Source organism: Faecalibacterium sp. OF03-6AC (assembly GCF_003478175.1).
GTDB lineage: Bacteria > Bacillota > Clostridia > Oscillospirales > Ruminococcaceae > Faecalibacterium > Faecalibacterium taiwanense.
This window is the reverse complement of the sequence record NZ_QUEN01000008.1, coordinates 57168-114838: the sequence shown is the minus strand read 5'-3', so window position 1 is coordinate 114838 and position 57671 is coordinate 57168. Positions and strand designations below refer to the sequence as shown.

At 58.0% G+C, this 57671-nt stretch carries 51 protein-coding genes (1 of these 51 only partly in view); 20 read left to right on the top strand and 31 right to left on the bottom strand.

Annotated elements, in window-relative coordinates; all coding sequences use genetic code 11:
• Together DXA66_RS10435 and DXA66_RS10430 are read left to right on the top strand one after the other, a co-directional pair.
• On the top strand, positions 1 to 411 hold the end of the coding sequence (locus DXA66_RS10435) for an RnfABCDGE type electron transport complex subunit B (RefSeq protein WP_118528737.1). The gene continues 489 nt to the left of window position 1, outside the view; only the last 411 of its 900 coding nucleotides appear in the window; its start codon lies off the left edge, out of view; it ends in the stop codon at positions 409 to 411.
• Between the two features lie 423 nt (positions 412 to 834).
• Positions 835 to 1974, top strand: a complete 1140-nt coding sequence (locus DXA66_RS10430) for a sugar MFS transporter (RefSeq protein WP_118528735.1) — start codon at positions 835 to 837, stop codon at positions 1972 to 1974.
• Positions 1975 to 2001: 27 nt separating this feature from the next.
• Here the strand turns inward: DXA66_RS10430 and DXA66_RS10425 are convergent, their stop codons facing one another.
• Entirely contained in the window at positions 2002 to 2631 is a 630-nt protein-coding gene (locus tag DXA66_RS10425; RefSeq protein ID WP_005943897.1) for an epoxyqueuosine reductase QueH, read from the bottom strand.
• A 130-nt stretch (positions 2632 to 2761) separates the two neighbouring features.
• On the opposite strand from DXA66_RS10425, the gene DXA66_RS10420 reads away from it, so the two are divergent.
• The 5 genes from DXA66_RS10420 to DXA66_RS10400 all read left to right on the top strand — a co-directional run bounded on the left by DXA66_RS10420 (position 2762) and on the right by DXA66_RS10400 (position 10216).
• A complete protein-coding gene (locus DXA66_RS10420) occupies positions 2762 to 2986 on the top strand; it encodes a DUF896 domain-containing protein (protein WP_005943900.1) in 225 nt (74 codons plus the stop codon).
• 210 nt (positions 2987 to 3196) lie between these two features.
• Entirely contained in the window at positions 3197 to 4489 is a 1293-nt protein-coding gene (locus DXA66_RS10415) for an adenylosuccinate synthase (RefSeq protein WP_118528733.1), read from the top strand.
• A 45-nt stretch (positions 4490 to 4534) separates the two neighbouring features.
• Positions 4535 to 5437, top strand: coding sequence for a DegV family protein (locus tag DXA66_RS10410; protein WP_118528731.1), 903 nt, complete (start codon positions 4535 to 4537; stop codon positions 5435 to 5437).
• Positions 5438 to 6040: 603 nt separating this feature from the next.
• The gene (gene clpB / locus DXA66_RS10405) at positions 6041 to 8653 is read left to right on the top strand and encodes an ATP-dependent chaperone ClpB (protein ID WP_097774301.1); all 2613 of its coding nucleotides are present in this window, start codon (positions 6041 to 6043) and stop codon (positions 8651 to 8653) included.
• A gap of 258 nt (positions 8654 to 8911) precedes the next feature.
• Positions 8912 to 10216, top strand: coding sequence for an HlyC/CorC family transporter (locus tag DXA66_RS10400; protein WP_118528767.1), 1305 nt, complete (start codon positions 8912 to 8914; stop codon positions 10214 to 10216).
• 135 nt (positions 10217 to 10351) lie between these two features.
• On the opposite strand, the gene DXA66_RS10395 is transcribed toward DXA66_RS10400, so the two are convergent.
• The 9 genes from DXA66_RS10395 to DXA66_RS10350 form a co-directional block, all read right to left on the bottom strand.
• Complete coding sequence (locus tag DXA66_RS10395) at positions 10352 to 11272, bottom strand: ROK family protein (RefSeq protein WP_118528729.1); 921 nt, start codon at positions 11270 to 11272, stop codon at positions 10352 to 10354.
• Between the two features lie 218 nt (positions 11273 to 11490).
• Positions 11491 to 12888 (bottom strand): cysteine--tRNA ligase, encoded by a 1398-nt coding sequence (gene cysS, locus DXA66_RS10390; protein ID WP_097774303.1) that lies wholly within the window; start codon positions 12886 to 12888, stop codon positions 11491 to 11493.
• Positions 12889 to 13007: 119 nt separating this feature from the next.
• Entirely contained in the window at positions 13008 to 13763 is a 756-nt protein-coding gene (pflA, locus tag DXA66_RS10385; protein WP_118528727.1) for a pyruvate formate-lyase-activating protein, read from the bottom strand.
• Entirely contained in the window at positions 13750 to 16002 is a 2253-nt protein-coding gene (gene pflB, locus DXA66_RS10380) for a formate C-acetyltransferase (protein ID WP_118528725.1), read from the bottom strand. Before pflB ends, pflA begins: the two co-directional genes overlap by 14 nt.
• 895 nt (positions 16003 to 16897) lie before the next feature.
• Positions 16898 to 17356: a hypothetical protein gene (locus tag DXA66_RS10370; RefSeq protein WP_118528721.1), complete on the bottom strand. Its 459-nt coding sequence runs from the start codon at positions 17354 to 17356 to the stop codon at positions 16898 to 16900.
• Positions 17357 to 17362: 6 nt separating this feature from the next.
• Positions 17363 to 18400, bottom strand: a complete 1038-nt coding sequence (locus DXA66_RS10365) for a lysylphosphatidylglycerol synthase transmembrane domain-containing protein (RefSeq protein WP_118528719.1) — start codon at positions 18398 to 18400, stop codon at positions 17363 to 17365.
• Positions 18401 to 18560: 160 nt separating this feature from the next.
• Positions 18561 to 20156 carry a glycosyltransferase family 4 protein gene (locus DXA66_RS10360; protein ID WP_118528717.1) on the bottom strand — a complete coding sequence of 532 codons (1596 nt, stop codon included), beginning with the start codon at positions 20154 to 20156 and terminating at the stop codon, positions 18561 to 18563.
• A 26-nt stretch (positions 20157 to 20182) separates the two neighbouring features.
• Positions 20183 to 20974 carry a hypothetical protein gene (locus DXA66_RS10355; RefSeq protein ID WP_097777402.1) on the bottom strand — a complete coding sequence of 264 codons (792 nt, stop codon included), beginning with the start codon at positions 20972 to 20974 and terminating at the stop codon, positions 20183 to 20185.
• Between the two features lie 58 nt (positions 20975 to 21032).
• A complete protein-coding gene (locus DXA66_RS10350) occupies positions 21033 to 22148 on the bottom strand; it encodes an acyltransferase (protein WP_097777403.1) in 1116 nt (371 codons plus the stop codon).
• Between the two features lie 402 nt (positions 22149 to 22550).
• On the opposite strand from DXA66_RS10350, the gene DXA66_RS10345 reads away from it, so the two are divergent.
• The 4 genes from DXA66_RS10345 (at position 22551) to DXA66_RS10330 (ending at position 27140) form a co-directional block, all read left to right on the top strand.
• Positions 22551 to 23999: a class I adenylate-forming enzyme family protein gene (locus DXA66_RS10345; RefSeq protein ID WP_243089091.1), complete on the top strand. Its 1449-nt coding sequence runs from the start codon at positions 22551 to 22553 to the stop codon at positions 23997 to 23999.
• Between the two features lie 20 nt (positions 24000 to 24019).
• Complete coding sequence (locus tag DXA66_RS10340; protein WP_118528715.1) at positions 24020 to 25492, top strand: class I adenylate-forming enzyme family protein; 1473 nt, start codon at positions 24020 to 24022, stop codon at positions 25490 to 25492.
• Positions 25493 to 25679: 187 nt separating this feature from the next.
• Positions 25680 to 25922 (top strand): acyl carrier protein, encoded by a 243-nt coding sequence (locus DXA66_RS10335; protein WP_044953961.1) that lies wholly within the window; start codon positions 25680 to 25682, stop codon positions 25920 to 25922.
• 6 nt (positions 25923 to 25928) lie between these two features.
• Positions 25929 to 27140, top strand: coding sequence for a hypothetical protein (locus DXA66_RS10330; protein WP_118528713.1), 1212 nt, complete (start codon positions 25929 to 25931; stop codon positions 27138 to 27140).
• Between the two features lie 54 nt (positions 27141 to 27194).
• Here the strand turns inward: DXA66_RS10330 and DXA66_RS10325 are convergent, their stop codons facing one another.
• Positions 27195 to 28157, bottom strand: coding sequence for a biotin--[acetyl-CoA-carboxylase] ligase (locus DXA66_RS10325; RefSeq protein ID WP_118528711.1), 963 nt, complete (start codon positions 28155 to 28157; stop codon positions 27195 to 27197).
• 161 nt (positions 28158 to 28318) lie between these two features.
• Between DXA66_RS10325 and DXA66_RS10320 the strand changes: the two genes are divergently transcribed.
• The 4 genes from DXA66_RS10320 to DXA66_RS10305 are packed head-to-tail and all read left to right on the top strand — an operon-like array spanning position 28319 to position 30941.
• Positions 28319 to 28858, top strand: a complete 540-nt coding sequence (locus DXA66_RS10320; RefSeq protein ID WP_243089090.1) for an RNA polymerase sigma factor — start codon at positions 28319 to 28321, stop codon at positions 28856 to 28858.
• The gene (locus DXA66_RS10315; protein ID WP_118528707.1) at positions 28845 to 29411 is read left to right on the top strand and encodes a hypothetical protein; all 567 of its coding nucleotides are present in this window, start codon (positions 28845 to 28847) and stop codon (positions 29409 to 29411) included. Before DXA66_RS10320 ends, DXA66_RS10315 begins: the two co-directional genes overlap by 14 nt.
• An 11-nt stretch (positions 29412 to 29422) precedes the next feature.
• A complete protein-coding gene (locus DXA66_RS10310; protein ID WP_118528705.1) occupies positions 29423 to 30112 on the top strand; it encodes a hypothetical protein in 690 nt (229 codons plus the stop codon).
• Positions 30093 to 30941 (top strand): hypothetical protein, encoded by an 849-nt coding sequence (locus tag DXA66_RS10305; protein WP_118528703.1) that lies wholly within the window; start codon positions 30093 to 30095, stop codon positions 30939 to 30941. The genes DXA66_RS10310 and DXA66_RS10305 overlap by 20 nt, the downstream gene beginning before the upstream one ends.
• Positions 30942 to 31002: 61 nt before the next feature.
• Here DXA66_RS10305 and DXA66_RS10300 read toward each other — a convergent pair whose 3' ends face one another.
• A complete protein-coding gene (locus DXA66_RS10300; RefSeq protein WP_118528701.1) occupies positions 31003 to 31872 on the bottom strand; it encodes a phosphoribosylaminoimidazolesuccinocarboxamide synthase in 870 nt (289 codons plus the stop codon).
• A 288-nt stretch (positions 31873 to 32160) separates the two neighbouring features.
• Between DXA66_RS10300 and DXA66_RS10295 the strand changes: the two genes are divergently transcribed.
• Complete coding sequence (locus DXA66_RS10295) at positions 32161 to 33600, top strand: 6-phospho-beta-glucosidase (RefSeq protein ID WP_097774317.1); 1440 nt, start codon at positions 32161 to 32163, stop codon at positions 33598 to 33600.
• A gap of 41 nt (positions 33601 to 33641) precedes the next feature.
• A complete protein-coding gene (locus tag DXA66_RS10290) occupies positions 33642 to 34616 on the top strand; it encodes a glycerophosphodiester phosphodiesterase family protein (protein WP_005943990.1) in 975 nt (324 codons plus the stop codon).
• Between the two features lie 108 nt (positions 34617 to 34724).
• Here DXA66_RS10290 and DXA66_RS10285 read toward each other — a convergent pair whose 3' ends face one another.
• The 18 genes from DXA66_RS10285 to DXA66_RS10200 form a co-directional block, all read right to left on the bottom strand.
• Positions 34725 to 35687: an AEC family transporter gene (locus DXA66_RS10285; RefSeq protein ID WP_118528699.1), complete on the bottom strand. Its 963-nt coding sequence runs from the start codon at positions 35685 to 35687 to the stop codon at positions 34725 to 34727.
• Positions 35688 to 35690: 3 nt separating this feature from the next.
• Positions 35691 to 37229, bottom strand: a complete 1539-nt coding sequence (locus DXA66_RS10280) for an ATP-binding protein (RefSeq protein WP_118528697.1) — start codon at positions 37227 to 37229, stop codon at positions 35691 to 35693.
• Between the two features lie 11 nt (positions 37230 to 37240).
• Positions 37241 to 38671, bottom strand: coding sequence for a VWA-like domain-containing protein (locus DXA66_RS10275; RefSeq protein ID WP_347562395.1), 1431 nt, complete (start codon positions 38669 to 38671; stop codon positions 37241 to 37243).
• Positions 38672 to 38685: 14 nt separating this feature from the next.
• Positions 38686 to 39789 (bottom strand): leucine-rich repeat protein, encoded by a 1104-nt coding sequence (locus DXA66_RS10270; RefSeq protein ID WP_118528693.1) that lies wholly within the window; start codon positions 39787 to 39789, stop codon positions 38686 to 38688.
• Between the two features lie 143 nt (positions 39790 to 39932).
• Positions 39933 to 41852 carry an ABC transporter ATP-binding protein gene (locus DXA66_RS10265; protein ID WP_118528691.1) on the bottom strand — a complete coding sequence of 640 codons (1920 nt, stop codon included), beginning with the start codon at positions 41850 to 41852 and terminating at the stop codon, positions 39933 to 39935.
• A complete protein-coding gene (locus DXA66_RS10260) occupies positions 41852 to 43603 on the bottom strand; it encodes an ABC transporter ATP-binding protein (protein WP_118528689.1) in 1752 nt (583 codons plus the stop codon). Before DXA66_RS10260 ends, DXA66_RS10265 begins: the two co-directional genes overlap by 1 nt.
• Positions 43604 to 43733: 130 nt before the next feature.
• Positions 43734 to 44219 (bottom strand): MarR family winged helix-turn-helix transcriptional regulator, encoded by a 486-nt coding sequence (locus DXA66_RS10255; protein WP_243089089.1) that lies wholly within the window; start codon positions 44217 to 44219, stop codon positions 43734 to 43736.
• Between the two features lie 407 nt (positions 44220 to 44626).
• Positions 44627 to 45217 (bottom strand): TVP38/TMEM64 family protein, encoded by a 591-nt coding sequence (locus tag DXA66_RS10250; protein ID WP_243089088.1) that lies wholly within the window; start codon positions 45215 to 45217, stop codon positions 44627 to 44629.
• 155 nt (positions 45218 to 45372) lie between these two features.
• Entirely contained in the window at positions 45373 to 46362 is a 990-nt protein-coding gene (locus tag DXA66_RS10245) for a 3'-5' exonuclease (RefSeq protein WP_118528683.1), read from the bottom strand.
• A gap of 18 nt (positions 46363 to 46380) precedes the next feature.
• On the bottom strand, positions 46381 to 47196 hold the full coding sequence (locus tag DXA66_RS10240; protein WP_118528681.1) for a Cof-type HAD-IIB family hydrolase: 816 nt from the start codon (positions 47194 to 47196) through the stop codon (positions 46381 to 46383).
• Between the two features lie 126 nt (positions 47197 to 47322).
• Positions 47323 to 47520, bottom strand: coding sequence for a hypothetical protein (locus DXA66_RS14310; RefSeq protein WP_158576374.1), 198 nt, complete (start codon positions 47518 to 47520; stop codon positions 47323 to 47325).
• A gap of 89 nt (positions 47521 to 47609) precedes the next feature.
• A complete protein-coding gene (gene mscL / locus DXA66_RS10230; protein ID WP_118528679.1) occupies positions 47610 to 48062 on the bottom strand; it encodes a large conductance mechanosensitive channel protein MscL in 453 nt (150 codons plus the stop codon).
• Positions 48063 to 48234: 172 nt separating this feature from the next.
• A complete protein-coding gene (locus DXA66_RS10225) occupies positions 48235 to 48726 on the bottom strand; it encodes a hypothetical protein (protein ID WP_044953969.1) in 492 nt (163 codons plus the stop codon).
• Positions 48727 to 49030: 304 nt separating this feature from the next.
• Complete coding sequence (locus DXA66_RS10220; protein WP_118528677.1) at positions 49031 to 49831, bottom strand: gluconate 5-dehydrogenase; 801 nt, start codon at positions 49829 to 49831, stop codon at positions 49031 to 49033.
• Positions 49832 to 49912: 81 nt separating this feature from the next.
• Positions 49913 to 50761 carry a 5-dehydro-4-deoxy-D-glucuronate isomerase gene (kduI, locus tag DXA66_RS10215; RefSeq protein WP_005944042.1) on the bottom strand — a complete coding sequence of 283 codons (849 nt, stop codon included), beginning with the start codon at positions 50759 to 50761 and terminating at the stop codon, positions 49913 to 49915.
• A gap of 19 nt (positions 50762 to 50780) precedes the next feature.
• Positions 50781 to 51806, bottom strand: coding sequence for a sugar kinase (locus DXA66_RS10210; protein WP_118528675.1), 1026 nt, complete (start codon positions 51804 to 51806; stop codon positions 50781 to 50783).
• A gap of 93 nt (positions 51807 to 51899) precedes the next feature.
• Entirely contained in the window at positions 51900 to 52862 is a 963-nt protein-coding gene (gene eda / locus DXA66_RS10205; RefSeq protein ID WP_118528673.1) for a bifunctional 4-hydroxy-2-oxoglutarate aldolase/2-dehydro-3-deoxy-phosphogluconate aldolase, read from the bottom strand.
• A gap of 211 nt (positions 52863 to 53073) precedes the next feature.
• Entirely contained in the window at positions 53074 to 53985 is a 912-nt protein-coding gene (locus DXA66_RS10200; protein ID WP_118528671.1) for an HAD-IIB family hydrolase, read from the bottom strand.
• Between the two features lie 147 nt (positions 53986 to 54132).
• On the opposite strand from DXA66_RS10200, the gene DXA66_RS10195 reads away from it, so the two are divergent.
• The 3 genes from DXA66_RS10195 to DXA66_RS10185 all read left to right on the top strand — a co-directional run bounded on the left by DXA66_RS10195 (position 54133) and on the right by DXA66_RS10185 (position 56786).
• Positions 54133 to 54768 carry a phosphatase PAP2 family protein gene (locus DXA66_RS10195; protein WP_118528669.1) on the top strand — a complete coding sequence of 212 codons (636 nt, stop codon included), beginning with the start codon at positions 54133 to 54135 and terminating at the stop codon, positions 54766 to 54768.
• Positions 54769 to 54967: 199 nt separating this feature from the next.
• Entirely contained in the window at positions 54968 to 55642 is a 675-nt protein-coding gene (locus tag DXA66_RS10190; RefSeq protein WP_097777427.1) for a GntR family transcriptional regulator, read from the top strand.
• A gap of 214 nt (positions 55643 to 55856) precedes the next feature.
• Positions 55857 to 56786 carry a hypothetical protein gene (locus DXA66_RS10185; RefSeq protein WP_118528667.1) on the top strand — a complete coding sequence of 310 codons (930 nt, stop codon included), beginning with the start codon at positions 55857 to 55859 and terminating at the stop codon, positions 56784 to 56786.
• A 72-nt stretch (positions 56787 to 56858) separates the two neighbouring features.
• On the opposite strand, the gene DXA66_RS10180 is transcribed toward DXA66_RS10185, so the two are convergent.
• Entirely contained in the window at positions 56859 to 57605 is a 747-nt protein-coding gene (locus tag DXA66_RS10180; protein ID WP_118528665.1) for a J domain-containing protein, read from the bottom strand.
• Between the last annotated feature and the right edge of the window lie 66 nt (positions 57606 to 57671).

The following is a 57671-nucleotide window of genomic DNA, read 5'->3' as shown; positions in this document are numbered from 1 at the left end:
GACAAGGACAAGTGCACCGGCTGCGGTGCCTGCGCAAACATCTGCCCCAAGCAGGTCATCATGATCGATGTGGGCGGCCCGCGCAAGCCGGTGGTCATGTGCTCCAACAAGGACAAGGGTGCTGTGGCAAACAAGCTGTGCACCACCTCCTGCATTGCCTGCGGTATGTGCGAGCGCACCTGTAAGTTCGACGCTATCCACGTGGTGGACGGCGTGGCCCGCATCGACTATGACAAGTGCAAGGGCTGCGGCATGTGTGCCCAAAAGTGCCCCAAGCACATCATCCTCTTCCCGCTGAAGGATGACCCCAATCCCCCGAAGCCCGTGGTGAAGCCCGCCGCTCCTGCTGCTGCTCCCGCAGCAAAGCCGGAAGCCGCTGCTGAGGCAAAGCCCGAGACCAAGGCAGAGTAAACTGTAAACCAAAGCCCGCCGTGCAGCGATGCCCGGCGGGCTTTTTGCATGAAAATGATTGGGAGTGCCCTCCGCGTTGCTCTGGGCATAATTCAAGGAAGTATTCTTCTGGATTTCGGTAGAACGGAACGCCTGCGGGCGTTCCGTTCTACCATTTTCACAAGAAAGGTCGCAGAGAAGAGATGAATTTTCCCGTCACAGCTCCTCTCGTGAAAAAAGCGTTTGGAGCGCTCCGCAGAGCGCGACAAACGCGAAATTAAAAATGATTTTTCCGCTGAAGATGCCCAGAGCGCAAGCGGAGGGCATTTTAAATCGTCCGTGCCCCGGCGGGCTTTTTGCAACTTTTTGTAAGAAAATCCGGTTGCAATGATGCGGAATTATGGTTAAATAGAAGGAGGATATTTTCACAGAAAGAGGACGATCATGGAACAACAGTCTGCACGCCTGCGGAATACAGGCTTTCTTACTTTCTTCTTCAGCGGCATCTGCGCCATCAGTGCGGGCGTGGTGGTCAGCCTGCTGCAGGAGCGCTACGGCTTTGCCTACGGCATGACCGGCACCCTGCTCTCACTTATGAGTGTGGGCAATCTGCTGGCAGGCCTGCTCATCGGTATGCTGCCCAGTGTACTGGGCATGAAGCCCAGTGTGCTGCTGCTCACCATCGGCTATGCGGTGGGCTACGGCATCATGGGCCTGACCGGTGTAGAGATCCTGCTGGCAGTAGCTTTCTTTGTGGTGGGCATTGCTAAGGGCAGTGTTATCAACACCTGCACCATTCTGGTCAGCGATCACTCTGCTGACCGCACCCGGGGCATGAACCTGATGCACAGCTGCTACGCCTGCGGTGCGCTGCTGTGCCCATTCCTCATTGCGGCAGCGGCGAAGGTGAGCACTGAGCTGGCGGTGTTCCTGCTGGCGGCACTGGGACTTGTGCTGTGGCTGGTATATGCCTTTACCCCGCTGGGCGGCGGCAAGGCCAAGAATGCCAAGGAAAAGCAGGCCATTGACTGGAGCTTTCTGCGTTCGGCACGGTTCTGGATGCTGACCGGCCTTTTGTTCTTCCAGAACGCTGCAGAGCAGAGCGTCAACGGCTGGATGGTCACTTACTTCAAGGGCAGCGGCATCATTGCGGGCACACTGGCGGCTTACACCGTCACGGTCATGTGGGGCGCCACGCTGGTGGCCCGTCTGCTGATCGCATTCGTGTTCCCGTTCAAGAGCCCGCGCAAGGCCATGGTGGGCATGAGCGTGCTGTGTACGATCTTTTATGTGCTGCTGGTCATGGCCCACACGCAGGGCATGGCCATCGTGCTGCTGTTTGCGTTTGCGTTCTCCATGGCGGGCCTGAACCCCACTGCTGTAGCCAGCGCGGGCCGCATGACCAGCGTGACCAGCATGGGCATCATGCTGCCGGCGGCGTCCAGCGGTGCCATCCTCATGCCGTGGATCATTGGCATCGTAGCCGAAAAGGCTGGCCTTGCCGCCGGTATGGCTTCCAACATCGTGCCCTGCGTGGGGCTGATTATTTTCACCCTGCTGGTGGCAAAGCTGCCGGAAGAGTAAGCAAAAAGCGGCCTGCCCGATAACGGCTTACTTTTCAATCCCTCTTGCCTTCGCGCTGAACTCGCACCCGCAGTAATCCTGCCGGTACAGGCCGTATTCCTCCGAAAGCTGCAGGCTGCGCAGATAGCCGTTGTGCTTTTTGAAGTCCGAAGGCAGATGCTTTACGCCGAACTCGGCTTCCAGCTCCTGCCCGATGGCATTGATGCGCTTGGCATCTTTATGCGGGCTGATGGACAGTGTGGTGGTGAACCAGTCGAAGCCGTTCTCACTGGCGTATTGCGCCGCCCGGCGCATCCGCAGCCGGTAGCAGATCGTGCACCGGCTGCCCCGCTCCGGCTCGTTTTCAAGGCCGGTGACAGCAGAGTAGAACTCCTGCGGGTCGTAGTGGTCCTCCACCACGGTCACGCCCAGAGGATGGGCTGCCGCCACGAACTTCTTCAGCTCTTCGCCGCGGCGGTGGTATTCCTCTGCAGGCCATGTGTTGGGGTTATAGTAAAGCACTGTGATCTCAAAATACTGGCACAGCTGTTCCAGCACTGCGCTGGAGCAGGGGCCGCAGCAGGCGTGGAGCAAAAGGCGCGGCCGGGTGCCGTCCAGCGTTTTGAGCACGGCATCCATCTGCTGTGCAAAATTCAATTGAGTTGCCATTTTTATCATCCTTTGCTATACTGATTGAGAAAATTCCTTAAAAGCTCGCCCTTTCGGGGGAGCTGGCATTGCACAGCAATGACTGAGAGGGTTTGCTTTCTTATTATAACATATTCCGCTTGAAAATACAGGAGGCACCATGACACAGGAAAAGATCGCCCGCATCAACGAGCTGGCAAAAAAGAGCAAGACCACCGGCCTGACCGAGGCCGAAAAGGCAGAGCAGCAGGCCCTGCGCCGCGAATACATCGACGACATGAAGGCCAGCCTGCGCGCGCAGCTGGCCAACACCTCCATTCAGGAGCCGGACGGCACCATCCACAAGGTGACCCGCCGTGCCGACCTTGAGAACCCCCGCAGCTGAACGCACAATTTTGCGCACACTTTTTTGGAGGAAAACGCAGCCCAAAGCTGTGTTTTCCTCTTTTTTTGCACGGCGATCTGTGCTATACTATACTTGCATTGGTATGTGCTTTGTGTATGCCTGCTGATGTGTTTTCCCAAGGTGGCGTATCCCGGGCAAGGTGCACGGAAAAGGCTGTCTTTTGAAAAAATGATAAAGAGGTCATTTATTATGCTTACTGCAATTACGGGTATCAACTGGGGCGATGAAGGCAAGGGCCGCATGGTCGACCTCATCAGCCAGGAGTATGACATCGTTGCACGTTATCAGGGCGGCAACAACGCCGGTCACACGGTCAAGAACGAGCGCGGCAAGTTCGTGCTGAATCTGCTGCCCTCCGGCATCCTGCGTCCGAACGTGGTCTGCGTTATGGGCAACGGCATGGTCATCGACCCGCATCATCTGGACGGCGAGATCAACAAGCTGCGGGAGCAGGGCGTTGAGATCAGCCCGGCAAACCTGAAGATCTCCGACCGTGCAACCATCACCATGCCCTACCATGTGGAGCAGGACGGTCTGGAAGAAGCACGTCTGTCCAAGACCGGCGCACAGTTCGGCTCCACCAAGCGCGGCATTGCCTACGCTTACGGCGACAAGTACATGAAGAAGACCCTGCGCATGGGCGACCTGCTGCATCTGGACGACGCTGTGAAGAAGCGCCTCGTCACCATGGTGGATTCCAAGAATCTGGTGATGGAGGGCAGCTACAACGCAGCTCCCATCAGCGTGGATGAGATGTGGGCATGGCTCGAAAAGTATGCCGCCATCTTCAAGGATTACATCTGCGATGTGGGCCAGTATCTGGCCGATGCAGACGCTGCAGGCAAGAAGGTCCTGTTCGAGGCTCAGCTGGGCGCTCTGCGCGACATCGATTTCGGCATTTACCCCTATACCACCTCTTCCAACGTCATCGGTGCTTACGCTCCCATCGGCGCAGGCATCCCGGGCCACAAGCTGCACAACTCCATCGGCGTGATGAAGGCTTACTCCTCCTGCGTGGGTGACGGCCCCTTCACTGCCGAGCTGGCTATGACCGAAGAGGAAAAGCACGACCTGCGTGAGGCTGGCCACGAGTACGGTGCAGCCACCGGCCGTCCCCGCCGCGTTGGCCCCATCGATCTGGTGGCAAGCCGCTACGGCGTGTTCTGCCAGGGCTGCGATGAAGTTGCTCTGACCCTGCTGGACGTGCTGGACTACATGGAAAAGATCCCCATGGTCACTGCCTACAAGCTGACCGATGGCAGCACTACCACCCGCTTCCCCATGGGCGAAGCTCTGGACACCGCACAGCCCGTGGTGGAGTACCTGCCCGGCTGGCACTGCGATATCACCGCAGCCCGCAAGTGGGAAGATCTGCCCAAGGAGGCACACGATTACGTGGAATATCTGGAAAAGGCTGTCGGCTGCAAGATCACCTACATCTCTGTGGGTGCCGAGCGTGAGGCTTATATCCACCACGTGTGATCCCCTGCAAAGCTCCTGAATGATTCAGAAAAGGAAGCGTCACAGATGTTTGATATCATTACCGACAGCGCATGCGACCTGACGCTGGACACTGCCAAACAGCTCCAAATCGAGGTCGTGTCCTTCTATGTCTCGCTGGACGGCGAGCACTACCGCAAAGAAGGCAAGGAGATCGCCGTGCGGGACTTCTACCAGTTCATGGTGGACAACCCTTCGGCCTACCCCAAAACCAGCCTTGCTTCCATTGAGGACTTTGAGCAGGCATTCCGTGCCCATGCTGCTGCTGGCCGGGATGTGCTGTGTCTGGTGTTCACCAGCAAGATGAGCGGCTGTGTGGGCAGCGCCCGCAATGCCCGGGATCTGGTGCTGGAAGATTTCCCCGATGCCCGCATTGAGGTCATTGACAGCGCGGCGGCTACCGTTACCGAGTCCACCATGGTGGAAAACGCCGTGGCCATGCGGGACGCAGGCTGCACGCTGGACGAGACCGTGACATGGCTGGAAGCAGAGAAAGCTACCAACCAGATCTTCTTCACGGTAGGCAATCTGGACTATCTCATTAAGGGCGGCCGCATTGGCAAGGTGACGGGCCGTGCAGCCAACATGCTGGGCATCAAGCCGATGATCCTGTTCAAGGATGGCGAGATCTTCTCCGGCGGCGTGGCACGCGGCCGACAGAAGAGCTTTGAAAAAGCGCTGGAACAGCTGATGAACTATCTGGATGCCCACGGCGGCACCCCGGACGACTACCGCATCACCGTAGGCTACGGCTACGACGAAGAGGAAGGCAAGCGCCTGTGGATGCAGACCCGCGCGGCCCTGCGTGCAAAGTACCCCGGCGCACAGTGCGAAGTGGGCCTGTTGCAGATCGGCTGCACCATTGCCGTGCACACCGGCCCCTATGCGCTGGGCATGGGCGTGATGCGCCGCTGGAAAAAGCAGGGCTGAACGTAAAGCCTTGACAAATTTATAAAAAGTAACTATACTACAAATAGAAAAGGCACTGCGACAAGCGGTCAGCCCTTTTGGGTTATAGTTCTAAAACGAACCGTCACCGGCCAGGGTGGCGGTTCATCTTTTACCTTTTGTGATCCGCAGCGTGAACGTAAGCCCAAGCAGATGGAATGTAAAAGTAATAGGCATGACTCTCACCTCCTTTCGGAAGCGAGGGCTGAACCGCCTGCCGTTGTATGCAGTGCCTTGCTGCTTACAGAAGCAGCAAGTATAGAGTATCATATCATTCGACAAATTGCAAGGATGCACTGCACGGCTGAAAAGCTGTGTGGTGCTTTTTTGTTGAAAAAATTATGATTTGCAAACTTTTTATGAACCCTATTGACAAAGTGGGGAAACAGGAGTATAGTTTTAGCAGTCGAACAGATAGAGTGCTAAAACAAGCAAAACCAGTTCGGCAGGAGGTGCTTGAAACCGTGAAACAACTGAAGAATAGCCGCTGCTTCCCGTTCGGCAGCATCTCTGCACCGGGCTTTTAGCAGACGACTATCATGTCCGCTAAAATAAACCTTCCGGTATGAATGGAGGCTTGACTTTATGAATACCAATCAATATACGCAGAAAACGCTGGAAGCTCTGCAGGCAGCGCAGCAGCTGGCTGTGGAGTATCAGCATAACCAGCTGGAACCCGAACATCTGCTGCACGCACTGGCTTCGCAGGAGCAGGGTCTGATCCCGCAGCTGTTGCAGAAGCTGAATGTTGACCCCGGCAGTTTTGCTGCCGCCGTGGCCGAAAAGCTTTCGGCTCTGCCCCGGGTCTCCGGCTCCGGCCGTGACCCCGACAAGGTCTATATCTCGCAGGCTGCCGATAAGGTGCTCAGCGCCGCCGCCCGAGAAGCCAAGGCCATGAAGGACGACTATATCAGCGTGGAGCATGTGTTCCTTGGTCTGCTGGACGAGCAGACCCAGAACACCACCGAGTTGTTCCGTGCGTTCAGCATCACGAAAGATAAGTTCCTGCAGCAACTGACGGCTGTGCGCGGCAACCAGCGTGTGACCAACGACAATCCCGAGGAGACCTACAACGCCCTGCAGAAGTATGGTCAGGATCTGGTAGACCTTGCCCGCAAGCAGAAGCTGGACCCCGTCATCGGCCGTGATCAGGAGATCCGCAACGTGATCCGCATCCTGTCCCGTAAGACCAAGAACAACCCCTGCCTGATCGGTGAGCCCGGCGTTGGCAAGACCGCCATTGCAGAGGGTCTTGCACAGCGTATCGTGCGCGGCGATGTGCCCGAAAACCTGAAGGACCGCATCGTGTTCAGCTTGGACATGGGCGCTCTGGTGGCCGGTGCAAAGTACCGCGGCGAGTTTGAGGAGCGCCTGAAGAGCGTGCTGAACGAGGTGAAGAAGAGCGAGGGCAAGATCATCCTCTTCATCGATGAGCTGCACACCATCGTGGGTGCCGGCAAGACCGATGGTGCCATGGACGCGGGCAACCTGCTCAAGCCCATGCTGGCCCGGGGCGAGCTGCACTGCATCGGTGCCACCACGCTGGACGAGTACCGCCAGTATATCGAGAAAGACCCCGCTCTGGAGCGCCGCTTTCAGCCGGTACAGGTGGATGAGCCCACCGTGGAGGACACCATCTCCATCCTGCGCGGCCTGAAGGAACGCTACGAGGTGTTCCACGGCGTGAAGATCAACGACAGCGCCCTGATCGCAGCTGCCACCCTTTCCGACCGCTATATCACGGATCGTTTCCTGCCGGATAAGGCCATCGACCTTGTGGATGAAGCCTGCGCCATGATCAAGACCGAGATGGACAGCATGCCCAGCGAGATGGACGATCTGGCCCACCGCATCACCCAACTGCAGATCGAGCAGGTGAGCCTGAAAAAGGAGACCGATGCCCTGAGCCAGAGCCGCCTGAAGGATCTGGAAAAGGAGCTGGCCGAGCTGCAGGACAAGTTCCGCAGCATGAAGGCAAAGTGGGAGAACGAGAAGAACGCCATCGGCAAGGTACAATCCCTGCGTGAGCAGATCGAGCAGACCAACGCCGACATTGAAAAGGCCCAGCGCGAGTACGACCTGAACAAGGCCGCTGAGCTGAAATACGGCAAGCTGCCCCAGCTGCAGAAACAGCTGGAAGAGGAAGAGAAGATTGCCGCCGCCAAGAAGGAGGACAGCCTGCTGCGTGACCGCGTGACCGATGAGGAGATCGCCCGCATCGTGGCCCGCTGGACCGGCATCCCGGTGGAGAAACTGGTGGAGGGTGAGCGTGAGAAGCTGCTGCATCTGGACGATGTGCTGCACCAGCGGGTCATCGGTCAGGACGAGGCTGTGACCAAGGTGAGCGAGGCCATCCTGCGCAGCCGCGCCGGTATCGCCAACCCCAACCGCCCCATCGGCAGCTTCCTGTTCCTCGGCCCCACCGGCGTTGGCAAGACTGAGCTGGCCAAGGCACTGGCACAGGCCTTGTTTGACGACGAGCGCAACATGGTGCGAATCGATATGACCGAGTATATGGAGAAGTTCAGCGTCAGCCGTCTGATCGGCGCGCCTCCGGGATATGTCGGTTACGAAGAGGGCGGCCAGCTGACTGAGGCTGTGCGCCGCAAGCCCTACAGCGTGGTGCTGTTCGATGAGGTGGAAAAAGCCCACCCCGATGTGTTCAACATCCTGCTGCAGGTGCTGGACGATGGCCGCATCACCGACAGTCAGGGCCGCACCGTGGACTTCAAGAACACGGTCATCATCCTCACCTCCAATCTGGGCAGCGACATCATCCTGAACGATCTGGAGCAGCGCCGTGCCAACGGCTCCAACGAGCTGAGCGAGGAAGCAAAGCACCAGATCGACCAGCTGCTGAAGAGCAAGTTCCGCCCCGAGTTTCTGAACCGTCTGGATGAGATCGTCTACTACAAGAGCCTGACCAAGGACGAGATGCGCAAGATCGTGGATCTGCAGCTGCAGGATCTGCGCAAGCGCATGGACGAGGGCAAGCACCTCAAGCTGGAGGTCACCACCGCTGCCAAGGACTTCATCATCGATTCTGCTTACGACAGCGTCTATGGCGCACGTCCCATCAAGCGGTTCATCCAGAGCCGCGTGGAGACCCTGATCGCCAAGGCCATCATTCAGGGCAGCTATACCGAGGGCAACACCCTGACGGTAGACTGCGAGAATGGCGCTTTGACCCTGCGATAATGTAAATTTTACCTGTTCTGTACGGACTTTGCGGCAAGAAAGCTTGCACCACCGTACAGAATATGGTATGATTACAAATAACATTGATGTGCTTTTCATCGCGGAACAGCAACGATGGGGAGCACATTTTTGTATACGGAAAGAACTCCTTCTGTCATCACGCGGCAAGGCTCCCTCTTTGAGGGAGCTGGTTGCGAAGCAGACTGAGGGAGTCTGTTCTTTAATAAAAACAGAAAGTTGAGTGTGATTTCCCTTTTTATGGACGATGGCAGTATTACGCTTTTGGCGGCGCTGATCATTCTGGTGGCATTTTCCGCCTTTTTCTCCGCCTCTGAGACCGCATTTTCTTCCCTGAACCAGATCCGCCTGAAAAGCCGCGCCGAGGACGGCGATTCGGCAGCAGCCCGCGTGCTGGCTATGTCGGAAAAGTACGACAAGCTGCTCTCCACCATCCTCATCGGCAACAATATCGTCAACATTGCCGCAGCATCCATTGGCACAGTGCTGTTCACCCGCCTGCTGGACCCGGAGCGGGGCGCGACGGTGTCCACCTTCGTGCTGACCATTGTGGTTCTGATCTTTGGCGAGGTGACCCCCAAGAGCCTTGCAAAGGAGATGCCGGAGACGGTTGCAACGGCGGTTTCGCCCTTTTTGAACCTGCTCATGATCCTGTTCACCCCGCTGACCTGGCTGTTCAGCCAGTGGAAGCGCCTGCTGGGGCATTTCATCCGCAGCACCGAGGAGGACACCATCACTGAGGGTGAGCTGATGACCATGGTCAGCGAGGCCGAGAACGACGGCGAGCTGACCGACCGGGAAAGCCAGCTCATCCGCAGCGCCATTGAGTTCGACGATGTGGAGGTGGAGGAGATCCTCACGCCCCGCGTGGATGTGATCGCGGTGGAGGACGACCTCTCGCTGGATGAGGTGGCCGATACCTTTGCGGAATCGGGATATTCCCGTCTGCCCGTTTACCACGGCACCATTGACAACATCATCGGTGTGGTACATGAAAAGGACTTTTACCTTGGCCGCCTGCGCAAGGATACCACGCTGGAAGACCTTGTGAAGCCCACCCTTTATACCACCGGCTCCACCCAGATCTCCCAGCTGCTGCGCACCCTGCGCGAGCAGCACCATCACATGGCGGTGGTGGTGGACGAGTACGGCGGTACCGAGGGCATCATCACGCTGGAAGATATTCTGGAAGAGCTGGTAGGCGAGATCTGGGACGAGCACGACGAAGCGACCGAGGACTTCCGCAAACAGTCGGACGGCAGCTGGATCGTGCTGGGCAGTGCCGGTGTGGACGACCTGTATGAGAGGCTGGGCCTGCCGGAGGATGAGGATATCGATTCCAATACGGTGAACGGTCTGGTGCAGGAAAAAACCTGCCATCTGCCCAAGGTGGGCGACCGGTTCACGCTGGGCGAGTACGACGGTGTCGTTACCCGCACGGCCAAGCGCCGCGTGACCGAGGTGCGCCTGACCCCGGCGGAAAAGCCGGAACCGAAGAAGGAAGAAGACGAAAAGCCGCACTTCAACCGGCTGACCAATAAGTAAATCTAAGAGAGAATGCCGTTTTCCAATACGGCCCTATCCTGTGAAAATGCAAACTCCGGCAGACCGCAGTCTGCCGGAGTTTGCTCTATAAAAATAATTGTTCCGCTGAATAGGGCTGGAGCGAAGCGGAAGCCATTAAATGGCTTCACTTTCCGCCTGCAGATAGGTATACAATGCTCCCACCTGATTGGCTTCGCTGCTGAAATGGCAGGGCACGATCTCGCAGCGGGGCAGACCGATCATGTAAGGTGATTCCCCACGGGAAGCAAACAGCCCGGCATATACCCGGCGCAGATCGTCCAGCAGCAGCGGCTGCTTGCTGATGCCGCCGCCGATGGCTACCTTTTCCACATCCAGCAATACGGTCAGGTTGTAGATCTGCACGGCCACCATCCTGCAGAACCGTTCCAGCACTTCCAGCGCTTCCGGCTCGGCGGCATTGGCGGCTTCAAAAAAGAGTTTGCCATTCATGGGGGCATCGGCGGGCAGGCCCTTGCGGGCGCGGTACCACTTGAGCAGGTATTTGGTGCTGCACTGGCAGGCCATGGTTTTTTCGGTATTCTCCCACTCGTCGGCGTTGGTGTTCACAAAGCTGTACTCTCCTGCGGTAAAGTGCATGCCGCGCACCAGCTGGCCATTGGCAATGATGCCGCCGCCCACGCCGGTGCCGATGATAAACACTGCCGCATTGCAGCAGCCCTGCAAGGCACCGGCCCGCAGCTCTGCAATGGCTGCAGCCTTGCCGTCGTTTTCCAGCGTGACACGGCAGCCGCATCTTTCGCGCACCAGCTGCCCCACCTGCGTGCCGGTGTTGTACAGAAGTGCCCCGCCGTTGGAGACATAGCCGGTGTTGGCATCCACAAAGCCGGGCAGCGCCATGGCGATACCGTCCACTTCATCCTTATGCGGTGCATACAGAGCGTATATTGTGTCGAGAAAATGCGCCAGCGTATCCTGCGGCGTGGGCACGGAACCGGAATCGAAACGGTTCATCTGCTCGTCCATGACCGAATATTTGATCTCGGTGCCTCCTACGTCAAAAACCATGACCTTCATTGTGCCTGCCTCCGGTAATGTTATTTCTGGTTTTATTATGGCAAATTGCGTTTGGAATGTAAAGAGAAAAACGGCAAAAACAGCACGGCTTTATAAGAAGCTGCTTTTCTCGTGAAAAAACGACCCGGAAAGATCCGCAGATCTTTCCGGGTCGTAAATTCAAAATACTAATTCTGCTAAAGATGCCCAGAGTGAAACGGAGGGCATTTTAGGAGGTGTTACAGTTTGCTCAGCTGCGGGCCCTGTGCAGTGTCCTTGACCGCCCAGCCCAGTTCGGTCAGCTGTGCACGGATGGCATCGGCAGTGGCCCAGTCCTTGGCCTTCTTGGCGGCGGCACGCTTCTCTACCAGCTCAGTCACCTCGGCGGGCACCTCGTCCTTCTTGCGGTTGTACAGCAGGCCCAGTACGCCGGTGATCTCGTCGAACGCAGCGGCGGCGGTCTGCAGGGCATCCTTGGAGGAAACAGCCGACAGCGTGTTGATCTCCTTGACCAGATCGAACACGGCAGCCAGTGCATCCGGGGTGTTCAGGTCATCGTCCATGGCGGTGCAGAACTTGGTGCGGGCCTCGGCAGCCTTTTCCTTCAGAGTCTCGTCGGTGCCAAAGGCATCCTTGGTCAGGGCAAAGTCTAGATTCTCGCGGCAGGTGTACAGGCGCTCGAGACTGTTCTTGCAGCTTTCAATGAGGTCCACGGTGTAGTTCAGCGGCATCCGGTAGCCTGCGGTCAGCATGAAATAGCGGATGGGTTCGTAGCCGTAGACGTCCGCCACGTCCCGCACGGTGAAGAAGTTGTGCAGGCTCTTGGACATCTTCTGATTGTCCACGTTGATGAAGCCATTGTGCATCCAGTAGCGGGCAAAGGTGCAGCCGTTGGCGCACTCGCTCTGTGCGATCTCATTCTCGTGGTGGGGGAAGATCAGGTCCTGACCGCCGCAGTGCAGATCAATGGTCTTGCCCAGATGGGTGCGGCTCATGGCGCTGCACTCGATATGCCAGCCCGGACGGCCCATGCCGTAGGGGCTCTCCCATGCAGGTTCACCGGGCTTTGCGGCCTTCCACACGGCAAAGTCTGCAGGGTCCTCCTTCAGGTCGTCGTCCATCTGGCTGCGCAGCTCACGGTTGCCGCTCTCCAGATCGTCCAGCTTCAAATGGCTCAGCTTGCCGTACTCGGGATCGCTCTTCACCCGGAAGTACACATCGCCGTTCTTGGCAACGTAGGCGTGACCGGAGTCGATCAGATCCTTCACGATATCCAGGATCTGCTGGATGTGCTCGGTGGCCCGGGGCTGGACGGTGGGCTTTTTGCAGTTGAGGCCGGCGGCATCCTTGAGGTACTCGGCCTCAAAGCGCTGGGCGACCTCCTTCATGGAGGTGCCCTCCTCCTGTCCCTTCTTAATGAGCTTATCGTCGATATCGGTGATGTTGGAAACATAGAACACCTTGTTGCCGCGGTACTCAAGGTAGCGGCGCAGGGTATCGAACACGATCAGCGGGCGGGCGTTGCCGATGTGGATATAGTTATAAACGGTAGGGCCGCAGACATAGATGCGGTATTCACCGGGCACCTGCGGCACGAATTCTTCTTTCTGGCGGGTCAGCGTATTGAAAATCTGCATGGCTGTTTCTCCTTTTTTACTTTTTTCATTATAACGGTGTACAGAAGGGAAGTCAAGAAAAAACGACCGCTCCCGGCGCATTCTGCACACCGGAAACGGTCGTTTTTCAAATCAGGAGCTTAGCCGGGATACCGGCTCACTTCCAGCAGCTCTTCTGCACGCTTCACCTGCTCCGCGGTAGGCGGCACCGCGTCCGGCAGAGGATAGGGGATGCCCAGCTTCTGCCACTTGAACAGGCCCAGCGTGTGGTAGGGCAGTACCTCCACCCGCTGCACCGTTTTCAGGCTGCGGATGAAGTCTGCGGTCCTGCGCAGGCCCTCCTCGTCGTCGGTCAGGCCGGGTACCAGCACATGCCGGATCCACAGCGGGATGCCGAGGTCAGAAATATGCCGCGCCATCGCAAGGATGTTGGCATTGTCTTTGCCGGTGAGCTGCCGGTGGCGTTCCGGGTCGATCTCCTTCAGATCGAGGATGACCAGACTGGTGGACTTCATCAGCCGGTCAAAAGCGGCAAGGTATGCCGGGTCATTGGGCCGGAAGGGCTGCCCGGCGGTATCCAGAGCCGTGTGCACGCCTTTGGAGCGGGCCAGCTCGAAGAATGCCGTCAGGAACTCCATCTGGCGCAGCGGCTCGCCGCCGCTGACCGTGATGCCGCCCTTCTTGCCCCAGTAGTTGCGGTAGCGGTAGACCCGCTGGAACAGCTTTTCTGCCGTCCATTCCTCGCCGCCCTCCGCAGCCCACGTTTCTGGGTTGTGGCAGTATTTGCACCGCAGGGCACACCCCTGCAAAAACACCACAAAGCGCACACCGGGGCCGTCCACAGAGCCGAAGGATTCCAGCGAGTGGACATAGCCGATGGGGTTACAGGGCTGCATGGCAGGTGCGGGAGATAACGTCCATCTGCTGCTCGCGGGTCAGGTCGATGAACTTGACGGCGTAGCCGGAGACGCGGATGGTGAAGTTGGCGTACTCCTCCTTCTCGGGGTGCTCCATGGCGTCCAGCAGCTTCTCCTTGCCAAAGACGTTGACGTTCAGGTGGTGTGCGCCCTGATCGAAGTAGCCGTCCATGACCTGTACCAGATTCTCCACACGCTCGCCTTCGCAGTGGCCCAGAGCGTCCGGGTTGATGGTCTGGGTGTTGGAGATGCCGTCCAGTGCCCAGTGGTAGGGCAGCTTTGCCACCGAGTTCAGGGAAGCCAGCAGGCCGTTCTGCTCTGCGCCGTAGCTGGGGTTTGCACCGGGAGCAAACGGGGTGAATGCGGCACGGCCGTCGGGCAGCGCGCCGGTGTACTTGCCGTACACCACGTTGGAGGTGATGGTCAGGATAGAGGTGGTAGCCTCAGAGTTGCGGTAGGTGTGGCGCTTCTTGATCATCTCCAGGAAGGTGCGCAGCAGCCACACGCCGATCTCGTCGGCGCGGTCATCATCGTTGCCGTACTTGGGGAAGTCGCCCTCGGTCTCAAAGCCGGTGGCAAGGCCGCTCTCGTCACGCACTACCTTCACCTTGGCGTACTTGATGGCGCTCAAGGAGTCGATGACGTGGGAGAAGCCTGCAATGCCGGTGGCAAAGGTGCGGCGCACATCGGTGTCGATGAGGGCCATCTCGGCTTCCTCATAGTAGTATTTGTCGTGCATATACTGGATCAGGTTCAGCACATTGACGTACAGGCCAGCCAGCCAGTCCAGCATCTGGACATACTTGGGCAGCACCTCGTCGTAGTTCAGGTACTCGCTGGTGATGGGGGCATAGTTGGGGCCGCACTGCTCGTGGCTCTTCTCGTCCACACCGCCGTTGATGGCGTACAGCAGGCACTTGGCAAGGTTGGCGCGGGCACCAAAGAACTGCATCTCCTTGCCGGTCTGGGTGGCAGACACGCAGCAGCAGATGGAGTAATCATCGCCCCAGACGGGCTTCATCACGTCGTCGTTCTCGTACTGGACAGAGCTGGTATCGATGGACACCTTGGCGGCATATTTCTTGAAGCTCTCCGGCAGGGCGGAGGAGTACAGAACGGTCAGGTTCGGCTCCGGTGCGGGGCCCATGTTTTCCAGCGTGTGCAGGAAGCGGTAGCAGTTCTTGGTGACCATGCTGCGGCCATCCATGCCGATGCCGCCCACTTCCAGCGTTGCCCACACGGGGTCGCCGGAGAACAGCTGGTTGTAGCTGGGGATGCGGGCAAACTTGACCATGCGGAACTTCATGACCATGTGGTCGATCAGCTCCTGTGCCTGGGTCTCGGTCAGGGTGCCGTTGTCCAGATCGCGCTGGATATAGATATCCAGGAAGGTGGAGATGCGGCCCACGCTCATGGCAGCGCCGTTCTGGGTCTTGATGGCGGCAAGATACCCGAAGTACAGCCACTGGCAGGCCTCCTTGGCGTTCTTTGCGGGCTGAGAGATATCATAGCCGTAGGCCTCGGCCATCTTCTTCATGCCCTTCAGGGCGCTGATCTGGCGGGCAATCTCCTCGCGCAGGCGGATCACGTCGTCGGTCATGGTGCCGTCGCCGCAGTTGGCAAAGTCCTCCTGCTTGAACTTGATCAGTGCATCGATGCCGTACAGGGCCACGCGGCGGTAGTCGCCCACGATGCGGCCGCGGCCGTAGGTGTCCGGCAGGCCGGTGATGATGTGGGTGTGGCGGGCCGCCTTCATCTCAGGAGTGTAGGCATCAAACACAGCCTGATTGTGGGTGCGGGTATAATCGGTAAAGATCTTGTGCAGCTCGGCGCTGGGCTGGTAGCCGTAGGTGGTGCAGGCCTGCTCTGCCATCTTGATGCCGCCGTAGGGCATGAAGGCGCGCTTGAGGGGCTTGTCGGTCTGCAGACCCACGATCTGCTCCAGATCCTTCAGGCTTTCGTCAATATAGCCGGGGCCGTAAGCAGTCAGGCTGCTGACCACTTCGGTCTCCATATCCAGCACGCCGCCCTTGGCGCGCTCGGCCTTCTGCAGCTTCTGCAGGGCACCCCACAGCTTGTCGGTCGCCTCGGTGGGGCCGGCCAGAAAGCTTTCGTCGCCGTCATACGGGGTGTAGTTCTTCTGGATGAAGTCGCGCACATTGACTTCTTCTTTCCAGATGCGGCCCTCAAAGCCTTCCCACTGTTCAAAATTGATCATTGGAACCTCCTTGCTCCATTACGCAGTTAGCGTTTTCTAACTAATGAGCCTTTGAAAAACCGCTCTGCATGGCGGCTTTCTGGGGGCAAAACGGTCTTGAACTGCCGATTGCGGCAGCCCCGACTACAAGGTGTAGACAAAAATGAAAACCTGCCCACAAAATCTTGCGTTATTATAATAGCAAGAACCACTTTAAAAAGCAATAGATAACAAGTGGGTTTTCTTCCAAAGCAAGGGGCTTTCTTTGGGCAGAATGTAGAAAAAGCGCCGAAATCCCGGCGGTGCACCTATTTTGCGAAAAAAATCGAAAAATAAGGGTTGACAAGACTAACCGGCTGTGGTATTCTGTTCTCGCAACGAGGTTAGACAAACCTAACCACGTTGCACCAGAAAAGCAGATGCTTCTGCAAAAGTGTCTGTGAAAAACCGGTTTGTGTAATGTGCACAGACCCCAAGTTTGTCGCGGCGGGGCCGCTCCATCTTGCTTACGCAAGACCGCTTTGTGGCTTAAAAGCCCCACTGGGGCTTTCATTGCTGCGCAAACGCCAATTCCTCCATTCCATTCTCTTTTTTCAAATGAGCTGTGGTTTTAGTTTGCTCCCATGGCTCGATGCGCGGCATTCGGTGTGATTGGTACCGCACCAAGTGCAAAAGAAAAACAAAAACGGGACATGCAGCTTGACCACCTGCGTGCCCTGTTTTTTGTTTTTATAAGGAAAACGGCCTCGCCCTCTCCGTCATCGCTGCGCGATGCCACCTCTCCCAAAGTGAGAGGCTTTGGCATCACGGAAAAGCATTTTGGTTTCGCCAGAGGCTCTCCCTTTGGGAGAGCTGCCAAGCAGAGCGAGGCTGAGAGGGCGAGGATGCCGACCTCGAAGAGTTGGTTTATCTGCAATTATCCTATGATCTCCGCCAGCTTTTGATACACTTCCTCCGCGCCGCCCTTGGGTTCTTTGACCTTTACGAACTGGCTGTTCACGATGGCGGTGCCGTCGGAATAAACGGTGAACAGGAGGTTATTGTTCTCGGCATCATCGTAGTAGCTCACAGTGACGGAATCCACCGGGTATTCGTGGCTGTAGGAGGAATACTGCTGGTTGAACCGCTTGACACAGGTAAGGCCGGAAAGCACGTTTGCGATCTGCTGATAGGCAGGGTCGTCGGCAGAAAGCAGCTGAACATCCATCTCTGCGGAGCGAGCAAAGTTCTGAATGTGCTCCACCCGGACACTGGCCTGTGTGCTGGCCTTGATCCCGGATGCAAGGTCGACTTTTGCGGAAGGAAAGATCAGCACCAGTGCAAGCAGCACTAAAATGACAATGCCGAACCGGGACAGGATGCTCTTATCTTTCATGGCGGGTCAATCCTCCTTTGGCGGCTCCAGATCGGTCAGATGCCGCTGAGCGATGAAGAAGCCCACGGCGCTGGCGGCGAACACCACATAATAGCTGGCGATGCGGTAAAGCATCATCACGCTCATCACCTCGCCGCGCTCCAGAAAGCTGCCGAACACCAGCAGGAAGGCCGTCTCGATGGAGCCCATGCCGGCCACATTGGGCAGGGCGTTGGACAAAAACAGCATCAAGCTGGTGAGCAGCTGCACCTGCAAAAAGCTCAGAGGGGAAAGCCCCATGAACCGGATGCACAGGTAGGGCAGGCAGAACAGCCCGAACAGCTTGACCGCCTGCAATGCCAGAATTTCAGCGCAGCGGGGCTTATCTGCCAGCAGACGGCGGCTCTCCTCGCCCAGAACATCCAGCTGCTGCTGCCAGTCGGCGCGGCGCTGCTGCCATTTTTCCGTTTTGGGCAGCAGACGCATCAGCCAGCGGGCAAGGTCCTGCACCAGCGGCGATACGCACACCAGCACCAGCACCACAATGATGGCCGCCACTACAGCGTATGCCATGGGCAGATAATTCATCACACCGGTGGTGTTGGCGGCAAGCCATCTGTGCTGAAACAGCAGCATCACCGTGGCATACAGCAGCACGGTGGTTTTGTGGAACACGTACTGCAGGGTCATCAGGCCCACGCCCGGGCCAACCGGCAGGCCGCAGCGGTGCAGATACCATGTCTGCACCGGCACTGCGCCTGCGCCCAGTGTGACCACATTGCCAAAGGTGCCGCACCACGCGGTATCGATGCCCTGCCAGAGCCTGAAGCCCGGGATGCGGCTGCGCACGATGACCCACGCCACGCACCCCTCCAGCAGCGGGTAGCTGAGGCCGATGGCCAGCACCACCAGCACCTGCCATGCGGACAGCTGCGAAAGCGCTGCAGTGATCTCGGCCCAGTTGTCCTCGAACAGCAGCACGATGATGCCGGTAAGTGCTGCGAGCACCAGCAGCGAGATCACTGTCTTTTTGCGGGAAGGTGCGGCAGAGGTGGGTTGGCTCATAGAGAGAACAGGCTCCTTTCAGGCGGAATGATTTGATAAAAGTATAACACACGCGGCCTGTGTCTTTGTGAACGGAACTGGAATTTTCTTGTGCAATTTTGATGGAATGATAAAAAGGCAAGGGCGGATGCACGCATCGACCCTTGCCTTTATCTTGTTTTTAGCCTGTTGATTCGTTCACCAGCCGTGTCAGGGTGGCAACATAGGCTTCGTTGGAATAATATTTCTCGTACATTTTCCGGCAGTCAGCTTTCATGGCGGCCAGCTGTTCCGGATGCAGGATAGCATGCTCCAGCACCTTTGCCAGCTGATCCGGGTCGTCGTCTTTGTACACAAAGCCGTCCACGCCCTCGGTGATCAGCCCGGCGGTGCCGGTGTGCTCCGACACGATGGAGGGCTTGCCGAAGATCAGGCCCTCGGTGACGAAGGTGGGCATGGGATCATCGCGGGAAGCGCATACCACGCAGGCGCACTGATCCATCAGGGATTTGATCTCGGGCCGTTCCAGACGCTTGCGGTAGAAAACGGTGTCCGGGTAATCCTCCACCAGTGCATCCACGGCGTTCTTCAGGCTCTTGTCCGCCGCCTTGCCCACGAACAGGAAAGCAGCCTTCTGGCGCACCTCGGGCTTTAGCAGGCGGATGGCGTTGCAGAAAATATCCTGACCCTTGCGCGGCTCAAAGGAACCTACGGTCACGAACAGCGGCCTGCCGCCGGCATAGCTGATATCGTAGGGCGGGAAGCTTTCCTGCGCATAGTCCGGCAGACCGTAGATCAACTGTTCAATGCTGAAGTCCGGCCGCACCGAGTGCATGGCGGCAGTGGCGTGGGAGCCTACGGCGCACACATGCACATTGGAGCCCAGTGTTTTGGGAATCTTGTGCGCAATGAACGGGTAGCCTGCAAAGGCATCATGCAGCCACCACAGCACCGGCACGAAGGAGCCGTTCAGGGTGCTCACGGCGGCTGCCTCTACCACGGTGTTGGCCAGCACAAAATCGGCACTGGTGGCAAGGCCCCACAGCGACGAGTTCATCACGCAGTCGCTGCGGGTGACAACGGCGGCACCGGCATCCAGAAACAGCGGCAGCGAGCCGTCGTCCGCAGGGCCAAGCACCACCACTTCAAAGCCCATGCTGCGCAGCACCGGCACGGCACTTGTCAGCACGATGGGCGCACCGGTCATGGTCAGCTCGTGGCTCAGGATCAGAGCACGCTTTCCGGAGGCAGAGAACACATCGTCGGCACACAGCTCCCGCCGGAAGTGCAGCAAAGACTGCGGGATGCGGCGGCAGTTTTCCGCCATGGCGGTGGCAAGGCGCAGCAGCTCGGTCACGCTGTCCCTTCCGCGCGCAGCGGCACGCACCCGGTCCAGAAGCTTCCGCGATACCATGGCGCAGCGGCTGCACGGGATGTGCTGGGTGCTCAGATAAAGGGCGGTGGAGCCATCGAAGCCAAAGGCGGCATCACACACCACAAGGTCGGCACCGGTGCGCAGGGCGGCGGCAAAATAGGTCAGGGCGGTGGAGGTGCACTCCAGATCTTCGCTGACCAGCAGCACGCCCTCCACCGAGTCGGTCAGGGCAGGGGTCAGCTCCGTCACCAGCCGGAACTTGCGGTGCAGCTGGTTTTCCAGTGCGTGCTCCAGCGCCTGATGACGGCCCGGTGCATACACCAGCAGATAGGTGCTCTGGGTATCGGTATAAACCTGCTTCGTCAGCTGCTTACGCTGCAGGGTGCTGTAACTGCTGTACATGTTGACAACTCCTTTAGCGATCCAATTCAGCCGCGCAGCAGGCGGCGCAAAGCACGCAGCGGCGCGGTAAGCCGCCAGCTGCTGCTCTCGTACAGGTTTTCCAGCGAATCTTCATAAGCAGCACGGCTGCTCTGCAGTTCCGCCAGCTGATTGTTCAGCCGGGTGTTCTCGGCAAGGGCAGCCTGCAGCTGTTCCAGAACATCGTTCTTTTCGGCCTCAGCCTGCAGCTTGATGGTATTCAACGCGCTGAGCAGGGCCTTGCCGGGCTGCTCGTGCTGGAAGCGGCCCAGCGGATAGTAATGATAGGTCACGGCAAACTTCATCCCGGCCGCAAAGGGCACGGTGCTGCGCACGGTCAGGTTGGGGTCCACATCCAGAAACAGCAGGCAGTCTTCCTGCAGCTGGATGCCGTTCATGGCGCGGCATTCCAGCCGCTCGTCCGAGATGCTCAGGTCAGTCACGCAGCAGGCCAGCTCACCGGGGTCCAGCCGCAGCGCACGGGCATCCGTGGGCAGGGTGAACACCGCAGAGACCTCATGGGTCAGTTCGTCGTAGGCGTCCTCGGCAACGGTCAGGCATTCCCGCGGGGAATAGCCGGAGCCGGAATCGTAGAACAGCTGTGGCAGGGTGAGGGCGGCAGGCTCGTTGTCGCTGCCGTGCCTTGCCAGTGCGGCCTGATAGTTCAGCACCTGTTGTTCCAGCTCCAGACACCGCTGTGCCAGCCGGGATACACCTTCGTCAGAGAGCTTGAGCTGCTGTTCCAAGTCAGCAGCGCGGCTGCGGGCCGCAGCAAGGGTCTCGGGGGCATCGTTGTTCATAACCGGATTCTCCTCTTACTTTTATGATGGGCTGCACCGCAGCAGCCGGAAAAACATGTCAGTGCCGGGAGGTATAGTGCACGGCGGGCGTTCTGCGCTGTGCAGGGAAAAATCGGATGATGAGTGCGCGGCGTACACGCAGCAGCTCACACACCAGCCAGATAGAGCCCAGAGCGATGGCATATTGCAGCCACATGCCCAGCACCGGCTGCGCAGAGAACTTTGCTACCATCAGATACCACGGAATAGCGATGATCTCCACGGTATGTACGCAGAAAATGTTCAGCGAACGGCGGCCCACCGCTTCCAGAAAGTGCACGATGGGGCCATGGCCATGGCTGAGCCGCATGAACAGCCGGATGAAAAGCAGGCCTGCAGCACCGTCCAGAAAGATGCTCAGCGGCCCCAGTGACCACTCAGCCAGCGAGATGCAGTCGGTGGTTCGGGTAGCAAGAGCGCCTACGGCAATGAGTGCTGTGGCGGCCAGCAGCCCGGCAAAGACTTTGGGCGGCAGGGGCTCGTCCAGCAGATGCTTCTTTTTGGCAAGGAAGCCGATATAGAGGTAGGGCACCACCACGGCACCCTGGATCAGGCAGAAGGGCAGCTCCCACACAAGGCTCGCGCCCCAGCCCAGCAGGACGCAGCCTGCCACAGCCCATGGAACATAGCGCTCCGGGAAGATGTTCAGGATCACATCCAGCAGCACCCAGCCTACCATCAGCGCCAGCAGATACCACATCGGCCCGCAGGAGAAGAACTCCTGCCCGAAATACTCGGCCGTGTGGGGCAGGCCCAGCAGAAAGCCGCCGGTGACCTTGATAGACTCGCCGATGGTGCCGGGTAGATACTGGAACGTCTTATAATGAATGATAAAGTGCAGCACGCAGGTGAACAGCGCCGTGTAAGCATAGGGTTTGAGCAGGCTTTTGAGCTGCTGGTGGATGCACTTGTGGATAGAGCGCTTGCGGAAGCCGTAGCCGCTGGCAATAAAAAAGGCGGACATCAGCGCTTCGCGGTAGATGAACGGGAAAAACGCGGTCAGGGACAGGCCGCTGACCGCCTGCATGGGATAAAGCTCGGCGGTATGCGCAAAAACGATGGTCAGCATACCGGCACCCTTGAGCATGTCGAACATGCCGATGGAGCTGGCGGTGCGGGGCTTGGTTCCTTCCATGGAGGTTCCTTCCTTGCGCGGGACATTCCCTCAGAGCCGGATGCCGCACAATGCGTAGATTTTGAATGAAAAAGATAAAATTTTGTATGGATATAAACCCAGTATAATGCTTTTTGCACAGACTGTCAATTTTGAATTGCGGTCCGGCGGGCGGAGGACACATTGCAGCCTGCAATAAAAGCATAGCACAGGCAGGGCGGCTTCGCAGCGAAAGGCAGAATTTACATCTGGAAACGACATGATGTGCAAGAATTTATTGTCAATATTGGGAATTAAATGTTGCAAAACTCTTGCATTGACACAGGCCTTATTGTATACTGGGCACAGTTGGAAATGACTGGAAGGATCTGTGTTGGCGTACACAGGAGCGCCGGATCGGATGATAAAAATGGAGGCAGAAAAATGATTACATCACTGTATCAGTCCCTTTGCAATATGGAAACCAACATTGCAGACCGTGTGGCTCTGCGCTGGTATGATGAAGAAAAGCAGGGCGTGGCCGAGGTGCACTACGCACAGTATGCCCAGGATCTGCGCCGGTTCGTGGCGTTCCTGCGTGCAGAGTATGGCGACGTGCGCGGCAAGCGTGTGGCGATCCTGGCCCGCAACAGCTACCAGTATGTCATCTGCATGTACGGCACGGTCATTGCCGGAGCCGTGGCTGTGCCGCTGAACCTTGGCAAGGACTGGGATGCCATCTCCTATGAGCTGGGCCTCACCGAGCCGGTGTGCATCCTGCAGGATGGCGAGTTCGCGGAGCGGGAGCCTGCCCTCGCTGAGACCTACGGCAGCATCCTGAAGCCCATGGATGTCTTTGCGGCCTATGAGCCTGCCGAGGACGTGACCGAGGTGGAGGACCTCTCTGCTCTGGCCTTTATCATGTTCACCTCCGGCACCACCGGCCGCAGCAAGGGCGTTATGCTGAGCCAGAAGAACCTGTTCAGCGCCATGCCGGCCTTTCTGGACCCCTTTGACGATGTGAAGAAGTACACGGGCTGGAACACCGACGAGTTCTCGTCCCTGTCCGCTCTGCCCATGTTCCACATCTCCGCCATGACCAGCCTTGTTTCGTGGAGTATCACCGGCCACTCCATCAACCTGTGCAACAACCTGAAGTATTTCTACCGTGATCTGGGTGCCATGCACAGCGAGGTGATGGCGGTGGTGCCGGTGCTGCTGAAGAGCATCTACAGCGACGTGATGAAGGGCCGCCGCGACCGCCTGAACGGCCTGTGCGTGCTGACCTGCGGCGCTGCCATGTTCGACCCCAAGATTCTGAGTGATATGATGGAGAAGGGCTTCTTTGTGGCCCAGATGTACGGCCTGACCGAGACCTGCGGCGACGGTGCATGGAACTCCTCACAGGAGGCAAAGTACCTGACCAGCGTGGGCCATGTGGACCTCAGCTGTGAATACAAGCTGGACGACGGCGAGCTGTGCATGCGGGGCGACCCCATCATGCTGGGCTACTACAAGGACCCGGAAGGCACTGCAGAAGTCATCGATGCAGACGGCTGGTTCCACACCGGCGACATTGCCCGGGTGGAAGAGGACGGCTACATGTACCTGACCGGCCGCAAGAAGAACGTGATCATTCTGGACAGCGGCGAGAACGTGAGCCCCGAGGAGCTGGAAAAGCTGCTGGTGCCCTGTGCGGACATTCAGGAGTGCATCGTGAAGGAAAAGGACAAAAAGATCTGTGCCCTCATCTACTGTGACCCTGCAAAGCAGGATGCGGTGAAGGAGTTCGTCACCGGGGTCAACCGCGGCCTGCCGCTGTACAAGCGCATGGTGACGGAGTTCAGCGCACAACCGCTGCCCCGCAACGCCATGGGAAAACTGCTGCGCTGAGCACAGGAGGAAACAGAACAATGCGTAAGATCAGAGTGCTGGATAATGTCTACGACCTTATCACCATCAACATGGAAGACCGCTTCAAGGATAATGTGGCCTTCCGCTTCTACGACACCGCAAACGATGCCGTGACCACCATCCTCTATAAGGATTATGTGCAGGATATCCGCAAGGCGGTGAATTACTTCCAGTCCACCATCCCGGAGATCAAGGGCAAAAAGATCTGCCTGCTCACCAAGAACAGCTACGAGTATGCCGTGAACACCTTTGGCGTGGTGGCGGCCGGTGCGGTGCTGGTGCTGCTGAACCAGCGCAAGAGCTGGGACGAGCTGAGCTACGAGCTGGGCCTTGTGGAGCCGGACGCCATCCTGACCGACGGCGACGACTACGGCTTCAACGACCAGCTCAAGGCTGCCTACGGCGATATCCTCCGCCCCATGGATGGCTTCCGAAGCTATGAGCCTGCGCAGCTGACCCGCTGCATCGACCACGAAGCCCTGATGATCCTGATGTTCACCTCCGGTACCACGGGCCGCAGCAAGGGCGTGATGCTGAGCGAGAAGAATTTCTTCTCGGTGATGCGTGCCCACACCCAGATCGGTGAGCACATGATGGCGTATAAGCACGAACCGGACCTCGTCATGAGCCAGTACACCGTGCTGCCCATGTTCCATCTTGGCGCTTTCATCTGCCTGTTCTCCTGGGCCCACGCAGGCTGGGCGCTGAACGTCAGCAGCGACATCCGCAACTTCTATAAAGAGGTAAAGCGGATGCCCAGTCAGGCCATGGCGGTGGTGCCGGTCATCATGAACTCGCTCCACCACGATGTGATGCGCGGCCGCAAGGACCGTCTGGGTGAGCTGTGGGTGCCCATCTGCTCCTCTGCCATGTTCGACCCGCAGGTGATGCTGGATATGGCGGAACACGGCATGTTCGTGGTGCAGACCTACGGCAGCACCGAGACCTGCGGCGACGGCATCATCAACTACGCACAGGACGCAAAGCACATCGGCGCTGTGGGTCAGGGCAACGATTATCTGGACTACAAAATCGCTGAGGACGGCGAGCTGTGCATGCGCGGCGACAGCATCATGCTGGGCTACTACAAGGACCCGGAGGCCACCGCCGAGGTCATTGACGCGGACGGCTGGTTCCACACTGGCGATCTGGTCCGCAAGGACGAGGACGGCTACTATTTCCTGACCGGCCGCAAGAAGAACCTCATCATTCTGGACAGCGGCGAGAACATCAGCCCCGAAGAGCTGGAAGGCATCGTGGGCAAGTGCGAAGCCGTGAAGGAATGTGTTGTAAAAGAGATGGGCAAGAAGATCGGCGTGGTGGTCTATTGCGATGAGGACAAACAGCAGCAGGTGCGGGACTTTATCACCGAGGCAAACCGCACCCTGCCGCTGTACAAGCGCATGAGCGCAGTGGAGTTCAGCACCGAGCCGCTGCCGCGCAACGGTGCAGGCAAACTGCTGCGCCAGTGATCCGGATGCAATCGAATGCCCGGATGCATAAATGGGCCGGCAGACCGGCAGACTGAAAACAGGAGTTCCGACAAAAAACAAAGCTTTGTTGCCGGAACCCTTGCGCACAGGAGAGAATCAGGGTATTATTATGGAAAGGCATAGGAGATTGTGCCTATTATCCGTCACGGAAAGGAAGAAAATTTCTATGGAACGAGCAGAGATCATTTCCCAGATCCTGGCCATCCTGGAGGATGTTGCCGAGGTCTCTCCCGAAGATGTGAATGAGAACAGCGTCCTGATGGACGATCTGGATCTGTCCTCAATGGAGATCCTGACCATTGTGGCAGACCTCGAGGAGACCTTCGGCCTGCGCATCCCTGAAAAGGAGCTGCGCAACTTTGTGACCATAGGGGATCTGGTGGATTATCTGGCGGCAAACGCGGGGTAACAGTTCATGAATGAGTCGCAGCGCTCGACGGAGTACATCTTTCAGGGAACGATGTACTTCTTCCGTCGGGAGAAGATCCTGTGTCGGTACCAGTTTGCGCTGCAGGATGCGGTGGAACCCGCTCTTTTGCAGCGCGCACTGGAGGCGGCGCTTTCGGCCGCACCGTACTATCGGGTACAGCTGGTGCAGGAAAAGCGGAGCTTTTTTCTGGAGCCGAACCCGAACCCCTGCCTTGTGTATCAGGGCAGTGCACAGCGCGATATCCCGGAGGAAACGAACGGCTATCTTTTCAGCGTGAGCTGTGAGGGGGACACCGTCTATTTTGACTGGTATCATTTCCTCATGGACGGCCACGGGGTGTCGCCCTTCCTCACCCGCATTCTGGAACAGTACTGCAACCTGCGCTATGGCACGGCGTTTGCAAACACGCCCATCCTGTGCAGCCCGGCCTATGACATCGAGGCCATGATGGAAAAATACCCATCCCCTACAGCCACCGAGAGCACGATGCAGAGGGATGTGGTGCAGACATGGGAGGGCAGGATGCGCCGCACCCGGGTGCGGCTGACCAAGCAGAGCCTTGTGGACCGGGCAGTGGAGAACGGCGTCAAGCCCTTTACAGCGCTGGCCGGTCTGCTGAGCCTTGCGCTGCGCAGCTATCTGGGCAAAGACGAGATCCAGTATTCCTACTCGACAGATACCCGCAGGGAAGCGGGCGTGCCGGATGCCCTTTACAACTGCGTGTGCTCCTTCCAGAGCGGCGTGAAGCTGAACGATGACACCCGCCTTGCGGACATCGTGCCGGAGATGGATGCCGAGGTGCTCCGCACCCTGCAGCCGGAGGCAAAGCTGCGCCAGATGACCCAGCAAATGAGCTGGGTGTACAAGGTGGACCAGCAGAAAGCACCCCTGCGCATCAAGCAGAGGGTGTTCCAGATGGGTGAGTACATCAGCGGTGTCCCGGCGGATTTCTGGCTCAGCTATCTGGGCAATCCGCTGCTGCCGGCTACGCCGGAGCTTGAGCAGTACACCAAAGACTTCAACGTCTGGGTCCCGCCGGATGGCGGCTCCATGGGTGTGGAAGCCTCCAGCCTGAATGGCACCATCACCCTGTGCATCGAGAACAAGGCCGAAATGCCAGGCCTTGCCGGGATGATCCGCACCGCCTTTGAAAAAGAGGACATCACGGTGCTGGAAGCCGTGGATCTGGATACATAAGTGCAGAACATAAAAAGCACTCTTTCCGGGCAGGAAAGGGTGCTTTTTTGCGTCTTATTCGGTCCGTGCAGGCCGTGTGGTCACTTCGCCGCAGCGCAGGGCTTCCTGTCGGCCGTTCTCCCGCTGGATGACCAGCCGCCCTTCCTCGTCGATGGCAAGGGCCTTTGCGGCGTAGGTCTCGGTCTCGGCGCACACCGTCACCCAGTGGCCGGGCACAAAGCACCGGGCGCGGTACTCATCCAGACAGTCAAACGCCGGGCAGAGGGCCAGCAGCTCCCGGGCAATGGCCCCGGCCAGTGCGGCCCGGCTCACCGGGGCAGGCCCGCCGGGGTACAGGCTCCCGGCTCTGCGGGCCAGCTCCTCCGGCCAGTCGGCAGCGGTGGAGGTAAGGTTCAGCCCGATGCCGACCACCAGCCATTCCAGCTGTCCGCTCTCGAGGTCGGTCCCCGCTTCGGTCAGGATGCCGCAGACCTTTCTGCCCTGATAGTACAGGTCGTTGACCCACTTGATGGCAAGCTCCAGCCCGCAGAGCTTTTTCACGGCACGGCAGACCGCCACCGCGGCGCTGATGGTAGCGGTCTGGGCATTGGCGGCGGGCATTTCCGGGCGCAGCAGCACAGAGCAGTAAACGCCCTTGCCTGCCGGGCTTTCAAATCTCCGGCCCAGCCTGCCGCGTCCGGCGCTCTGGTGGGCGGTGAGCACCAGCGTGCCATGGGGTGCACCATCCAGCGCCAGCAGCTTTGCCGTGCGGTTGGAGCTTTCCAGCGTGTCATATAAATAGATGGGTGCAGGGTAGTCCCCGATGGCTTCGGTGCAGAACGGGTCGCCGCCTGCCAGCCGGTAGCCCCGGCGGGGCGCAGCTTCCAGCGCGTACCCTTGGGCCGTGAGGGCCGCAGCGGCCTTGTGCACGGCAGCGCGGCTCACGCCGAGGGTCTCGGCCAGCTGCTGGCCGGAAACGTAGCTGCCCCCGGCAGCGGAAAGTGCCTGCAAAAGTGCCTGACGGGTACTGACAGCCATGGCCGAATGCCTCCTTTTGTGCTATACTACTTCTATTGTATCATAAAAATAAAAGTTTTTGCAGGATTTTGAACGGCTGTTTCGTATGAATGTGCAGAAGGGCAGCGCAGGGGCTGCACTTCGTCGGACCGGGACGAAACTGAAAGGAGGTGGGCAGGCCGTTGACGACTTTGGAATTCAGCGCGATGGTGCAGAAATACCAGTCGCTCGTGTATACGGTCTGCCACCAGCTGGTGCCGGATGCCGGCGATGCGCAGGACCTGACGCAGGAGACCTTTCTGGCGGCATGGCGGGCCATTGACCGCTGCCCGTCCGGGTTTGAAAAACAGTGGCTGGCACGCATCGCTGCCAACAAGGCAAAGGACTATCTGCGCAGCGCATGGGTGCGCAGGGTGAACATTCCCGGCGACGATGTGCTGGCGCTGGAAGGTGCGCCGCCCGGCACCCAGCCGGAACAGCAGGTGCTGGATGCTCTGGGCGAGGAAGAGCTCACCGCCATGATCCTGGACCTGCGGGAGCCCTACAGAACGCCCTGCCGTCTGGTGCTGCTGGAACAGCACACCATGGCCGAGGCGGCACAGCTGTGCGGCCGCCCGCCCAAGACGGTGGAAGCACAGATCTACCGGGCAAAAAAGATGCTGGCACAGCAGATACTACAGAGTGAAAACGATGGAAAGGAGTGCGTACATGGAACTGTTTGACAAAAACGGCTGCCTGACCGACGAAGGCCTGCAGGCCCTGCAGGCAGGTGGGCTGGATGAGCTGGGCCGGCTGGAAACCGCCGAGCATTTATCCTACTGCGATAAATGCATGGATCGCTACACCGCTCTGCTGACGGCAGATGCGCTGGAAACGCCGCCCCACTCCGCGCACAAGGCGGTGATGGCCGCCATCTGGGTGCGGCTGATGCAGAACACATGGGGCCGTGCCGCAGTGGCCGGTGTGGCGGCGGTGCTGGCCTTTACCATGTGGCGCTCCGGCACCATAGACCAGCTGCTGAATTTCCGGCAGGAGCTGCACACATGGACACCGGAGACCAGCCAGAGCCAGACCGAAGAAGCCTTGCAGCTGGGCAAGCCGATGGAAGATGACCGCCCGTCCGCCCAGCCGGAAATACTGGGAAAGCCAATGGACGACGACGAGCCGAAGCAGCAGGCTTCGCTGGCAAAAGCACTCAATGACCTGCTGTTCGGAGCCGGCGGCCCTGCAGCAGAAAAACACAAAAATTCGCCACTTGCAGATCAAACAAAATAAGGAGATCGATTATGATGAAAAACGGAATCCTGACCTTCCTCTTCGCCTTTTGCCCGGGCGCAGGCCAGATGTATCAGGGCTACATGAAGCGCGGCCTTTCGCTCATTACGATGTTCTGCGTGGCCTTTGGTGCGAGCACTCTGCTGGAAGTTTTGTATGTAGCCATGCCCATTGTGTGGATGTACAGCTTCTTTGACACCTTCAATCTCCGGGCGCAGATCGGCGCAGGCACCGCCCCGCAGGACGATTATCTGGTGCACATCAACTGGCACGACCAGCGCATGGAACAGTTCATGCTGGACAGCCACAAGCTGCTGGGTTGGGGCCTGATCGCGCTGGGCGCACTGGTGGCCTACCAGAACATCCTTATGAACACGCTGGGGGATATCGTGTGGCGCTGGGGCCAGAGCAGCCCTTTCTTCCGCGCACTTTACCTGATGATGGATCAGCTGCCGGAGGTGGTGGTCTGCGTGGCCCTGATCATCTGCGGTGCGTGGCTGGTGCGCGGCCCCAAAGGCAGAAAGCAGAAGCCGCAGAACGATGCCGAAGATGAAGATTTTACCGAGTATACCGCACAGGATGCGCAGGCAGAGCCGGAAGCAAGGGGCTTTGCCATGCCCAAACTCTCGGCTCTGCTGGGCAAGCCCGTGACCCCGGACGATGAGACGGAGGATGCCGACGATGGACGAGACGAGAAATGATGCGCCGCTGACCGGTGAAGCACCGCAGACTGCAAAACCGCAGCCGCTGCGCCGGGTGGGCAGCTTTACGCTGGGCGTATGCCTGATCGCAGCGGGCATCTTCTTTCTGCTTGCCTATTTTGTGCCGGGCTTTGACTGGAAGCTGACGCTCAAGATCGCCCCGGCGGCAGGGCTGATCCTGCTGGGCGGCGAGGTGCTGTTCTTTGCCGCCCGCCCGGGCCGCTGGAAATACGATTTCTGGTCGGTGCTGATCTGCCTTGTGCTCATGGCCGGGTGCTTTGGCCTTTCGCTGCTGCCGGTGGTGTGGGATGAACTCGGCCCGGAGCGGAATCAGGCAAGCATGAAGCTGGGGCAGGAATATACGACAGAAGCCTATGACAAGATCAAACAAACAGCCCCGGATATCCGTGTGAAGAATATCAGCGGAAACGCCTACCTGTACAGCAGTGAGGCGAAAACGCTGCGGGATGTGAATGCCGGAAACGGCTATCTGAGCCTGACTGTGGAGCTGTTTGGCGGCTATGACAGCGTACAGGCCTTTGCGCAGGACTGCCGCAGCGTGACCGATGCCGTGCAGCAATGCAGCGCACAGCCGAATGAGCTGCGCATTACATGGTCGCCGGACAACGACCCGGAAGAGAGCCTTGGCACGGGAACACTGCAGCAGGTGGAGCAGTACACGCTGGAGCTGGTGGGCATTGCGCAGCTGGACTGGACGGCTGACCAGATGGCAAAGCAGACCGAGGTGCAGTACCTGCTGGACGAAGAAAACGAAGAACCGGCAGAGTCCGAAGCTTATTCTGAGGAAAGTTCGGAGCTGAGCGAGTGAAACAAAAAAATGCTTCCGTGCGCCGCACGGAAGCATTTTTTGTACGTTTATACGGTCGATCTTACAGCTTTTTGCCGGTGAGCAGCTCGTAAGCCTCCAGATACTTGGCAATGGTCTTGTCAATCACGTCCTGCGGCAGATCGTAGTTGCTGTCGGGGTTGGCCTTGAGCCAGTCTCGCACGAACTGCTTATCAAAAGAGGGCTGGCTGTGGCCCGGCTCGTAGCCCTCCAGCGGCCAGAAGCGGGAGGAATCCGGGGTGAGCATTTCGTCGCCCAGCACCACGTTGCCGTTCTCATCCAGACCAAACTCAAACTTGGTGTCGGCAATGATGATGCCGCGGGAGAGCGCATATTCAGCACACTTCTTGTACAGGGCAATGGTGTAGTCGCGCAGCTTGGTGGCGTACTCCTCGCCGTGGCCGGGGAACTGCTTTTCCAGCACCTCGATGCTCTTTTCGTAGGAGATGTTCTCGTCGTGGTCGCCGATCTCGGCCTTGGTGGAGGGAGTGTAGATAGGCTCGGACAGCTTGTCGGATTCCTTCAGGCCCTCGGGCAGCTGGATGCCGCACACCTTGCCGGTCTTCTGGTAGCTGGCCCAGCCGCTGCCGGTGATGTAGCCGCGCACGATGCACTCAATGGGCAGCATGGTCAGCTTACGGCACATCATGCTGTTGCCGTCGAACTGCGGCTGCTGGAAAAACTCAGGCATATCCTTCACGTCCACGCTCAGCATGTGGTTGGGCAGCAGATCGCGGGTGTAATCGAACCAGAATTTGCTCATCTGGGTCAGAACGGTGCCCTTTTTGGTGACCTTGTTTTTCAGGATGACATCAAACGCGGAAATGCGGTCGGTAGCAACCATGATGAGGCTGTCACCGTTATCATAGATCTCACGAACCTTGCCTTCTTTAATGGGCTTGAACTCAGTCATAATCAAACACTCCATTTTCCAATGCCGAAAAAGCGGCGGTGTATCTTACCTGATTATTGTACCATGTCTGCGGACAGTTTGAAAGAAACAGAATGAAAGGAAAATCAGGCCGTTTTTGCTTTTTTCTCGTGAAAAATGTACGAAAAATAGAATCAAAATTCGGCGATTTGACGATAAAAGTCGTACTTTCACAACAATGAAGCACCTTTTTGTAAAATGTAGGCATGGACATTCCGGCGATTGTGCGGTATCTTATAATCAACAAATTAAAATAGGGAGGGTTTACATATGGGCAGTTTTCCCAAAGATTTTCTGTGGGGCGGTGCCACCGCTGCCAACCAGTGCGAGGGCGCATGGCAGGCAGGCGGCAAGGGCCTTGCCACCGTGGATGTGACCCCGTTTGGCCCGGACCGCTTCCCGGTGGCGCTGGGTCGGCTGGAAATGCTGGAGTGCGACGACAAGCACTATTATCCCAGCCATGAAGCCATTGACCTGTATCACCATTATAAAGAGGACATCGCCCTCTTTGCCGAGATGGGTTTCAAGTGCTTCCGGCTGTCCATCGCATGGACCCGCATCCTGCCGAACGGCGACGATGCCCAGCCCAATGAAGAAGGCTTGAAGTTCTATGAGGATGTGTTTGATGAGTGCCACAAATACGGCATTGAACCGCTTGTGACCATCTGCCACTTCGATACCCCCATTGCCCTCATAAAAAAGTATGGCGGCTGGAAAGACCGCCGCATGGTGGATGCCTATGTGCACTACTGTGAAGTGCTGTTTGACCGCTACAAGGGGAAGGTGAAATACTGGCTCACCTTCAACGAGATCAACATGCTGCTGCATCTGCCCTTTACCGGCGCGGGGCTGGTGTTCTATCCGGGCGAGAATGTGCAGCAGGTGGAGTATCAGGCGGCACATCATGAGCTGGTGGCCAGCGCAAAGGCGGTCAAGCTGGCCCATGAAAAGATGCCCGGTGCCATGGTGGGCTGTATGTTGGCGGCAGGCCAGTATTACCCGCGCACCTGTGCACCGGAGGATATCCGTGCCGCGCAGGAAGCGGACCGCGACAACTACTTCTTTACCGATGTGCAGGCCCGCGGTGCCTACCCGGTGTGGGCAAAAAAGCGGATGGAGAAGGCCGGCATCACCCTACACACCGAGCCGGGCGATGAGCAGGTTCTGAAAGAAGGCACCGTGGATTTTGTCTCCTTCAGCTACTATTCCAGCCGCTGCATCACCACGGATCAGGAGATCCTGGCAGAAGAAAAGGCCGACGGCAATGCGGTGCTGGAAGCTGTAAAGAACCCCTACCTCAAGGCCAGCGAGTGGGGCTGGGCCATCGACCCGGTGGGCCTGCGCGTGACCCTGAACACCATCTACGACCGGTACGAAAAGCCCATGTTCATTGTGGAGAACGGCCTTGGCGCGGTGGATACCGTGGAAGCGGACGGCTCCATCCACGACAGCTACCGCATCGATTATCTGCGCGCCCACATCGAGCAGATGGAAAAGGCCGTCAACGAGGACGGCCTGCCGCTGATGGGCTACACCACATGGGGCCCTATCGACCTTGTGAGCGCATCCACCGGTGAGATGAAAAAGCGCTACGGCTTTATCTATGTGGATAAGGACAACGACGGCAACGGCACACTGGCCCGCAGCCGCAAGGACAGCTTCTATTGGTACAAAAAGGTTATTGCTTCAAACGGCACCGACCTTGCCTGAAATTTGCGAAAAAATAAATTTGTGAGAAAGAATTGGAATTTATGACACCTGAGATCATTGCACACCGCGGCGCGTCCTATCTTGCGCCGGAAAATACCCTTTCTGCGTTCCGCAAGGCGATGGAGATCGGCGCGGACGGCGTGGAAATGGACGTACAGCAGACCAGCGATAAAAAGCTGGTGATCCACCATGATTTTGTCATTGACTGGCACACCGATATGCGTGGCCAGATCTACGACATGACCGAGGGCGAGCTGAAGGCGCTGGACTTTGGCAGCTGGAAGGATGTGAACTATCGGAACGAGAGGATCGCTACCCTGCAGGAGGCACTGGCTCTGTGCAGGGAAATGGAAGGTACCATCGTTCAGCTGGAAATGAAGGCCACCATCGATGACGACCCGGATTTTGTCCCCCGCGTGATCGAGGAGGTGCGTGCAGCAAACATTACCGACCGGCTGGTGGTGATCTCGTTCAACCACGACCTGCTGCGGCAGGCAAAGCAGCTGATGCCGGAGCTGAAGGTGGGCGTGCTGGTCTACGGTGCGTTGGAGACCATGGCGCTGCCCACTAGCACATGGGAAATGCTTGGCCTGCAGAACGGGCTGGAAGAGGATGATTTTCCACAGCTGCCGCCGCTGTCGGTGGAAAATGTGGATGACGAAAACTGCAGCTGGGCCCTGCGCTGGATGGGCAATCAGATCAGTATGCTGCAGGCGAACTTTCCGGGCAAGAGTCTGGTAGAGGTAGCCCAGCGCCTGCTGGAACAGCGGGACCCGGTAAAGTATGTGCAGACGCTGGACTTCAAGCCGGACTGGGTGAGCTGTGAATATCACACCGCTTACCAGCAGCCCAGCATGGTGCAGAAGCTGCATGATCTGGGCATCAAGGCGGCATACTGGACGGTGGACGGGGAACAGGCCGTGAAAGACCTTTGGCCCCTGCAGCCGGATGCCATCGTCACAAACCGCCCGGACCGCGTGCGGGAATGGATCTCTGAACTGGAAATGACAGAATAAAGGGCAGAAGCTGCATCCCTTCGGTGCGGCCTGATTCCCCAAGCAACATCTGAAAAGCAAACAGCGGACAGCCTGCAGGCCGTCCGCTGTTGTGCTATGCAAAAGATGTTATAAAATATATCCGAGGCTCCGCAGCACGAACAGCCAGAAGGTCAGGCTGAATGCGCTGAACAGGGTGGTGGTAACGCACACGCTGCCGGTAAGCACACCTTCGTGGCCCATCTGCTTTGCCATAACGTAGCACGCCGGGGTGGTGATGCTGCCCAGCATCACCAGCAGGGCCACCAGCTTTTCGTCGGTAAAGCCAAAGCGCACAGCCAGCGGCAGGAACAGCGCAGGCAGCACCATCAGCTTGACCACAGTAGCCACAGCGGTAGGCTTGAGGTATCCCAGAGCTTTTTTGCCCTTGAAGCCTGCACCAATGGCAAGCAGGGCCAGAGGGCTGGTCAGACCGGCCACATTGGAAAGGGCCTTATCCAGCATGGCAGGCATGGAAATGTGCAGCATGCTCCACGCAAAGCCCGCTGCAATGCCCAGAAGGATGGGGTTCGTCAGGATGCCTTTCACACTCTTTTTGAGCTTTTCAGCCATATTGCCGGTCTGAGCCTGCGCAGTGGGCGCTTCCAGCATCAAAATGACCACTGCCATGATGTTATACAGCGGCACACTGCCAAGGATTATCAGGCTGGACATGCTGGCATCGCCGTAGATGCTCTGCAGAAAAGCCGAGCCGAGGATGGCAGCCGACGAACGGTAACACACCTGAACGAACTCGCCCACAAGGCCGGTGCCCTTTAAAAACAGCTTTGCCAGCGCCCAGATCACAAGGATGCACGCCAGTGTGACCGCAAAGCAGAACAGCACATACCGGCCATCGAAGGTGGCGCGGACATCGTTTTTGCCAAGGTCGCGGAACAGCTGCACCGGCAGTGCCACATAAAACACGAACTTGTTGGCCCCGGCCACGAACGCATCGCTCAGAAAACCGGTGCGGTGCAGCACATAGCCCAGCAGCATGATAAAGAACAGCGGCATGGTGCTGTTCATGCTGAACAGAATATTTTCCAGCATGGCTCACACCCCGCCGTGGCGGCGCTGCTCTGCAGCCAGCTCCTGCTGCAGGGCAGCTTTGCGGTGGTCCAGCAGCAGGTCTTTGTTGTACTTGAAGTAGCGTTCGCAGCCGTTCTCGGTGAGGAAGGCGTGGGACACCGGGTTCACCGTCAGCTCGGTGACAAACACCACCATCTCCTGGCTTTCGGCAAAGGCCTGCTCCATAAAGTCGAAAGCGGCTTCCAGCGCGGCGCTGGCGGTCTGCTGGGCCTTTTCGCGCTCATCGGCAAGGGACTGGAACTGCTCACGCAGCAGGTCGAAGGCTTCCTGTGTACCGGCGGCGTTGGCACGGCGCAGTTCGCCCTCCCAGCCGCGCAGCACGGCCAGCACTTGCAGGCGGGTGGTCAGAGCATCTTTGCTCAGCAGCCCGGCGGCACGCTTTTGCTGTGTTTCGGTGTCGTAATCCATGATCTGCTGGTGGAACATTTCTGCCGAGCCGTCCGGGATATCCTCCGGAACGGTGGCAAGGGCTTTTTTGGTTTCCCGCAGAAAGGCATAGCAGCTGTCGGCCACTGCATCTGCCTGACGGGAGGCCGTGAACCGGGTGCCGAGGCCTGCAAGGATCAGGCTGACCAGCGAAAGCCGCTCGTCGAAGGGGGCCTGCAGCAGCCGTGCGAACACGGCGGGCTTTGCCTGTCCGGCCAAGATCTCCTCTACGCCGTAGTCGTCGCGGTACTTATAGTAAAGGTCGAGGTAGGCGGAGAAGTCCTCTGCGATCTTCGGGTGCTGGATGTACTCGCAGATCAGGTCTTCATCGGCCTGCAGACCCAGTGTTTCGTAGGTGTCCAGCAGATTGGAAAGATCCTCCCAGCCGCGGGCGGTCACGAACTGGGTGCCGTCCACATCGGCGTTGATCTGGTAGAAGTTCTGCGGGTGCAGCTCCAGATAGCTCAAAATGGCGCTGTGGATGTGGGCAGCGCGGGCATAGTCCTTCCACACGGGCAGGTCCGGCTCAATGTCCATGCGGCGCACGCGGTCCAGCGTAACGATATCAAAGTCGCGCACAGATTTGTTATATTCCGGTGGGTTGCCTGCCGCCACGATCACCCAGCCCGCAGGCACGGCCTGATTGCCAAAGGTCTTGCATTGCAAAAATTGCAGCATGGTGGGGGCCAGCGTTTCCGACACACAGTTGATCTCGTCGATGAACAGAATGCCCTCAGAGAGGCCGGTGGCCTCCATCTTGGCGTAGATGCTGGCAATGATCTCGCTCATGGTGTATTCAGTCACCGAGACATCTTTACCGCCGTAGTTGCGCTGGCGGATGAAGGGCAGGCCCACGGCGCTCTGGCGGGTGTGGTGGGTGATGGTGTAGGCCACCAGCGCCACGCCGCACTCCCGGGCTACCTGCTCCATCACCTGCGTCTTGCCAATGCCCGGAGGCCCCATGAGCAGAATGGGACGCTGCCGGATGGCCGGGATGGCGTATTCGCCCAGAGCATCCTTGGCAAGGTAGGCTTTTACGGTGTGTTCAATTTCTTCTTTGGCTCGTTTGATATTCATAACAAATTCCCTCACGAATTGTTCAGGTCACGGTACAGGTCGTCCTCTTCGGCCAGCGCATCTGCAAGAGCATTAGCCGGGCGGGCTGCTGCGCCGGTAAATTCTTCTTCGTCCAGAACCACCTTCATGGCCCACGGCGGCACATTGGCATCATCGAACCGGTCGCCTAGAAACAGAAAAGCGGTGTCGTAGGCCGGGCGCTTGGCGGGGTAGGTGCCCATGCCGTCGGTGAAGTACAAAAGGCCCCGCAGGTTCGAGAACTTCTTCTCGGCGCACAGCTGGTTCACGTATTCAAAGGCCGGGCGGAAGTCCGTTCCGCCGCCGCCCCGCAGCTCAAAATGGTTCATGGCGTGGATCAGCTCGTCCTCATTGTGGATCAGGATATCCTGCCGGATGGCGTTATCGGCCTGGATCAGGTGCAGGTTCATCCGGTGAAAAAAGTTCTCCTGTCCTTTCAGCAGAGTGTAGGTCTCCGCAAGGAACGCCCGCACTAGTTCACCGGAGGTGGAGTAGCTGGTGTCGATGACAAGGGCCAGCTCCTCGATCTTTTTGCTTTCCCGGCTTTCCAGAGGCTCGATGAGGGGCAGGTTTCCGTACACCGAAAGGCCGTAGGTGTAGAAGTTCAGGTCGAACTCGTCCGGGTCCAGCTTTACTTCCTCCCGCAGCACGCAGAACCGGCGCAGAAAATCCCGGTAGCTGCGGCGGCTGCGGTTGGCGGCTTTTACCTGCTGCTTCAGGGCATCGGCACCGTCCCCGGCTTCCTTATCCCGCAGGTCCAGCTCTGTCTGCATCCGCTCCCCGATCTTCTGCCACGTTTTCTGGGGCAGCGGCGTGGGCATCTGCTGGGGCTGGTCAGGCGCATCCTTCGGCCACAGACGGTGGTCGTCGGTCACGAACTCCCGCTCCAGCTGGCGCAGCACGCCGGGGGTCTGCCGGGTGAGCCACCGATACACCGGCGCGGCTGCCACCACGGTTTCCTCGGCGGTGATCTGCTGGTAGGCGTTCTGGCGCACATAGGTCAGCGGGCGCTTGACGCTGGTGCGGTTCAGGCTGTCGATGACATTCTCCACTGCGATATCACAGGCAAGGCTCCACAGCTGCGGCTCCCGGCGGCCTTTCAGCCACAAATGTCGGAATACGCAGTGGAATATGGTGTGCAGATACAACCGGTTGAGATATTTTGGATTGTCCTGATAGAGCCGCAGCAGATGGCTGGGCTGATAAAACAGGACCTGACCGTCCGTAGCCAGCACCCGGCAGCGCTCGTCCGGGGCGGGGGACAAGGCACTGAGCGCCATATCCAGAAAGCGGAAGTCCAGATACAGCCCGCTGCGCACTACCGCCAGCACCTCGCCGCCCATGCGTGCCTGCCACTCCTCGTGGGTCTCCGGCCGCTGGGACTGGAACGGCTTGCGCGGGTCAAAAAATTTTTCTTTTGGCAACGTGTGGTCACCTCTCAAAAATCAAAATCGTACCGCTGCTTTTTGGGCTGAGGGGCATACTTTTTGTGCTCCGCATTCGCCAGCAGAGCGGCGGCAGCGGCGTTCCCGGCCTTGGCGGCAAGGGCTGAAGCTTCGGCAAAGCCGGCTTTGTCCAGCACATCCAGCGCAATGAGTGCACGCACGGCATCGTTGTCCTGCGCCTTCAGCAGGCGGGCCAGCACCCGGTCGGTGTTGGCTGCCAGAAATGCCCGGTAGTGCCCGGCGGCGGCTTCGGTCAGCTGCCACGGATACCGCAGCCGGTCAAAGCAGAGCATTGCCATCACATTGGCATCGTCGGCATCGTGGCCCTGCGGGAAGATCGCGTCGTATTCTGCGGGGAGGAATTTGTTCTCTAAAAAACACTGCCGGTAATGATATCCCTGCCCGGAAAAGGTGTGCAGCAGGATGTGGGCGGGGGTCTCCTCGATATCCTCCCAGTAGGCGGGATACCAGAGCGCCGCCAGCGGGGCTGCTGTACCGGCAGGGCAAAACTCAGCCCGCACCGCTTCGGTGATGTTGTTCACAAGGGCAAACAGGCCGGTAGGTTCTTCAGGGCCTGCCTGCACCCGGATGGTCTCCAGCGCAAAGCAGTTCAAAAACACATCGCTGCCCATGGTCAGGCTGCCCGTGCCCACGGTGAGCAGACGCAGCTTGCGGCAGTTGTAGAATGCGCAGCTGCCGACGACCTGTAAGCTGTCCGGCAGGGTCAGCTCTTCGAGAAAGTTCCCACACACCGGGTGCAGGTCGTCTGCATCCGAACCGGCAGCGGGCGCGTCAAAGTCGAAGTCGTACCGGCGGCAGGTGCCGCCTACCGTCTGCCCAAAGGCCCGAGTCAGCCGCGCCGTGCCGTCCGGGGCCGCCTCGTAGCGGCAGGTCTTGTCTGCCGCAGGCAGGCTGCGCGGCTTTTCGGAAAAGCAGTAGTCGCCCAGTTCGGTAACAGCAAAGCTGCCGCCCTCCGGTGCTGGCAGTGTGCCGGGCAGCGCGATACACGGCTCTGTGCCGTACACCCGCACCAGCCGGGCTGTGTCTGCCGAAAGCGGCAGGATATCCAATGTAAGGGCGTTTTCCGGATATGCCATGTTCTGACCTCGTTTTCCTGCAATTCATTCAAGGTTCAGTATACCGCGAACAGGGGGTGATTGTCCAGAGCGGAGAAGAGAAAAGGAGCCGCCGCACGGCGATGTGCCGGTGCGGCGGCTCTTTTGAGAAGGTAGAAAAACGCTTAGTTTTCGGCCAGATTGCCGGTGTACAGCTGGTAATACTTGCCTTTTTTAGCGATCAGCTCGTCGTGGCTGCCGCGCTCGATGATGCGGCCCTGCTCCAGCACCACGATGCAGTCTGCATTGCGGACGGTGGACAGGCGGTGCGCAATGACAAAGCTGGTGCGGCCGTACATCAGGCCGTCCATGCCGCGTTGCACCAGCGCTTCGGTGCGGGTATCGATGGAGGAGGTGGCCTCGTCCAGGATCAGCACCGGGGGATCTGCCACGGCGGCGCGGGCAATGGCCAGCAGCTGGCGCTGGCCCTGCGAGAGGTTGGCACCATCGCCGGTGAGCATGGTGTTGTAGCCTTCCGGCAGGCGTTTGATGAAGCCATCCGCGTTGGCAAGGCGGGCAGCGGCAATGCACTCTTCATCGGTGGCATCCAGCCGGCCGTAGCGGATGTTCTCCATCACCGTGCCGGTGAACAGATGGGTGTCCTGCAGCACGATGCCCAGAGAACGGCGCAGATCGGCCTTTTTGATCTTGTGGATGTTGATGCCGTCGTAGCGGATCTTGCCGTCCTGAATGTCGTAGAACCGGTTGATAAGGTTGGTGATGGTGGTCTTACCGGCACCGGTAGAACCGACAAAGGCGATCTTCTGGCCCGGACGGCCATACAGGTTGATATCGTGCAGGACGGTTTTTTCCGGCACATAGCCAAAGTCTACATCGGTAAAGGTGATGCTGCCTTCCAGCTTGTGGTAGGTGGTAGTGCCGTCGTGGTGCGGGTGCTTCCATGCCCAGATGCCGGTGCGCTCGTCCGTCTCCACCAGCTGGTCGTTGCGGTCGTACTTTGCGTTGACAAGGGTCACATAGCCTTCGTCGGTCTCGCTGGGTTCATCCATCATCTTGAAGATACGCTCGGCACCGGCCAGAGCCATGATGATGCTGTTGGCCTGCATGGACACCTGACTGATGGGCATGTTGAAGCTCTTATTCAACGAGAGAAACGCCACAACGGTGCCCAAGGTCATGCTGCCTACACCGCCTACAGCCATGGCTGCACCCACCAGAGCGCAGATGGCGTAGCTGATATTGCCCAGCTGAGCGTTGACGGGCATCATGATGTTGGCGAAGCTGTTGGCCTGCTTGGCGCTTTCCTTCAGCTGGTCGTTCAGCTCGCGGAAGCCGGCCAGAGCCTTCTGTTCGTGGGTGAACACCTTGACGACCTTCTGGCCCTCCATCATCTCTTCGATATAGCCGTTCACCTTGCCAAGGTCGCGCTGCTGCTGGATGAAGTATTTGCCGGACTGTTGGGTGATCTTTTTGGAGCAGAACATCATCAGCGCCACCATCAGCATGGTAACGATCGTCAGCTGCCAGCTGAGCATGCACATGCTGAAGAACACCGAAACAATGGTAATGGCGCTGGACACCAGCTGCGGGATGCTCTGGCTGAGCATCTGGCGCAGGGTATCCACGTCGTTGGTGTACACGGACATGATATCGCCATGGGGATGCTGGTCAAAATACTTGATGGGCAGGCTCTCCATGTGGGTGAACAGCTGGGTGCGCAGGTTGCGCAGGGTGCCCTGCGTCACGTTGACCATGATGCGGGCGTTGAGCCATGCGGCCAGAATGCCGATAACGTAGATGATGCCTACCCGCAGCAGAGCTGCTGCCAGCGGGGCAAAATCGGGGTCCTGCTGCTGGGTCATGGGTACGATGTAATCATCCATCAGAGTCTTTAAAAACAGACTGGCCTGTACGTTTGCCAGCGCGCTGACCACGATGCAGACAAGTACAAGGATGCAGTGGGGCAGATAGTGCTGGAACACTTCGCCCATGATGCGCCCCAGCAGCTTGCCCGGATTTTCCACTTTGGGCCGGGGGCCGCCCATGCGGGGGCCGGGGCCGCGAACTTCTTTTGCCTGAGCCATTACTGTTCACCTCCCTGTTTGTCAAAGTCGCCGCCGCCCTGGGTCTGGCTGTTGTAAACTTCCTGATAGATGGCGTTGGTCTTGAGCAGCTCTTCGTGGGTGCCCAGACCATCGATCTTACCGTTATCCAGCACAAGGATGCGGTCGGCATCCTGCACCGAGGAAATGCGCTGTGCAATGATGATCTTGGTGGTGCCGGGAATCTCCTCCCGGAATGCCTTGCGGATCTTGGCATCGGTAGCGGTATCCACGGCGCTGGTGGAGTCGTCCAAAATCAGAACCTTGGGCTTGCGCAGCAGGGCGCGGGCGATGGTCAGGCGCTGCTTCTGGCCGCCGGACACGTTGGAGCCGCCCTGCTCGATCCATGTATTGTATTTGTTCGGGAAGCGCTCGATGAACTCATCGGCGCAGGCAAGCTTTGCCACACGGATGCACTCTTCCTCGCTGGCATTCTCGTCGCCCCAGCGCAGGTTATCGAGAATGGTGCCGCTGAACAGCACGTTCTTCTGCAGCACCATGGACACCTCGCGGCGCAACACGTCGAGGTTGTAGTCGCGCACATCCACACCGCCCACCTTCACGGTGCCGGTCTCGGCATCATACAGGCGGGGGATCAGCTGCACAAGGCTGGATTTTGCGCTGCCAGTGCCGCCGATGATACCTAAGGTCTCGCCGGGCTTGATGCGGAAGGTGATATCATTCAGCACCGGCTGGCCGCTGCCGTGCTTATACTTGAAGGTGACATGCTCGAACTCGATGCCGCCGTCCTTCACCTGCTGCACCGGCTGCTTTGCGGGGGGCAGGTCGGTGGTCTCGTCCAGCACTTCCACAATACGCTTTGCGGAAGCGGCAGACATGGAGATCATGACAAAGGCCATGCTCAGCATCATCAGGGCCATGAGGATGTTCATGATGTAGCCGAACAGAGCGTTCAGCTGGCCGGTGGTGATGGCGCCATGCAGAACGTACTTGGCACCCAGCCAGCTCAGGGCGATGTTGCAGCCGTAAACGGCGGTGAGCATGGCAGGGTTATTGAAGCTCAGGCGGCTCTCAGCGTTCACAAACTGGTCGTACAGGCTCTGGCAGGCTTTGGTGTACTTCTCGTTTTCAAAGCCCTCGCGCACGAAGCTCTTCACTACGCGGATGGCGGAGACGTTTTCCTGCACGGAAGCGTTCAGGGCATCGTAGTTTTTGAACACCCGGTCAAAGATGTGGAAGGTGGGCACCATGATGCCTGCCAGCACCGCCACCAGAAAGACCACAGCCACCACGAAGATCAGTGACAGCGGGCCGCCGATCATCACGGCCATGAACAAAGCGAACACCAGATGCACCGGGGCGCGCACGCACATGCGCTCGATCATCTGGAATGCGTTCTGTACGTTGGTCACGTCGGTGGTCATACGGGTGACAAGGCCCGCAGTGGAGAACTTATCAATGTTGGAAAAAGAATAATGCTGGATGTTCTCATACATGGCATCGCGCAGGTTGCCGGCAAAGCCGGTGGATGCCTCGGCGGCGTATTTGCCGGCCAGAACGCCCAGCACCAGCGCGACCACAGCCACCAGAAAGGTGAGCAGGCCGTACTTGAGGATGGCGTTCATATCGCCCTTTTCAATGCCCTGATCGATGATAAAGGCCATGATGGTGGGCAAAAGCACATCCATCACGGCTTCCAGAGCGGCAAAGAGCGGTGTCAGGACTGCGGCGCGTTTATACTCGCCCAGATGTGACACTAACTTTTTGATCATCTGAGTTGCCTCCTGTTACTTTTTATTTGTTTGGTACAGAACAATTTTATACAAAACATTTTAATTGTCAAGACGTTTCAAAAAATGTTCATAATTACTAATTTAACAACCCAAAATTTAGCAAACTGCATCACTGCAGAGCTTCCCGCAGCTTGTTTAAAAGCCGCAGCAGCTCGGTATTTTCCTCCGTTGTCAGCAGCCCGGCCACATAGTCGTCGGTCTGGTGGAAGCAGAGCATCGTCTTTTCGTGGAAGCAGATGCCCTCTTCGGTGAGCACCAGCTGCTTGAGCCGGGCATCCTGCGGCACGCTGCGCCGCTCAATATAGCCCTTGCGCTCCATCAATTGCAGGATGTTGGTCACGGTAGAGCGGGTGATGGAAAACTCTCGCTCAATGTCCCGCTGGAACACGGGGGTGTCCCGGTGGCGGTAGAGATACCCAATGATCCACCCGTGCATGGGGGTGGCCTGCTCCACGTCATTTTCGCGGGCAAACTGGTTGATCTTGCGGAAGATCAGGTTGTCCACCCGGCGGATCTGCGCCGGGATGACCTGTGGGCCTTCCCAAGGGGGATCGGCGTGATTGCAGCACTCGTTTTTGGTTTCGTCACACATCATGGTTTTGTCCTTCATGGTTGTTTTGGCATTGAACAGTTTCAAATAAAACTGTTTGATAGCATACATATTATACAGCAGTCAAAGTGAATGTCAAGGGGAAGGGAACGATTTTAAATGCCCTCCGCTTTGCTCTGGGCATAAAATAATTTTTATATTGCAAACCAGCCAAGCCTGCGGGCTTGGCTGGTTTGCTTTTTTACGGAAGGGGCTGTAGTTGCAAGCGGCATATTTTCCGGTTGCGCGGTCATTTCCGAAGGAAATAAGCGCAACAGATGGAGTTTGCCTTTTGGGCCATTACTGTGAAAATGCAACAGCAGACAGCCCGCAGGCTGTCTGCTGTTGCCCCATTATAAAAATATTTTTCCGCTAAATATGCCCAGAGCGAATGTGGAGGGCATTCTGAATTATTATTCCAGATTGTGTTTTTTACAGAACTGTTTGCTCACCCAGTACATCCCGCCCCACAGCAGAACGGCCAGCACCAGATACACCGGGTTCTTCATGGAACTGACCAGCGACTGCCCAAACACTGCCATCATGGCGATCATCACGCCCTTGCCCAGCAGCATGGTAATGAGATAGCGCTTTTCGTCAAAGTCCGAGATGCCAAAGGCCAGATGCATAAAGGAGCTTGGCGCGAAGGGCAGCAGCATGAGCATGAACAGCGACGAAGTGTCAAAGCGGTTCACCCACTGCTGAGCCTTTTCCAGCTTGGGCGAGCGGGAGGCAAACTTCCAGAAGAAGCACTTGACCACCCGCCGCCAGAACAGGAACATGATGCTGCCGCCCAGCGCCACACCGGCCCAGCTGTACAGGAAACCCAGAATGCCGCCGTGAGCCGCTACATTCAGCGCCACAATGGCAATGAGCGGCAGCGGCGGAAAAAACGACTCCACCATGGCCAGCGTGATGGGGGCAATGGGGCCAAGGTTGCCAAAACTGTCCAGCAGAGTTTCCCAGAACTCCAGCGTTCCCAGCTGGCGCAGCCAAAAGTTCATTGTGCACATCCATCCCTTCCGCCTGCGCTTTCCCATCCGCAGGTTCCTCTATCCGTAGTATATCCATATTGTATGACACAAGCATGAACACAAAGCGACATTTTTTTGCCCTGTGCACAGCCTCCTTGGGATACTACGAAGCTGCCGGTACTGTTTTACTCCGCAGCCTGCTTTTCTGCGCGGGCCTTCATGCGCTCCAACTGGGCGGTGCGCTGCTTTTCCCACCGGGCAAGAGAAGCATCGTCCGGGATCTGCAGGCAGCGGGCGTAGCTCCAGTGCAGGCCGTCGCGGCGGGCCAGCTTGTAGCGCTGGAACACACCCTTGCCTGCGGCATTGCTGCTGCCGGCGCAGTGGGGGCACTGGCTCAGGGTGTACCAGCTGTTGCTGCCCTTTTTCAACCATACATCATCGGGCTTGAGCGGTGCGCCGCACTCCGGGCAGCTCATGGTGTAAATTTTGGGGTCGGTGCGCCAGGTGTACTGCTCCACATAGCCGCGGAAGACCTCAAAATCCCGGTAGTCGCCGGGGGTGGGGCACAGGCTGGCCCGCAGGGATTCCTCCTCAGTGGGGTAGGCCGCAAGACCGGCCCGCAGGTCGAGCATCCGGCAGACATCGGCGGTGTACAGCGTGTCGGAAAGGGCATCGTGGAACTGCCGCTCCATGGGCAGCCCTAAGCGGGTGACGACACTTTCCAGCGTCATGCCCTCGCCCTCTTTGCGGGGATGCTCCCGCAGGAACACCTGCTGCAGGTCGTACCAGATGGTGGGCTTTGATTCGTCGATGTTGCACAGGTACAGGTTCTGCTTGAGCACCGGTACGTCATCCATGCCCCACTCGGCAAATTCGGCATCCGGGCCGCACCACTGCATAAAGCGGCGCAGGCCCTGCACGATGGGCTCACCCTTGTCCAGATCGGCCTGCGTCAGGCCGGTGACTTTAGCAATGTGATGCTGCAGCTTACGGAAGATGCGGGGCCGCAGATGGATGGAAAAGGTGTCCAGCACGTTGGCATCCTCGTCGATCTTCACGGCACCGATCTCCACGATCTCGCCCCGGAAGGTCTGCTGCACGCCATGGTAATTAAAGGTATACGGCTGGTAGCCGATATTCCATTCCAGATCAAATAAAACCAGATTGCGCGGCATTGTTTTGTGTTCCTCTCGTTACTTTAAAATAAACTTCTCCACAGCCTCGGCCACACCGTCGTGGTCGTTGTCGGCGGCAGTCACATAGTCGGCCACGGCCTTTACCGGCTCTTCGGCATTCTGCATGGCCACGCCCACACCGGCGTAGGCGATCATGGAGCGGTCATTCAGGCCATCGCCGCAGGCCATCAGGTTTTCGCGGCCAAGGCCCATGTGCTCCAAAAGGGCGGCAAGGCTGCCGTCCTTGGCCACGCCCAGCGGCACGGCTTCAATAAAGAACGGGCTGGAGGGGTACAGGTCGATGCGGCCGTCAAACTGCTTTTTGCCGGCGGCCCACACCTCGTCCCGGCGGGCGGGGTCCAGCGTGATGAGCATTTTGCAGATGGGGTAATCCACATACTTTGCCAGATCGTCCACACCGGTCATGGGCAGTTTGCAGGTAAAGCACTCGCGCAGTGCCCACTTGTCGTCCGGGTGCTCGGTGACAACGCCCTCTTTATTATAGGTGATAATGGTCACGTTCTGTGCGGCGGCAAAGGCGCACAGCTCGGGTACGTACTGGGCATCCAGCTGTTTCTGGTACAAAGTCTCGCCGGTGCGGCAGTCGATGATCTTGCCGCCGTTGTAAGAAAGGATGCAGCCGCCCTTTTTATCCAGCCCCAGTTCCTTTGCCAGCGGCAGCACGCCCGCGGTGGGACGGCCGGATGCCAGCACGATGGTGACACCCTTTGCAATTGCGGCATCCAGTGCGGCGCGGGTGTGGGGTGTAACTTCCTTCTGGCTGTTGGTCAGGGTGCCATCCAGATCCAGTGCCAGAACTTTGATCTCTGCCATATAAAATCCTCTCAATTTATATAAAGGTAAAAAAGCACTTACTCCCTTATTGTACAATGAAATGCCATCATCTTTCAACCCTTGCGGAGACGTTTGTGGAAAAAGTGGCGGCACTTGAGCAGGATTTTACATCCCCTTCCGGCTTTTTACGTTGGAGCGGATGCAGCAGCTGACGAGGAGAACTGCATGCTGGGCCTGTTCCAGAAACCCAAGTACATCTTCCTGTTCATCGGCGACGGCATGGGCACTGCCCAGATCCAGTCTGCCCGCTTCTACAAGGGCACCGTGGACAACAACGGCGCTGTGACCGAGGCCGACTTCCACATTTTCCCGGATAAAGTAAAACCTCCCCGCTCTGGAACCGCAGCGACTGCGGCCGGGCAGGGAGGTTTTGCTTTATCCGATGCAAAAGATCAGTTGTTGATCTCCGGGAAGCCCTCCAGCTTGCTGGTGCAGTGGGGGCAGCGCACTGCCTTGATAGAGATCTCGCTCTGGCAGTAGGGGCACACCTTGGTGGTGGGCTCTGCGGGAGCTTCCGACTCAGCAGGCTTCTTGTGCAGGGCGTTGATGGTCTTGATGACCACGAACAGCACAAAGGCCACGATCAGGAAGTTGATGATGGCGGTGATGAATGCACCAATGCCGATCATCACATCACCCACATGGATGCCCACTTCCGAGAAATCTGCGTTGAAGAACAGGCCGATGGCAGGGTTGATGATGTCGTTCACCAGTGAGTTGACGATGGCCGTGAACGCACCGCCGATCACAACACCGACTGCCATATCCAGCACGTTGCCGCGCATGGCGAAGGCCTTGAATTCTTCAAAAAACTTTTTGATGCCCTTGATCTCTTTTTCTGCCATAAGAAAATCCACTCCTTTACTCCCTTTATGCCGCAAGGGAACGTATTTGCGTCTATGATAGCGGATTTTTGGCGTGATTGCAAGGGAAAATGACAGCCTCAGTCCTCTTTTGGAAAAAAATAAAACGGGAAAGTCCTGCAGACTTTCCCGTTTTGCAAGGATGAAACAGTTTTTACTTTTCCGGTGCAGTAAAAGCGATGGGGGTAGCACCTGCAGCGGCATCCACACTCAGCAGGGAGATGGGAGCAACCTCGTAGTGCAGGGTCTCAAAGCTCTGGGTCTGGCCGTCCTCGGTGGTGAACTCCAAAATGTAGGTCACGTCGGACTGCTTGTCAGCCTCCACATCGCGGGTGATGACGATGTTCTCGCCGTCAGCCAGACCGTTCTCGCCGGCCAGATTGTCGCCCTTCTCGTCGCTGCCTGCATCGTACAGGTACAGCTCGGTGACGGTAGAACCGGTGGTGTTGTACACAGTGTACTCAGCGGTGGTGGGCTCAGCAGCTTCGCTGGAAGCAGCCTCAGAGCTTGCAGCCTCGGAAGAAGCGGCAGCAGAAGAAGCCACAGAAGAGGAAGCGGCGGTGGAGGATGCGGAAGAACCGCAGGCGGTCATGCCAACAGCCAGTGCTGCAGCGGCAGCAACGATCGCAATGTTCTTGAGTTTCATGTGAAATATACTCCTTTGAAATTTCTTCGTATTCAGATCAACCAACAGGGTGTGATGGATGATGAAGACGATTATACGGGAATTTCGACAAAAAATCAAGACGTATATGTGCATTTTGAACGATGAAACAGGAACTGTTACCGATTTGACATGAAATTGGAACATTTTAACATGAGTTCACATGAAGCAATGTTTTGTAGGAAAGGCCGCTTGCCGCTTCGTAAAAAGACAGCCCCATGCAGATCTTGGTCTGCACAGAGCTGTCTGGTCGGAAGATTAAGGAAGGCGCAGCGCCCAAATGGCTTTACTTGGGCTGGCGGCCGATGTAAGCCAGAATGCCGCCGTCGGCGTACAGGATCTGACCGTTCACAAAGTCGGAAGCGTGGCTTGCAAGGAACACGCAGGGGCCCACCATGTCGTCCGGCTCACCCCAGCGGCCTGCGGGGGTCTTGGCAGTGATGAACTGGTCGAAGGGGTGGCGGCTGCCGTCCGGCTGCACCTCCCGCAGAGGTGCGGTCTGGGCGGTGGCGATGTAGCCGGGGCCCATGCCGTTACACTGGATGTTGTACTCGCCGTACTCGGAGGCGATGTTCTTGGTGAGCATCTTCAGTGCACCCTTGGCGGCAGCGTAGGCGGAGACGGTCTCGCGGCCCAGCTCGCTCATCATGGAGCATATGTTGATGATCTTGCCCTCGCGCTTTTCCATCATGTCCGGCAGAACGGCCTTGGAGCAGTTGAAGGCACCGCCTACATGCACATCGATGACCCGCATGAAGTCGGCGTGGCTCATCTCGGTCATGGGCACGCGCTTCATCAGACCGGCATTGTTTACCAGAATGTCCACCGGGCCGACCTCGGCCTTGATCTTTGCAACCATGGCGTTCACAGCGTCCTCATCGGACACGTCGGCCACATAGCCGTGTGCGTCGATGCCGGCTGCCTTGTATGCTGCAAGGCCCTTTTCAAGGCTTGCTTCGGAAGAGCAGTTGAAGCAGATGGCGGCACCGCACTTGGCCATGCCTTCGGCGATGGAAAAACCGATGCCGTGGGCACCGCCGGTGATCAGAGCCACCTTGCCCTGCAGGTTGAAAGCGGAAAGATCCATGATTTTCTCCTTATCAAGTTAAATTTTTAGCAAAAAGCCCCGTACCGGTGGACCCGGTACGGGGCTTGTGTATGGTGCTTTTTAGCGCAGGTCAGTGGTAGCGATGTTGTCCATGTCGTCAAACTCCATGTTCTCGCCGCCCATTGCCCAGATAAACGTATAGTTCGAGGTGCCTACGCCGCTGTGAATGCTCCAAGAAGGGCTGATGACAGCATCCTCGTTGTGCATCACGATGTGGCGGGTCTGGGTAGGCTCGCCGCACATGTGGAACACCACCTGCCCCTCGGGCAGTTCAAAGTAGGTATAAATTTCCATGCGCCGCTCGTGGGTGTGGCTGGGCATCGTGTTCCAGTTGGAACCGGATTCCAGTTCGGTCATACCCATGCTGAGCTGGCAGGTCTTCAGAACATCCGGGTGGATGAACTGATTGATGGTGCGCTTATTGCAGGTCTCGACGCTGCCCAGAGGACGATGGTTTGCATCGGCCATCTTGATCAGGCGGGTCTCGTAAGAGCAATGTGCGGGAGCGGATACCATGTAGAACTTGGCGGGATGCTCCGGGTCGGCGGAAGCAAAGGTGACTTCCTTGGTGCCTTTGGTGATGTACAGGCAGTCCTTATAGCCCAGCTCGTACTTTACGCCATCGGCCACCACGATACCGGTGGAATCCTTGCCGATGTTGAACATGCCGATCTCGCGGCGCTCCAGAAAGTAGTGGGTGCCGAAGTTTGCCCACACGTCGATGCCCTTGTCGATGGACACGGTCTCGTGCACCGGCATGCAGCCCAGCGTGACCATGCGGTCCACATGGCTGTACACAGCAACGACCTCATCGGCCTTGTACAGGCCGGTGATGAGCATTTCGTCCCGCATTTCCTCGGTGGTATAGCGCTTGAAATCCTTCTGGTTGCAGGAGTAGCGGATATCCATTCTGGACTCCTTCCTGCTCTTAGCGCTGAATACGGCCGGAACCGTCGCCGCCAGCCAGCTTCTCGACCTCGGACACGGTCATCATGTTGTAGTCGCCCTCGATGGAGTGCTTCAGAGCAGAAGCAGCAACAGCGAACTCAACAGCTTCCTGAGTGGTCTTGCCGGTCAGCAGGCTGTAGATCAGGCCGCCGCCGAAGGAGTCGCCGCCGCCAACGCGGTCGATGATGTGCAGGTTGTACTTCTTGGAGAAGCAGTACTCATTGGAAGCAACATCGTACAGCATAGCGCTCCAGCCGTTGTCGAAGGCGCTGTGGCTCTCACGCAGGGTGATAGCGACCTTCTCAAAGTGGAACTTGTCAGCCAGCTGCTTAGCCACGCTCTTGTAGCCCTCGGCATTCAGCTTGCCGCCGTAGATATCGGTAGCCTCGGCCTCGATGCCGAACACGTCCTTTGCGTCTTCCTCGTTGGAGATGCACACGTCAACATACTGGCACAGATCGGTCATGGCAGCGCGGGCCTGCTCACGGGTCCACAGCTTGCCGCGGTAGTTCAGGTCGCAGCTGATCTTCACGCCGTGAGCCTTAGCAGCCTTGCAGGCCTCGCGGCAGATCTCGACGACATTCTCGCCCAGAGCCGGGGTGATGCCGGTGAAGTGGAACCAGTCCACGCCCTCGAAGATCTTATCCCAATCAAAGTCGGAGGGCTGAGCCAGCTGGATGGCACTGTTGGCACGGTCGTAGATGCAGACGGAACCACGCTGAGAAGCACCCTTCTCGTTGTAGTAGATGCCAACGCGATCGCCGCCGCGGGTGATCATGCTGGTGTCAACGCCGTAACGGCGCAGGCTGTTGACAGCGGCCTGACCGATTGCGTGTGCGGGGAGCTTAGTGACGAAAGCTGCGTCCAGACCGTAGTTGGCCAGAGAAACAGCAACGTTTGCCTCGCCGCCGCCGAAGGTGAACTCCAGGCTGTTAGCCTGAACGAAACGCTCGTAGTTGAACGGCTGCAGACGGACCATCAGTTCGCCAAAAGTAACGACTTTCATTGGTTATTCTCCTTTTATTTACAGGTGTTTATGACCTTCTGCTGCGGGGCATCCCCGGCGCAGCAGGGCTTTCACGGATAAGGGAGCCGGAGCTCAGGCCTGAACCAGGTGGAATGCGAAGCCGCCGATCTCGTCTGCAAAGTAGCAGGCGATGGTCTTGCCGTTCTTCACAACCTTGCTGTCCAGATCGAACTTGGCACCGCGCTGAGACAGGTGATAGATGGCACGATCCACGTTGTTGCAGCCGATGGCGATGTGGCCATTGGTGCCGCGGCCGACCTTCTTCATGATCTCGAACTCCTTGTTGCCGACGAAGATGCTGGAGTTGCCGGGAGCGACCTTCATGTTCAGCAGGCTGCCGATGATGTTTGCCACCTTCATGGCCTCTTCCTCGTTCTCGGTGTTGATGCCAATGTGCATCAGCTTCAGGCCCAGCATGGTGTCAACAGCTTCCTTGCTCTGAGCAGTGATCTTTGCCCAGTCGCCGGCTTTGATCACGTCACTCTTGCACATCCAGGTGCCGCCCACAGCAAAGATCTGGTCATAGCTCAGATAGTCGTTGACGTTCTTTGCGTTGACACCGCCGGTGCACATCCAGCGTGCGCTCTTCAAGGCAGCGCCGATGTTCTTCAGCATGCCGACACCGCCGTTTGCCTCAGCGGGGAAGAACTTCAGGGCCTCGCAGCCCATGTTCATAGCCTGCTGCATCTCGCCTGCAGAGCAGGTGCCGGGCATCATGATGCCGCCCTTGTCGATGACGTGCTTGCAGACTTCGGGGTCGAAGCCGGGAGCAACGATGAAGGAAGCACCAGCTGCCATTGCACGGTCAGCCTGCTCGGTGGTCAGGACAGTGCCTGCGCCCAGCAGCATCTCGGGCATCTCCTCGTGGATCTTGCGGATGCAATCCTCAGCACATGCGGTGCGGAAGGTGACCTCAGCTGCGGGCAGACCGCCGTCAGCCAGAGCCTTGCACAGGGGCAGGGCTTCATCAACGCTGTTAAAAGCGATAACAGGGATAATGCCGATCTGATAGACCTTTTCTACGATGGGATTCATAACGCATTTCTCCTTTTAGTTTGAACTCTCTTGGTGCGCGTGGGCTGCCGTTTGGGCATGGTGCACCCACTGTGCGCTCATATTATTAGTATAAACGACGGAAATGAGTTTGGAAATGCTCAACAAGCACAATGTTTTGCATAAGAGCTTGTATACATTGCACAAAAATGACGAATGACCTGAAAATTGGGGCTGTTTTGACCCTGTTTGCTCAAATACCAAGCCTGCCGAACAGCTCTGCAACGCCGTCGTGGTCGCAGTCGGCTTCGCTCACAATGCTGCCAATGGCCTTGATCTGGGGCATTCCGTTGGCCATAACAGCGGCGATCCCTGCCTTTTCCAGCATGGCGCGGTCGTTCTCGCTGTCGCCCACGGCAAGGGTGTTCTCGTGGGGGATGCCCAGCAGGTCGGCCAGAGCCAGCAGGGCACTGCCCTTATCCACACCGGCAGCGGTCACTTCGATGTTGTCCGGCGAACCCTGCACCACGGACACGCCCGGGATAGCCTGAAACTTTGGCAGGGCAGCGGCGGTCTTTTCGGTGCTGTCGAAGAACATGCACAGTTTTTCGATCTCGTGCGCATGGCGGGACATCCAGCTCTCGATGCCGGGAATGACGGTAAAGCGGCCGTCGGTCAGGTTCTGCCGCGCCTCGGAGGAGAGAAAGTGGGCGGTGCGGGAGGTGAGCTTTGCAATGCCCTCCGGAGTCTTGATGGCAAGGCCGTCGCTGAATACGCTCAGCTCGCCATCGTACTGCTGGAACAGGTCAAAAGCTTCCCGTGCCACTTCTGCCGGCATCAGGCGGTGCATCAGGCAGGCGGGCTCACTGGTATGGCGCTGGGCGGCATTGGCATAGCGGCTGTGCACAGCACCCATGGGGTCATCGCCAAGGTCCCACACGGCGGCACCGTTGGAGGTGATGGCATACCGGATGCCGGGCAGCTTTGCCACAACAGGCGGCAGGCTGGCCAGCGGGCGGCCTGTGGCGGGCACCACCACCACGCCATGCTCTACAGCGCGGGCAATGGCTTGACGGGTGGCAAGGGTGACCTCGTTGTTCCGGTTCAGCAGGGTGCCGTCCAGATCCAGCGCGGCAAGGCGGACAGGGGGAAAGCTTTGCAACATAATGGCTCCTTTTATAATAGATACGCTCAAAAACAGAGCGCAGGTTTACAACACTCTTTTTATTTTATCGCACCGGAAAGGTTTGCGCAAGATGGCGTGATGTGGTATAATCATACGTCATCACATTGAAAATATAGGAGAAATACCATGAATCCCAAACAATTGTGGAGCCGGCGCCGCCCGCACCTGTGGTTCCAGCTGTACTGGGTGGTGTATCTGATCTGGTTCTTCTGGCTGGATCTGACCATCAAAGATCCCAAATATATCATCCACGCCCCACTTGATGATCTGATCCCCTTCAATGAGTGGTTCATCTTTCCGTATTGCAGCTGGTTTGTGCTGCTGGCTGGTGTGACGGCCCTGCTGTGGTGGTGCGACACCCAAAGCTACGATAAGCTCTGCCTGACCATGTTTTCCGGCATGACCTTCTGCCTGATCCTGTACATGCGGCTGCCCAACGGTCTGGATATCCGCCCCACAGTGGATGCGGTGGGCCGCAGCAACATTGCAATGAGCATCATGCAGCTGATCTGGAGGGCGGACGCCTCGGTCAATGTGTGCCCGTCCATCCATTGCCAAAGCACGGCCTGCATGGCAATGGCGTTCAGCCACAGCAAGCTGGCAAAGGAGCGCCCGGCCCTGAAAATTCTGGCCTGGGTGTGGGCTGCACTGATCTGTGCGTCCACCGTGTTCACCAAGCAGCACTCCATCATTGATGTGGTGTGCGGTCTGGCTGTGGCCTTTGTGTGGGCGCCGGTGGTGTACCGTTCCGCTAAAAAGTAAACGCAGCAAAAGCCCTTCACCCGGAGGGCTTTTGTGCTGCCATGAGGCCTGTCTTGACAAAACAGAGAAAAATGTTGGCGATTTTTAGTTGCAGCTACACTTGACAGCCGCCCTGTGGTTGGGTAATATGGTCTTGATAACTTCAATACTAGTATATCAATTTTTGCTTTACACCGGAGGTTGAAGGGAGAGAGACCACATGTCATCACTGAGTGCGCGCGAAACGGCATACCAGACTATCCGCAGCCGGATCATCACGATGGAGCTGAAGCCCGGTGATCCGCTGAATGACCGGGAGCTGGCCGAAGAGCTGGGCATCAGCCGCACGCCCATGCGGGAGGCTTTGCTGATGCTCAATCTGGCCCGCATGGTGGACATCAAACCGCAGAGCGGCACCCATGTGGCACCCATCAACCTGAAGTTGATGGAGATGGAGCAGTTTGCCCGCTATACACTGGAAAAAGAGATCCTGAACCGGCTGCGCGGCCATGTGACACCCCGGCAGGAGGAAGAATACCGCAGCAACATTGAGACATACCGTGTGCTGGAAGCGGATATGAGCCAGCCGGACCGCACTGCCCGTATGCTGGAGCTGGATAATGCATTCCACCGCAAATCCTTTGAGTTGTGCGGCATGGAAGCTCACTACGACCACATGCTGGCCAGCCTGCAGCATGTGGAGCGCATCCGCAAGTTCAGCCTGCAGACCGAGGAAAACAAGTCGGTCTGCTCCTCGCACACGGCAATTCTGGAAGCACTGCTGCACGGCAGCGCGGACGACGTGAGCGAAGCGCTGGAAAGCCACCTGAGCCGGTATAAGCAGTCGGTGGCGCAGGCCCGCAGCGTCCACCCGGAATATTTTATTGATGAATGAACTTGAGGGAGAAACCACTGGAAGAGGGCAGGTCCCTCTTTTTTGCATACATAAAATATAAAAAAATTGAATTACTTGAATCACGTTATTGACCAAAACAGCGTTTTGCGGTAAAATCGAGGCACAACAGGCATGGTATCATGCCGGTTCCCGACGCAGTGTGCCGTGGGGCGCGGCTGTGCGATCCCTTTACAGAATAAGGAGGTCTTAAGCAATGAAGGCCAAACGATTGATAGCTCTTGCACTGGCAGCAGTGTTCATGCTCAGCGCGGCAGCAACGCCGGTGTTTGCCGCAGCAGCTCTGCCGCAGGAAAATGCAGCGCTGGGGCAGCAGAATGATATGGTTTCCATCCGGCTCAAAGCCACGGGCGACCTTGTTTATGGCTCCAACTACAAGCTGGAGGTGCAGACCAACCCTGCCGATACCCAGTATATTGGTGTTGTGGTGGGCGTTGGCGGCGAAGCGAATGGCTATGTGACGCTGGTGCTGTCGGATAAGATCCGCACGTTGCTCAAGATGATCCCGCTGCCCAAGAAGATGTCCAAGACACCGGATCAGGCAGAGGAGTTCAATGTGTACAGCTACCTCAAGCAGCTGATCGACGGCAACGATGTCAGCGTGCTGCTGCGGGTGGCCGATGAGGCCGTCTCGGTGATGGATGTACTGCACTTCTATGTGCCTACCATCGATCAGGTGTCCAACGGCCTGCGCCTTGCGCTGAACCTGATCCGCAAGTATCTGCCGGAGGGCGCGTTCAGCCGCATTTATCTGGACGAGCAGCCGGTGGATGCCGGCAACTATGTGGCCGGTGCACTGGCGCTGGAAAGCAGCGATATGAACACCGCAGGCTTTGCCATGTTCAAGATCAAGCCCAAGACAAACGGCGTGCGCATGTACTGGGCACAGCAGGCCGAAAAGCCCATGACCGCCGAAGAGCTGCAGAGCTTCAATGAAGCGGCTGTGCTGGAAGTGGATGGTCAGGTGGTGCCCACCGATAAGATCCGCTACAGCTACAAGAAGTCCGGCTGGGGCTGTGATGCCACCAGCGAGCTGCCCACAGAGCCGGGCACCTATGTGCAGACGGCAGAGATCGGCGGCAATTACTCCTGCAGCAAGATCAGCCGCAACATCACTGTAAAGTGATGTCGTAAAGCAAAAGCAAGACCCCGCACCAGAAGGTGCGGGGTCTTGCTGTATCTTATGAGAAAAACGGGATCACATGCGGAACCGGAAGCCCCAGCCGCCGCAGCAGCAGTTGCAAAGCAGGTTCAGCAGGATCATGCTCCAGCACCACTGCATCAGGCCGCCGGGGCTGGTGTAGGTGGCCTGTGTGGTGCGGTAGGTCTGGCCGGGGTTCTGCATCCGGCGCAGGTGCATCTGGTACTCGGTGTTGCCCGGGTCCAGCTGCACGGCACGGCGGGCATCCTGCAGCGCATCGATGCGGTTGCCCAAGCCCTGATTTGCGAGGGAGGAAAGATAATACCACCGGGCATTGCGGCCGGTCATGCCGTCCAGCACGCGGCGGGCCTCCGCATAGCGGCCATTGGCCACAAAGTTGCGGGCGGCCTGCATCTCCGGGCTGTCGGAGCCGGAATAGCTTGCGCCCTGCTGGCCGTAACCCTGCTGGTAGCCGCCAAAGCCAAACCCGAAACCGAACGGGTCAAAGCCATCGAATCCGTCAAAACCGCCGTAACCGTTCTGATAACCCTGCTGCTGGTAGCTCTGCTGGCCGTAACCCTGTTGTTGGTAGCTGCCGTAGGGATTTCCGCCCATCTGGGGGCCGGTCTCGCCCTTGGTAATGGCATCGTAAGCCGCCTGCACTTCCTTGAAGTGCTCCTCGGCGGTAGGATCGTTGGGGTTCAGGTCCGGGTGCCAGCGCTTGCACTTGGCGCGGTATGCTTTTTTGATCTCGTCATCGCTTGCGCCGCGCGAAACGCCCAGCACCTCATAGGGGTCTCTCATGGATATACTTCCTCACGTCTCATTTCGCGCAGCCACAGTGCCGCGCAATGTTTATAGTCTACCGTA

Coding starts and splice junctions, on each gene's coding strand:
- DXA66_RS10335 (WP_044953961.1), top strand. CDS start 25,680: ATGGAACGAGCAGAGATCATTTCCCAGATCCTGGCCATCCTGGAGGAT.
- kduI (WP_005944042.1), bottom strand. CDS start 50,761: ATGGATATCCGCTACTCCTGCAACCAGAAGGATTTCAAGCGCTATACC.
- DXA66_RS10195 (WP_118528669.1), top strand. CDS start 54,133: ATGAATCCCAAACAATTGTGGAGCCGGCGCCGCCCGCACCTGTGGTTC.
- DXA66_RS10345 (WP_243089091.1), top strand. CDS start 22,551: ATGATTACATCACTGTATCAGTCCCTTTGCAATATGGAAACCAACATT.
- DXA66_RS10315 (WP_118528707.1), top strand. CDS start 28,845: ATGGAACTGTTTGACAAAAACGGCTGCCTGACCGACGAAGGCCTGCAG.
- DXA66_RS10280 (WP_118528697.1), bottom strand. CDS start 37,229: ATGAATATCAAACGAGCCAAAGAAGAAATTGAACACACCGTAAAAGCC.
- DXA66_RS10305 (WP_118528703.1), top strand. CDS start 30,093: ATGGACGAGACGAGAAATGATGCGCCGCTGACCGGTGAAGCACCGCAG.
- DXA66_RS10210 (WP_118528675.1), bottom strand. CDS start 51,806: ATGAAAGTCGTTACTTTTGGCGAACTGATGGTCCGTCTGCAGCCGTTC.
- clpB (WP_097774301.1), top strand. CDS start 6,041: ATGAATACCAATCAATATACGCAGAAAACGCTGGAAGCTCTGCAGGCA.
- DXA66_RS10240 (WP_118528681.1), bottom strand. CDS start 47,196: ATGGCAGAGATCAAAGTTCTGGCACTGGATCTGGATGGCACCCTGACC.
- DXA66_RS10395 (WP_118528729.1), bottom strand. CDS start 11,272: ATGAAGGTCATGGTTTTTGACGTAGGAGGCACCGAGATCAAATATTCG.
- DXA66_RS10295 (WP_097774317.1), top strand. CDS start 32,161: ATGGGCAGTTTTCCCAAAGATTTTCTGTGGGGCGGTGCCACCGCTGCC.
- cysS (WP_097774303.1), bottom strand. CDS start 12,888: ATGCAGATTTTCAATACGCTGACCCGCCAGAAAGAAGAATTCGTGCCG.
- DXA66_RS10340 (WP_118528715.1), top strand. CDS start 24,020: ATGCGTAAGATCAGAGTGCTGGATAATGTCTACGACCTTATCACCATC.
- DXA66_RS10225 (WP_044953969.1), bottom strand. CDS start 48,726: ATGAAACTCAAGAACATTGCGATCGTTGCTGCCGCTGCAGCACTGGCT.
- DXA66_RS10220 (WP_118528677.1), bottom strand. CDS start 49,831: ATGGATCTTTCCGCTTTCAACCTGCAGGGCAAGGTGGCTCTGATCACC.
- DXA66_RS10430 (WP_118528735.1), top strand. CDS start 835: ATGGAACAACAGTCTGCACGCCTGCGGAATACAGGCTTTCTTACTTTC.
- DXA66_RS10290 (WP_005943990.1), top strand. CDS start 33,642: ATGACACCTGAGATCATTGCACACCGCGGCGCGTCCTATCTTGCGCCG.
- DXA66_RS10420 (WP_005943900.1), top strand. CDS start 2,762: ATGACACAGGAAAAGATCGCCCGCATCAACGAGCTGGCAAAAAAGAGC.
- DXA66_RS10370 (WP_118528721.1), bottom strand. CDS start 17,356: ATGAAAGATAAGAGCATCCTGTCCCGGTTCGGCATTGTCATTTTAGTG.
- DXA66_RS10200 (WP_118528671.1), bottom strand. CDS start 53,985: ATGTTGCAAAGCTTTCCCCCTGTCCGCCTTGCCGCGCTGGATCTGGAC.
- DXA66_RS10360 (WP_118528717.1), bottom strand. CDS start 20,156: ATGTACAGCAGTTACAGCACCCTGCAGCGTAAGCAGCTGACGAAGCAG.
- DXA66_RS10425 (WP_005943897.1), bottom strand. CDS start 2,631: ATGATAAAAATGGCAACTCAATTGAATTTTGCACAGCAGATGGATGCC.
- DXA66_RS10300 (WP_118528701.1), bottom strand. CDS start 31,872: ATGACTGAGTTCAAGCCCATTAAAGAAGGCAAGGTTCGTGAGATCTAT.
- DXA66_RS10325 (WP_118528711.1), bottom strand. CDS start 28,157: ATGGCTGTCAGTACCCGTCAGGCACTTTTGCAGGCACTTTCCGCTGCC.
- DXA66_RS10285 (WP_118528699.1), bottom strand. CDS start 35,687: ATGCTGGAAAATATTCTGTTCAGCATGAACAGCACCATGCCGCTGTTC.
- DXA66_RS10270 (WP_118528693.1), bottom strand. CDS start 39,789: ATGGCATATCCGGAAAACGCCCTTACATTGGATATCCTGCCGCTTTCG.
- DXA66_RS10310 (WP_118528705.1), top strand. CDS start 29,423: ATGATGAAAAACGGAATCCTGACCTTCCTCTTCGCCTTTTGCCCGGGC.
- DXA66_RS10400 (WP_118528767.1), top strand. CDS start 8,912: ATGGACGATGGCAGTATTACGCTTTTGGCGGCGCTGATCATTCTGGTG.
- eda (WP_118528673.1), bottom strand. CDS start 52,862: ATGAATCCCATCGTAGAAAAGGTCTATCAGATCGGCATTATCCCTGTT.
- pflB (WP_118528725.1), bottom strand. CDS start 16,002: ATGATCAATTTTGAACAGTGGGAAGGCTTTGAGGGCCGCATCTGGAAA.
- DXA66_RS10350 (WP_097777403.1), bottom strand. CDS start 22,148: ATGGAAGGAACCAAGCCCCGCACCGCCAGCTCCATCGGCATGTTCGAC.
- DXA66_RS10365 (WP_118528719.1), bottom strand. CDS start 18,400: ATGAGCCAACCCACCTCTGCCGCACCTTCCCGCAAAAAGACAGTGATC.
- DXA66_RS10330 (WP_118528713.1), top strand. CDS start 25,929: ATGAATGAGTCGCAGCGCTCGACGGAGTACATCTTTCAGGGAACGATG.
- DXA66_RS10265 (WP_118528691.1), bottom strand. CDS start 41,852: ATGGCTCAGGCAAAAGAAGTTCGCGGCCCCGGCCCCCGCATGGGCGGC.
- mscL (WP_118528679.1), bottom strand. CDS start 48,062: ATGGCAGAAAAAGAGATCAAGGGCATCAAAAAGTTTTTTGAAGAATTC.
- DXA66_RS10245 (WP_118528683.1), bottom strand. CDS start 46,362: ATGCCGCGCAATCTGGTTTTATTTGATCTGGAATGGAATATCGGCTAC.
- DXA66_RS10190 (WP_097777427.1), top strand. CDS start 54,968: ATGTCATCACTGAGTGCGCGCGAAACGGCATACCAGACTATCCGCAGC.
- DXA66_RS10260 (WP_118528689.1), bottom strand. CDS start 43,603: ATGATCAAAAAGTTAGTGTCACATCTGGGCGAGTATAAACGCGCCGCA.
- pflA (WP_118528727.1), bottom strand. CDS start 13,763: ATGCAGCCCTGTAACCCCATCGGCTATGTCCACTCGCTGGAATCCTTC.
- DXA66_RS10255 (WP_243089089.1), bottom strand. CDS start 44,219: ATGATGTGTGACGAAACCAAAAACGAGTGCTGCAATCACGCCGATCCC.
- DXA66_RS10180 (WP_118528665.1), bottom strand. CDS start 57,605: ATGAGAGACCCCTATGAGGTGCTGGGCGTTTCGCGCGGCGCAAGCGAT.
- DXA66_RS10415 (WP_118528733.1), top strand. CDS start 3,197: ATGCTTACTGCAATTACGGGTATCAACTGGGGCGATGAAGGCAAGGGC.
- DXA66_RS10410 (WP_118528731.1), top strand. CDS start 4,535: ATGTTTGATATCATTACCGACAGCGCATGCGACCTGACGCTGGACACT.
- DXA66_RS10355 (WP_097777402.1), bottom strand. CDS start 20,974: ATGAACAACGATGCCCCCGAGACCCTTGCTGCGGCCCGCAGCCGCGCT.
- DXA66_RS10250 (WP_243089088.1), bottom strand. CDS start 45,217: ATGAACTTTTGGCTGCGCCAGCTGGGAACGCTGGAGTTCTGGGAAACT.
- DXA66_RS10185 (WP_118528667.1), top strand. CDS start 55,857: ATGAAGGCCAAACGATTGATAGCTCTTGCACTGGCAGCAGTGTTCATG.